Here is a 57,671-nt window from a genome sequence, read left to right on the forward strand (position 1 = left end):
ACTCACCTTATCCAAAAAATTGCATTCACAAATGAATAGGTCGGTACCTTTTGATAATGGAACTAAGTTATCGGTCCAAGAAGTATCTCCTGAGAACGCCACGCTCTTCCCTCTCCATTCCAAGCGGACGGCATGAGGGATTGAAGGCAAACTGTGGTCTACTTCCCAGGCATGAATCACCTTATCCTTAATAGTAATTGCTTTTCCTTGCTCATATTCATAATAAGTCAAATCCATCTCAAGAGTCTTTGCAGCAGTGCCAGCATACATGGCTTCCTGCAGTTCATATACTCTTTTTGCTACTCCTTTTGGTCCAACGATAGACAATGGGTTTTTTCGAGGGTTTTCAAACATACTACTAATCAGAAAAAAAGGAATTCCTCCAAAATGATCCCCATGAAAGTGGCTGATGATAATAGTAGAAATTTCATCCAGATCAATTTCTTCTGCCTTAAGCCTGATAAGGGTGGTAGCTCCACAGTCAATCAGAATCCGTTCATCCTTGTCAGATACTAAAAAAGAGGTATTGTTTCTACCTCCATTTCCGAATGCATCTCCACATCCAAGTACGGTCAATTCCATAAATTCAGATTTCAGGGCTCAATGTACACATACTCTCGCGAGCTTCGTAAATTTACATGATGGAGCTATTCTTGAATGATAATCTTGGTAAAATTAGTGCAGAGGTAAATGAATCTCCCAGAGCACAGGCAATCCTTATCCTGGCTCATGGAGCTGGTGCAGGCATGCATCACCCATTTATGCACAGCATGGCACAGCGACTAGCTGATATGGACATCACAACCATACGATTCAATTTTCCTTACATGGAGCAAGGACGTAAGTCACCTGGCTCGCCAAAAGCGAATATCGAAACGTGGAAAATGGTAGCCGAATACATACATAATATGTATCCCGGATTTCCAGTATTCCTATCAGGTAAATCGTATGGAGGCCGGATGGCTTCTCATCTACTCTCTGCAGAACCCCTTGAATATGTAAAGGGAATTGTCTATTTCGGATTCCCTTTGCACGCTCCCGGTAAAGACTCTAAGGATCGAGCGGATCATTTGAAAACACTTCAAATACCACAGCTATTCCTGCAAGGCTCAAATGATAAACTGGCGAACATTCACCTGATCAAAGAGGTCTTATTAGAGCTGCCTAACCCAACGCTTGAGGAAGTGTCGGACGCAGACCACTCTTTTAATGTGCCAAAGAAAAGCGGAAAAACAAAAAGTGAAATAATGGAATTTTTGAGCTCCACAGCGGCTAGTTGGATAAAAGACCATCTAGATTAGTATTGGTTATACCAGAAAACTGCTTGTGCATAATCGATAGGGTTCCTCGCTCCGACTGAATCTATGCTTATTTTTTTTACGATAAGCTTATTTTCACCATTCAAAAATTCTGACGTTGGTATAGTCGTTAGAAGTCCCTTTTGCTTCTTGTGAGGATGCGTGTAGAAGTGGAACTTCAAATTTGTATAAATAGAATCATTAACCTGTATTTGGTAAATAGATTGATGGCATTCAAGGAGTTTAGAAAAATCCTCATCTGAATAATCTCTTCCTGTAATATGAAAGTTAGGACCATCAGATTCTATTCTAAGCTTCCAGTTCAATCCATCATCCTTTAGGGGCTGAAATTCAGGACAATTTGCCTTTATCAATATATTATCAGACGGGTCGTACCTCAGAAATACCTGAAAGTGTGGCTGATCTATGAAATTAGAATTAATGCTTATTGTATTGATGTATTGATCATCGGGGCGCTGATCATCATATACATCCGCTGAAATGGTGTATGGATTTGTTCCATCCGGGAAATACTGATATTGATCAAACGAAAATAGCATCATCGCAAACACAATAACCCCTACAATCCCGTATACAAAACGGATGCGTTTTTTAGAAAACTTGCTGATCAAATAATAATAGATACTTCTGCTTAGCCCGGAAAGAGTGATGAAGTTCAGCAGCCGATAAAATGGATAATAGAATTTTGAAAACCACCGAATCTTTTTAAAAAAGCCTAATGAAAAGTAATCGATCATATAAATCACTCCTATTAACAACAAAAAGAGAAATAATATGACAATAAGGATGATAGCAAAATTTTGCAATCCACCCGCTGGGAGTGTATTTATGATTGCGCTAAAAGCAACACCAAAGACCCCTACGAACGAAAGATACATTCCAAAGGCAATGAGGATAGAAATCAACAAAAATGAAAAAGCAAATATGACACTGCATATTTCGTCCAGCATGATAACCATACGGTCCAGACTTATTACTTTCTTTTTGAGTCGATCAGTAAAGAACTCATTATAGTTGAGTTTTCCGAAATCAATTGAAGATTGAACCGATCTTAATCCAATTGCACCTATCCAAAAACCTCTAAGCATTAAATGAATAATAAGGCTGATGGTCAAGGCCAGAATTGATTTTTGGATTAGAATCAAAAAAATGAAAATAATAGCGAGAGCAGATCCGGAAAAATTGTACTCGTATTGAACTTGAACAATAAACTCATCAAAAGCCGAATTTGCCCCTATTAGTAAGAAAATGGTAAAAGCCGATACGAGTAGCTCAAGCTGCCAGCTTTCTCGTTCAAGCTTCTTCAGCCAGCTTTCAATTTGGTCATCATGGATGTTGCTCATTGGCTAAATTTAAGCGTTTCCATCATATTACCTATTCTAATTCTTCGGTATAGAATTTTCTAATTTCCATAGGCTCTACTCCTCTTTTATACATTTTCATTGCTTTCAGGTTTGTCAGCTGCACCTTTAGATAGGAATTCTTTTGGTATTTGCGGGGAGAAACCTTAACGCTCTTTGGTAATACTTTGAAAGAAATTTCAGCTTCAGCGATACGCTCAAGTAAATCGTAATCCTCCATTATTACATAATGTTCATCAAATCCACCAAGTGTTTCAAATGCATTTCTGGTGATGAACAGTGTCTGATCTCCCCCCCTGCACCAGGTGAAAGGAAATCGTGTAAAGAATCCATTGATGTGTAGTAAGATGTTTTGAGGAGAATCAAATTTGAATCGATAACAACCACTATTAAATCCTTGATTTACGGCATCTTGAATATCATCAATAAAAGTGGGTAGCAATTTGGTATCAGCGTGGACAAAATAAAGAATATCACCTTTTGCCAGTTTAGCTCCCTCATTCATTTGATGTGCTCTGGAAGGTGGACTAGCAGTTATATGATGGATTTGTCTCTCTTTTACGATTCCTAAGGTTCCATCGCTACTCCCACCATCAACAACAATGACCTCAAACCTATCACCTGCTTGATGTTTTGACAGAAAGTCAAGCAATGATCCAATGTACTGCTCTTCATTTAAGGTGGGGATGATAATGCTGACAAACACTAAAACAGGTCTTTTCAGCTAGTTACGAAGAAAATGCGAGAGTTGGACTTATACCTGTCAATTACATGGCCTTCCGATCCTTCTTTTCTTTCTGAGTAGCCCCCTTAGCCTTCTCCATTGGCTTTTTCGCCTTCATAATCATGAACTTAGCTGCAAGGTTTAAAAGTTCCGGCTGCCCCGAATAACTATACCCAAGCTCCTTAAGTTCTTCGATGATTTTGCTGTATTCTTCCGCTTTTGATAGAGAGAAGTTGTCAGTGTTTTGTAAATAAACAGCTTCTATGACACCAAGTGAATGTTTTAACATTCGAAACAGCTTCTGATTTTTTGTTTCTCGTTCCTCACGAAAATGCTTTGCATACACATCGGGCATGAGTTCTTTTAATCGCTCAAAATGCTCGCTCAATACTGGGTGTTTGTCTTGTGTCATTTGGCTATGGCGTTTAGGGTTTTGATTATTTCATTGGCTGTTTGATGCTCCGACCGTGGAGCTAATTCAACGAATTTATTGATGCTTTGGATGGCTTCCTTATACTTTTTCAAAGAGATAAGCACCAATCCAAGGTTGTAATAGCTATTGGGGTATTCCGGCTCTATCTCCGCTGACAGTTCATAATGAACCTTAGCCAACTCCAGATTGCCTAAATCAGAATACACATTCCCTAAATTGTAATGTGCTTCAAAATGTCTTGGATTTCGTTTCAGGCATTGGGTCAGGTGGTCAATGGCTTTGGTAAGATCCCCTTGTCCAGACTTTAAAATACCAAGATTGCAAAGTGCATCTTCAACCGACTGATCGTTTTCGATGGCTAGCAAATAATACTTTTCTGCGTCTTTGTTTCCTTCTTCATCCAGCTGAAGCGCCTCTTCAAAAAAGGATCCTGCTTTCGGCAAGGAAAGAATCGGAGTGTTGTCAGGGAGCTGATCAAACATATTGAGCTGTCCGTAATCCTCCAGATTCGGCTTTCTCCTTCTTCTTGCCTTTTTCGGACCCAGATGCTCAGGAGTACTTACCGGAAATTGAACAACTCTTGACATTTTTAGCTTGCTTTACGCTTCACTTCTTTTTCTTCTGATTTATCCTTTTTATCTGCTTTTTTCATTGGCTTCTTAGACTCTTTCGCCTGATCAATGCTGGCCTTCAAAGCAGTCATAATATCCACCACTTCAGGCTCTTCTTCAACATATGATACAATCTCATTGCCCTGAATTTTGCTGTCAATCATCTCACGAAGGGCCTCATTGTATTTATCCTCAAGCTCAATTTTCTTGAACTTCTTGGTCATCGATTTGATGAGCATGTTCGCGAGCTTCAACTGTTCCTCGTCGGCTTCTTCTTCTATTCTCACGTTTGGAACATCTTTTATGCTTCGCACTTCATTCGGATAGCGAAGCTTATGAAGCATAATTCCACGCTCATGTGGTGTCAAAAGTACGGCACTTTCCCTGTCTCTAAGCACCACTTTACCAACTCCCACTTTACCAGACTCTCGTAGCGCCTGACTCAGTAACGCATAAGTCTTACTAGCCACATCCCCGTCCGGGCCGGCGAAATAAGGTGAATCATATAACGTTTCATGAATTTCTTTCGCATCAACAAATCCTTCAATTTCAATAACCTTCGTACTCTTAAGTTTTACCTTTTCGAAATCATCCGGCTCAATGATCACAAACTGTCCTGGTTCATATTGATACCCTTTTACAATATCCTCCTGACGAAGCACATCACCAGTAACCTTATCTCGTTTTTCGTACTTAACCGGATTGTGGGTCTCTTTTGAAAGCAGGTTAAACTGAACCTTTTGAGCAGTGTCAATGGCGTTATAAATCCTGATTGGAATTGTCACCATTGAAAATCGAATATGTCCTTTCCAGATCGCCCGCATAAGTATGAATTTACTGATTTAGGCAGAAAATTAAAAATCATTAATCTTTAATCAAAGTAAAGTGGGTTAACTTATTGATTAACAATTTTTTATGACGTGTTAATTATTAGCGAAGAACATAATTCCCAACAGCATCAATTGACCGTAATGACATGATTATCAGCCGATTAACTAATCATCGTAATCAGCATTTCGCTCTATATATTTGATAATCTCTCCTGCAATGTTTTTTCCGGTTGCTGCTTCTATTCCTTCTAATCCAGGTGAAGAATTCACTTCCAAAATTAAAGGCCCCCTCTCCGACTGCAACATATCTACACCTGCAACTCCAAGTCCCATTGCTTTAGCTGCTTTCAATGCAGCGCGTTCTTCCGCATCAGAAAGTTCGATAATATTTGCCGATCCTCCTCTGTGTAAATTTGACCTAAACTCTCCTTCTTTCCCCTGACGCTTCATAGCTCCTATGACTCGATCACCAATAATAAAGACACGTATATCAGCACCTCCGGCTTCTTTGATAAACTCCTGAACAATCACTCGAGCTTGTAATCCATTGAATGCTTCCAAAACGGATTCAGCAGCCTTTTGAGTTTCCGCAAGTACAACACCCAGCCCCTGCGTTCCTTCAAGTAACTTAATGACACATGGAGCACCACCAACTGCATTAATCGGTGTGCTTACATCTTTTGAATAATTAGTGAAGACTGTTTTTGGAAGTCCTAAACCAGCTCTTGAAAGGATTTGCAAACTACGGAGCTTATCTCTTGACCGAACCAGTGCAATTGACTCTGTGGTCGAAAACACATTCATCATTTCAAACTGACGAACAACTGCGGTTCCATAAAAAGTAACAGAGGCACCAATGCGAGGAATAATAGCATGGACATCAGTAATGTTTTCTCCTTTATAGTAAACCTTGGGTTTCTTCTTTTCGATTTCAATCGAACATTTGCTGTGATCAATCACAATCATTTCATGTCCCTTTTTCTCACCCGCTTCTATAAGTCGTTTGGTTGAATACAGCTTAGGGTTTCTGGAAAGTACTGCTATTCGCATGATGAATTTTTTTCGCTATTGTTTTGAATTAAGACAAATATATGTCGTGAAGGACACCAAGCTGCCTTAATTGCAGCCAACTTTTAAATTATATCTCATAGTAACCGATGAAATATGATAAAGAACCATCAATATTGTTGAACCTGATATTGATCCCTCCTATTTTTGCCGATCACTAATTGAACACGATGAAAGATTTTGTAGAAGAGTTGAAATGGAGGGGTATGGTACACGATATCATGCCCGGAACACAGGACGAACTGAATAAAGGCATGACGGCTGCCTATATTGGTTTTGATCCTACCGCAGACTCACTGCATATCGGTAACATGGTTCAAATCATGACTTTGGTCCATTTCCAAAGATGCGGACATAAGCCGTTAGCTCTGGTTGGCGGTGCAACGGGGATGGTTGGAGATCCATCCGGTAAATCATCTGAACGAAATTTGCTGGATGAAGAAACACTCAATCACAACCTTTCTTGTGTAAAAGCTCAACTTGAAAACTTCCTATCCTTTGAAGGTGAGAATGCTGCTGAAGTAGTAAATAATTACGATTGGTTCAAAGATTTCAATTTTCTGGAATTCATAAGGGATGTTGGCAAGCACATCACGGTCAATTATATGATGGCCAAAGACTCAGTAAAATCCAGACTGGAAACAGGTCTTTCGTTTACTGAATTTTCATATCAGCTGGTTCAGGGCTATGACTTTTACTATCTATGGAAGCATAAAGGTGCCAAGCTTCAGCTTGGAGGATCCGACCAATGGGGAAACATTGTTACGGGTACAGAACTTATTCGTAGAAAAGAACAAGGTGAAGCATTCGCCATGACTACCCCCCTAATAACCAAAGCAGATGGTTCCAAATTCGGTAAATCTGAAGGGGGCAATATCTGGCTGGATGCAGAAAAGACTTCTCCGTATAAGTTTTATCAATATTGGATTAACTCATCGGATGAAGACGTTGAGAAATACATCAAAATCTTCAGCCTGAAAGAGCGAAAAGAGATTGAAGGGTTAATAGGTGAGCACAAAGAAGCACCTCATCAGCGTTTACTACAGCGTACCCTTGCCGAAGAATTAACTGAACGAGTACATTCTAAAACTGACTTAGATACTGCCATTAAAGCAAGTTCAATCCTCTTTGGTAAATCCACTACTGAAGATTTGGAAAGTCTTGATGAGAAGACGCTGCTTCAGGTTTTTGAAGGCGTTCCGCAAACTGAAGTAAGCAAAGCTGCCCTTGGTAGTGATGCCACAACATTCCTAAGTGAGACTACACAAAACATAATCTTCAAGTCGAAAGGTGAAGCTAGAAAGATGATTCAGGGTGGTGGCGTAAGTATCAATAAAACAAAAGTTACAGCACCTGACCAGTCAGTGGATTTTAGCCTGCTTCAGGATAAATACTTGTTAGCTCAGCGAGGAAAGAAGAATTACTATTTGATTAAGGTGGTTTAGCGAACTTTCTTCACCAACTGTTTCTTCTCCATCAATCGAACCAACACACCTGCGTCTGACATGTTCTCGAGAATTACCTTAAAGAGAAAAGTTAATGGTACGGCTAACAACATACCTGCTGTTCCCCAAAGGAATGCCCAGAATACAAATCCAAATAGAACCGAAACAGTATTCATTGAGAAAGAATCACCCATCAATTTTGGCTCAATGATATTTCCCATAATCAGCTGTACCCCCTCCAGGCAAAAGAAAATTACAAGCACTTGAGATACTGAACTGGAATCAATAATGCCCAAGACAAGCGGTGGAACAATTGCTATAAGTGAACCTATATATGGAATGTAGTTGAGCACAAAGGCTAGAAAACCCCATAATAAGGCATAATCAATTCCAAATAGTAAGCATACAATTCCAACACCAACCCCAGTCATCATGCTTACAAGCGTTTTTACTTTGATGTATGATCCCACAGAATCTTTAATTCTATTAAATACCTTAAGTGACTTTTCTTTGTTCTTGTTCTCATTACCAACCAGGTAAGTAATAGTGGAATCATATTGAGTAATTGCGCCAAGAAGGCCAGCAAAATAAAGAATGGTCATTAGCAGTTCAGCCGCCATACCACTGAGGCTATTAATAAATGATCCTGATGCGGACCAGAATTGTCCCGTCTGCACCATTTCAACTACAAGTTCTCGCAATTCACCTCTTTTAAATGTGACACCAAAATAGGCTGTATAGTCATTTATAAAAGGTCTTAAATCATTCGAAATACTTTCCAGTATCGTTTCACTGTTTTCTACCAGCGCCTGTATGACATTAAATATTCCAAACCCAATAAAGAAAAAGACTGCCATCGTTAAAATGGTAGTAATGGCAATACTTATATTAACGGATAGAAATCGCTGTAAAAAATGAACAAGCGGTTGAAACAGAACGGCAAAAAACAAAGCAAAGAATAGCGGCACCAATAAGTTTGCTAATTCCCTCATTAGGTACAGGGTAGCAATACCTAAAAAAATCATGAGGATAATTTTGATGTGTCGCAGCGAGCGTTCCATTTCTGATTGTGAACTCATACCCGCAAAATAATTGAATTAAAACAGGAAACGGCTATCTTTAAAAAGATTCAAAATTCACAGATATGAAAAATCTTGTTTCACTCTCATTTATTCTACTCATTGTTAGCTGTACCGGACAGGAAATTCCTGATAAAGAATACCAAATTGAAACCGCCGTACTAGCTGCTCCGGAACATCAAAGAGAAGGGTCAACTGTTTTGGGTTTTAACTCAGATGGTGAATTGATGACGCTCAGAGAAGGAACTAATGAATTTGTGTGCATTGCAGATGATCCCGGAAAAGATGGATTTAGTGTTGCCGCATATCATAAAAGCCTGGAGCCATTTATGACCCGTGGAAGAGAGCTGAAAGCACAAGGGCTTGATTTTAAGCAAGTGTTTGATAAACGCGAAGAAGAAGTAAAAGCCGGAACGCTGGAGATGCCCGATAGGGCCACTCTTTATGTTACTACCGGTGACCCAAACGAAGAAACAGGTGAGATCGACAACCTTTACACACGCTATGTGATATACATCCCATATGCGACAGAAGAAAGTACCGGCATGCCGCTCAGTCCTCCGGCACCAGGAGCTCCCTGGATTATGGACCCGGGCACCCATAGAGCCCATATCATGATTAATCCGCCGAAGAAGTAGGTATAATATTTCAGAAGTTTAAATGGAAACTGGCATTACCTTAAAGAAGCTTGCTTTTATACTACTTTCTTTAACATCAGGAATACTACTTTGTCAAGATTTCTCCAATCAAGATAATGTCTCAGGTCAATTCACACACAAGCTCACTAAAATTTCATATGGCGACTTTGTTCAGGAGTTTGAATATAATAATCACGGGCTAATTGTTAAAGAATTAAGTTATGATTCAAATAGCTCAAAAACGATAAAATACATATACAATGACCATGCTAAAGTTGCTTTAATTGAAGAAACAGATTGCTCACTTTCAGCTCCTTGTGAAACAACAGAAACAGTTTACGAATATGATCTAGACGGATATATTTCTCTGGCTAGGCAATACACAGACAATACCGATTATACGGTCGTAACAGTATATCGCCGAAATAGTGATGGCAATCCTACTATTGTAATGAGTACATACTCAGAAATAACAACTAGTGGTGATTTAATCGAATCAACAAGAAGGCAACTTTTTGAGTATGATTCATTAAAAAGGAAAATAAAACACACCAATCAATATTTATCCCAGACAACATCCAATTGGATCACCAATAGCACGGATCAATATGCATATACTGAAAAAACCACTGAAGTAGTCTCAAGTATAGCAAGTTCAAAATTTAAAGTATTACGTTCATACAACACCCCAAATAAGGAATTATTGGTGAACTCCAAAACTTATGAATGGTTAGATGCTTCTGATGAATGGGGCCTGATTAGTGCGTTTGAATTGGAGTTAGATGAGAATGATAACCCTATCGAATCCCTACAATATGAGTGGAGTTATAAGAGTGACAAATTAGTGCCCTGGCAGAAAATGGATTTTATATATGACGAAGCAGGAAATATTACTCGCAAAGCAGTCTGGTCATTTTCGGAAAATGAGCAGACTTGGACGCGACATTACATTGACAAATATTCATATAAAAAAGGGCTTTATTTTAACCAAGTGGCTGGTGCGCATTGGGTCTCTCGTCTTTATGGAAACATAATGCCTGCAAGTCGCAATCGATCAATATGGAATGGGGAATGGGAGGCCAGCTCAGAAATTCAATATTTTTATCAGGCTTTAAGTCTTGCCAAAGAAGATATAAGTTTAGTATATCCAAACCCAGCATCCAGTATCGTTTCATTCGACCTTTCCAATAGCAACGAAGCTCAATTAATCCTTTATGACGCTCAGGGAGCCAATGTGGTAGAACAAACAATTCAAACATCTCGGTCGATTTCAATTCAAGACCTCAAAAAAGGTACATACTATTATAGGATTGTCACAGAAGGTAATGTTCAGACAGGAAAGCTTATCAAGGATTAGTCATCACATAACAACCGGCCAGAAAATAATATCTACCCTCCTGTTCTTACGCCTGCCTTCCCAGGTGTTGTTGTCATATACAGGATTAAACTGACCAAAGTCACGCTTCTCAATTTGATTGGATTTAAACTCAAGGTTGAGCAACTTTTGAATCACCGCATCACCCCTCATTTCAGATAACCATTCATTATAAGCCGCTCCTCCAATATTATCAGTGTGGCTGTGAATAGTAATCGTATAATCTCGGATATCCTTTACTGAATCAACCAGTTGTTGTAGTTCTTCAAACTGATATTCATCTACATAATAACTACCTCCCCCAAAGTAAATGCTCTTTAGAATATAAGCCTCAGGCTGATCTTGAGACTTGGTAACAAGTGCTGAGAAAGCTAAAAGTGTGAAGATAAGGGTTCGCACAATAGTTAATAAACGATCGTATTGACTCCTTGTTTCGAGTATTTATATGATCAATCTGCCATTCATCAATTATTCCATTTATACTATACATCTTCCTTTATAAATTACTGGCACTCTTAACTGAAACCTATAAGATATGAAGTACAAATTACTAAGTATGCTTCTTGCACTCGGCACAGTGGCTTTTGCCCAAAAGCTGGACATGGAAGCTTTTAAAAATATGGCGCCTAGAAATATCGGCCCTGCAGGTATGTCAGGAAGAATCACAGCTATTGATGTGGTGACCGATGAACCTGACATGATGTATGTTGGATCTGCATCTGGTGGAGTTTGGAAATCCACTAGTGGAGGAATCGATTGGAAGCCGATCTTCAATGATCAAACCACAGCTTCTATTGGAGCGGTTGCCATACAGCAATCAAATCCATCTGTCGTTTGGGTAGGAACTGGCGAAGGAAATCCAAGAAACTCACTCAATGGTGGGGATGGCATTTACCGAACCCTTGATGGAGGAAAAAACTGGCAAAAGATGGGATTAGAAAAAACCCGTCATATCCATCGAATCATCATTCACCCGGACGATCCAAACACCATTTATGTTGGAGCTATAGGCTCTCCTTGGGGTGAACATGAAGAACGTGGTGTTTATAAAACCACCGATGGAGGTCAAACATGGAATCGCATTTTATTTACAAACATCCGATCAGGGGCAGCCGAACTGGTAATGGACCCTACTAATCCTAATAAGTTGATTGCAGCAATGTGGGAACACAAAAGAGACCCATGGTTCTTCAAGTCCGGCGGATCAGGTTCTGGTCTTTATGTAACTCATGATGGTGGAAAGACCTGGGAGCAGCGAACAGATGAAGATGGGTTGCCAAAAGGTGAGTTGGGTCGTATCGGTCTTGCTATAGCACCTTCAATGCCAAACGTGGTTTATGCCTTGATTGAATCTAAGAAAAACGCACTTTATCGCTCAGATGATGGCGGTTTCAAGTGGAAGAAAATTAATGACAACAGTGATATTGGAAATCGTCCCTTCTACTATCATGAAATATATGTAGACCCAGTTAACGAAAATCGTGTCTACAGCATTTTCACTTACGTGAACGTTTCTGTAGATGGTGGAAAATCCTTTTCTCAGCTTATGGGAGCATACGGTGTTGATAACGGTGTGCACCCCGATCACCATGCATGGTACATTCACCCGGAAGATCCTAACTTCATGATGGATGGTAATGATGGTGGATTGAATATCACTCGAGACAGAGGTGAGACCTGGAGGTTTGTAGAAAACCTACCCGTAGGCCAGTTTTATCACATAAACGTTGACAATGAAACACCATACAATGTGTACGGAGGAATGCAGGACAATGGATCATGGGCCGGGCCAGCCTACGTTTGGAAAGCACAGGGAATAAGAAACCACTACTGGCAAGAAATTTCATTTGGTGACGGATTTGATGTACTTCCAGATCCAAGAGATAGTCGTTATGGTATTTCTACTTCGCAACAGGGTTATGCAGCGATCTATGACAGAAAAACAGGTTACAATGAAATGGTTCGACCTACTTATCCGGAAGGAGATGTAGAGTTACGTTTCAATTGGAATGTAGGGATGGCAAGAGATCCTCAGGAGCCTTCAACGGTTTACTTTGGAAGCCAGTTCGTTCACAAAAGTATAGATGGAGGACAAAACTGGGAGATCATCTCCCCTGACCTGACTACCAATGATCCTGAAAAACAAAAGCAAGGAGAAAGCGGTGGACTTACAATGGATGCTACAGGAGCTGAAAACTATTGCACAGTAATTGTGATTGAGCCATCTCCACTAAACTCTGATCTACTTTGGGTAGGTACAGATGATGGAAACGTTCAAATCTCAAGAAATGGTGGTGACACCTGGACCAATGTAGGTGGAAATCTTCCAGGCCTTCCTAAGGGGACATGGATTACTCAGATCAAACCATCTAACAAAAATGAAGGTGAAGCTCTTTTGGTGGCCAACGATTACAGACGATTTAATTATGAGCCATATGCATACAGAACCAGGGACTATGGTCAAACCTGGGAACGAATTGTTGATGGAAACGATGCAGTGAGCTACGCTTTATCCATCGTTGAAGATCCAGTTGAATCTCGATTGATGTTTCTCGGTACCGATGATGGCTTATATGTAAGTGTAGATGCTGGTTCCAACTGGACAAAATGGGACTCGGAAGGATTCCCAACAACCAATGCTTATGATATGGTTATTCACCCGGAAGAACATGATCTTGTGATTGGAACATTTGGGCGATCTATTTGGGTAATGGATGATATCCGACCTTTGAGAGAGATTGCAACAAATGGATCTTCCACATTATCAAAAACACTCAATGTATATGACCCACCGGTAGCGTATGTTGCTTCTAACCAACAGCCAAAAGGATCTCGGTTTGGTGGAGATGCGCTTTATAATGGAGAAAATCGTCCTTATGGAGCTATGTTGAGCTATTCAATCAATCGTCCGGAGGAAGAAAAAAAGGACGATGAAGAAGAGGACAGAAAAAGTAAAAAGAGAAAGAAGAATGAGGAACCTGAAGAAGAGGAAAAAGATGATGAAGAGAAGGTTTCATATGACTCTATTACCGTAGAAATCATTAATGGCTCTGAAGTCATTCGAACATTAAAATCAAAAGCACCTGAAGAAAATGGTATACACAGAACCTTTTGGTATATGGATGAGAAAGGCACGGATAGAATGAGCAGAAGAGATCGAAGAGGAAATCGTGAACCTGGTGGTGTAACAGTTCTTCCAGGATCATATAAAGTACGATTCACTTTTGGTGACCAGAAGGATTCAACAAATATTGAAGTGAAATATGATCCAAGAATCACAATATCTGATGCTGCTATTCGAGCCCAGTACAATGCGCTAAAAGATTTGGAATCTAAATATGCAATGGGCGTCAAGGCAGTAGATCGCCTGAAAGAAAGCATCGATATAGCTAAAGGCATTCAGAAGGATTTGAAGGAAAAGGATAAGGAAGGATACAAAGAGCAAATCAAGCTGTGTAAAACTACCATTGATACGCTGAATAGTATGCTAGATGTGTTTCTTGGCGAAGAAGATGATCGGCAGGGAATTACAAGAGGTACTCCTAACAGTGTGAGCAATTCTTATGGCTCTGCAAGGTGGTACACATCAAACGCCCTTCATGCACCGGATGAGACTGAGAATAAACTCATCAAGAAATTTGAAGATGACCTGGCTGAAGCCATGGATATGGTGAATGGATACTTCAACGAAAAATGGCCAGATTTCCGGTCAGATGTTGAAGGTCTTGATACCTCACCGTTTAAAGACTATGAAGAAATAAAAGAAGAGTAATCATTTAAAAGCCGCCTCATATGAGGCGGCTTTTTTATTTTACCTCAAAATCCCGTCAATGAAAGTAGTAAAAATTGCCTTAGTGGTAGTGCTCCTCCTTATCCTCGGTGCAGCAGGATATTACGTATACCTCAAAAATTCTCTTACCCCTTCCTATTCCGGAGACACACCCCTCAATGGGCTCTCTGAAAATGTAGATATCTACTTTACCGAATACGGCATACCACATATCTATGCAGATTCTGAAGAAGACAGCTATCGGGCGCTCGGATACATTCATGCAATGGAGCGATTGTGGCAAATGGACCTGCTGCGTCATGTAGGCAGTGGCCGCTTATCAGAGCTATTCGGATCAGATATGGTTGAAGTAGATAAGTTCCTAAGAACGATGGGTTTAAGCACCTATGCCGAATCTTCTTCAATTGAATACCAATCCAGAAATCACGAAAGTCTTCCACTTGTAGAAGCTTACATCGAAGGGATTAACTTTTATATTGAAAATAATCCCAAGCCTTTAGAATACACCTTACTCGGTTTAGATGTTGAGCCGTTCGAGATCCAAAATGTATTTGAAACACTTACTTATATGTCATTTAGCTTTTCGAATGCACACATTACGGACCCTGTTCTTACAGAGCTCTCGCAGCAACTCGACAGTAGCTATTTAGAAGACCTGAATATTTATCACTATCAGGGTGAATCCACTTTACGTTCTTATGATGATAGATATAGTAATTATTCAAAGGCCATAAGTGCTATGCTCCATCAACAAAAAGCACCTGAATTTATTGGAAGTAACAGTTGGGTGCTTTCCGGTAAAAAAACAGAGACTGGTAGCGTAATCCTGGCAAATGATCCACACATTGCCTTTTCTCAACCATCCGTTTGGTATGAGTCACACCTTACTTCCCCAGACAATGAGTATTACGGATACCATATCCCAGGCTCCCCCTTCCCCCTATTGATGCATTCAGATCGACAGGCAATTGGAATCACCATGTTTGAAAATGATGACATGGATTTCTACATAGAAGAAATACACCCGGAGGATTCCATGATGTACATGCACAAGGGCGAATGGAAAGAGGTGAAACAGCGACCAGAGAAGATCAAGGTAAAAGGTGACGTTCCGGTAACGTTCACCGTAAGATCAACGGTTCATGGTCCTATTGTATCAGATATTCTAAAGGAAGAGCCTCTTCAGGAAATTGTGACGATGCATTGGGTTACGACCAACCATTCCAATTATATGATTGAAGCTATTTACGGATTCATTAATAGCTCAAGTATTGAAGAAATTGAAAATGCGGCTTCTACTATCCATGGCCCGGGTTTAAACATCATGTATGGAGACGCTGAAGGAAACGTAGCTTGGTGGGCTGTGGGTAAGCTCAATAAAAGAAGAAATGAGCAAGCCAGCAAAACATTTTATGATGGATCATTGGGTCTTGATGATCCAGACAGTACCTATTCCTTTCAAAAGAACCCTCATGCTATCAATCCGGATTGGGGATATGTACATAGCGCTAATAATCAACCAGATACGTTAGATGGAGTTGTTTATTCCGGCTATTACCTCCCGGATGATCGTGGTGAACGAATTACTGAAATCATTGATGCTGACTCCACTTTCACTATCGATCAAATGAAATCGATGCTACTCGATGATAAGTCGATGATGCATGAAGCAATTAAGGGGATCATGTTACATGCAATAAAGGATACTGACAAGGTAGAATTGTTAAGAGCACTGATAAAATGGGATGCCACATTCAATAAAGATGATTTCAAGCCACTCATCTTTCAAAAATGGTTGCATGAAATACTACTGGCTTCACAAAAAGATGAAATCGGAGAAGACCTATGGAATACTTACAAAAAGACACATACCTATAAAGTAGCAGCTGAACATTTGATCAAAAATGAGAGATCTAAATGGTGGGATAATGTAGAAACGGAAGCTACTGAACGCAGAAGTGATATCGTTCGACTCGCTTTTGAAAAAACCATTCAAGAGTTGTCGGATAGATGGGGCGAAGACTATACGAAATGGAAATGGGGTGATGTCCATTTACTCACCCATAAGCATGCAACCGGCGATGTACTGAGCTTTTTGAATGTTGGATCATTTGCTGTATCGGGGGGAAATGAAGTGATAAACAATATGGGATATACATATTCAGAAGATTCAGAAAAACAAAGCATACTTTTCGGTCCTTCAACCCGTAGAATTGTAGATTTTGCTGATGTTAGAAACAATAGCTGGAGTATTCTCCCAACCGGTCAATCAGGCAATTATTTCAGCCCACACTATGCTGATCAGGCAGAAATGTATGTCAACGGGGAGTTCAGAAAAATGATGATGGATCATGATTCTATCAAGCTGTCTAAAAATAAATTGATACTGTACCCTGCCGACTGAACCGGAGGTTCGATTGACATGTTACCTTTGTGTCAAAATGAAATCAACAACCTTAATCTAAGAATATGGATAACAGAAAATACTTACCCTTTATTATTATAGGCATCATTGCCTTCGTAGTGTTACTATCTGCTTTTAATCGCATTTTCTATCGAATTGAAGCGTCCGAACGAGCAGTAATTTTTAAAACCTTGTCTGGGGAACTTGAAAAGCAAAACATCATAGGCCCGGGCTGGCACGTAAAAGCTCCCTGGAATGAAAAGTATGTTTATGAAGTTTCAGAAAGCAAAATTGAAGAAACCATGGATGTACTCGATAAAAATGGATTGAGTATCAGTGTAGATGTCACTATCCGGTTTCACCCAAAGTATGACGCTATCGGCACCATTCAGGAAAATTTCAGAGGAGACTACATTCAGCGATTGGTTATTCCGGAAGCTAGATCCACTGTTCGACAGGTGATGGGTAGATATACAGCAGAGGAAATTTACTCAACAAAAAGACCAGAAGTAGAAGCTTCCATCAAAGAAGAAACACGACAAGTGTTAGGTGCGCCAGGTAATGAAGTAGAAATGAAAAGCTTGCTTATCCGATCTATCAAACTTCCCGAGCAGATCAAAACAGCCATTGAAAACAAATTGAAGCAGGAACAAGAAGCGCTCGCTTATGAATTTAGATTAGATAGAGAAAAAAGTGAAGCTGAAAGAAAACGTATTGCTGCAGAAGGAGAAGCGCAAGCAAACAAAATCATCAATAGCAGTTTGACCGATGAGTTATTGAAAATGAGAGGGATTGAAGCGACCATGAATATTGCCAACTCACCCAATTCAAAAGTAATTGTAATTGGAGGAGCTGATGGTGGTCTGCCCCTGATTTTGAATGGCAACTAGCCTTCAAAATCTGGATTTTAATCATTAATTTCGTGGAAATTTTAAATCAGCAAAGAAGAATAAAACAACATGTCAAAAACCGCCCAAATAACCATTGATGGTCAAACCTATGAACTGCCTGTAACAGAAGGGACAGAGCAGGAAAAAGCCATTGACATTAGTGCCTTTAGAGCACAATCCGGAGTAATCACGCTTGACCGTGGATTCAAAAACACTGGATCTTGTGAAAGTGCCATTACATTTCTTGATGGTGAAAAGGGCATTCTTCGATACCGAGGCTACCCCATCGAACAATTGGCTGATAATTCTACCTTTTTGGAAGTCGCTTACTTGCTGATATATGGCGAGCTTCCAAACAAGGCTACTTTTGACAAGTTCGCTGGTGACATTACACACCATACCTTAGTGAATGAGGACATCAAAAAGATTTTGGATGGATTTCCATCTGCAGCTCACCCAATGGGTGTTTTGTCCTCTTTGATTACGGCACAAACTGCCTTCTACCCTAACAGTCTGGATCCAAACAGGTCCAAAGAAGAGACTGAGCTAAGTATCATTCGTTTGCTTGCTAAAATGCCAACGTTTGCTGCCTGGGCGTACAAAAAGAAGGTGGGTCACCCGGTTATCTATCCAAACAACAAGATGGATTACTGTGGCAATTTCCTTAATATGATGTTCTCTCTTCCTGCTGATGAGTATGAGATTGATCCGGTGGTAGCTAAAGCACTAGACAAACTACTCATTCTTCACGCAGATCATGAGCAAAACTGCTCTGCATCTACAGTTCGAATTGTAGGATCATCTCAGGCTAGTTTATGGGCTTCTATTTCAGCTGGAATTAATGCGCTATGGGGCCCACTTCATGGTGGAGCAAATCAGGCGGTAATTGAGATGCTTGAAAACATCAAGGCTGATGGCGGAGATACCAAAAAATGGATGGGGAAAGCCAAAGACAAAGACGATCCATTCAGATTGATGGGCTTTGGTCACAGGGTGTACAAAAATTTTGACCCGAGAGCAAAGATCATTAAGAAAGCAGCTGATGATGTATTAGAAAAGCTGGGCGTACATGATCCGGTTCTTGATATCGCCAAAGGCCTTGAAGAAGAAGCACTTAAGGATCAGTATTTTGTAGACAGAAAGCTTTATCCGAACGTAGATTTCTACTCAGGCATCATTTACAGAGCGTTGGGGATTCCAACAGACATGTTCACAGTAATGTTTGCCCTAGGAAGACTTCCGGGATGGATTGCTCAATGGAAAGAGATGAAAGAAATGGGTGAGCCTATCGGACGTCCAAGACAGGTCTACACTGGAGAAAACGCACGAGATTATATGAATATGGGCAAGAGATAATCTTGTCTTCTCCTTAAAATACGAAACCCTCACGCTAAATTGCCTGAGGGTTTTTTTATGCTCTGAAATGCTTTCAATTATTAAAAAATACCTTATAATATTTTTGTGGTTGCCAGTCATTCAAGGTTATGCGCAACTAACTAGTAAGGTCAATTACACCATTGATGATGGGCTGCCTTCAAACATGGTGTATTGCGTACAGCAGGACAGTACAGGATTTATGTGGTTTGGTACTGATGCCGGTCTGAGCAGATTTGACGGGTACGAATTTATCAATTTTTCTCTGGCAGATGGGCTTCCGGATACCGAAATTTTGAATTTTTTTAAAGATTCCAAATCAAGAATTTGGTTCTATACGCTGAATGGTAAAATCGGATTTCTGCATAAGAATAAGATATTCTCTTCAACTAATACTGAATGGTTGAAAGACCTTGATTTTAATGGAAGAATTACCAGCATCGTTGAGTTTAATGACAAAATCTATTTTGCTGCTCATGATTCAAAAATTAAAATTCTAGAGGGGGGCGATGTTCAAACAGTAGACCTGATTAAAAGTTTCCCATATAGCATATGTGCCTGTAACGATCAGATTTTACTTTTTGGTCAATCAAGTATAAAAAGTCTAGTCACTTCAAAAGTGTTTGACTTTAGAAAAAAGGGCCTAAGGATCAATTACTTCACCTACCCTACCTGTTTTGAAAATATTGTATACTCCATCGATAGAGGTCACCTAAATAACGCAATTTTAACATTTGACACCAAGAAATGGGAACTTAGGCGAAATCCATTGCCAATAAGGAATCGGATTCTTAGCATAGGAAGCTATAAAAAATCGCCTGTTGTTTTTTCAAGAAATGGATCATTCGGTGCACATCTTCAAAGTGATTCATTGCACTTCAGAGAGCATACAAATTTCAAATCCCCGGCATCAATGTATTTTGATAACCAGAATAACACCTGGATTACATCTCTTGAAAAAGGTGTGTATTTTGCCCCGGAGAATAATATTAAGGAAATATCAGATTACACTTTTGTTACTGCCCTTAACAGAATCAACAACCATCTATATGTGGCTCATGAAAAAAATAGAATCACACAAATCAATAAAGAAGGGCAAGAATCAACAATTCAACAATTCGCCAAAAAAAACTGGTTATTCTTTATTTCTAAAGATTCAATAAACAGGCTTTGGGTTGGGCGTGATGACGGAATCTATGTTGACGGAGAGAATATTAGTTACAATGCAATTAGCATATATCACACAGATGCAAGAAGTATTTTAGGCAGCAGAAATTCATACCTCGAGTTTTCAGATGATCTAAAAAATACAGTCAAAAAAGAAATTTTCTCCTATATCCTTGATATTGATAAATACAGAGATACTCTACTATTAGCCACTCACAATGGCCTACTGTATTTTGAAAATGATTCAATTATTCCTTTTCTCAAATCAGATTTGAGCTTTGTACGAGTCAACCAAATGGAAGTTGATAAAAAGAACCGGTTGTGGTTGGCAACTGGAGGCAAAGGTTTGATCAGAATTGGTGGTGAGAGTCCTTTAAGTCTTTCAACAGATCATGGGCTTATCTCAAATTCAATCAATAAAATACTAATAGTAGACTCCACTTTATGGTTAGTCTCTCCAAAGGGCATTATGAAAGTTAATTTTCAGGAATCAAACCCAGAAATTCTTATTCTTGATAAATTAAATGGGTTAACACACGAAAAAATTAATGCCATTGAATGGTTTAATGGTCAAATATACATTGGGACAAATGCAGGGTTACTAGCCTTTCCGGATTCTATAAATTTAAAAGAACGAAATGATTTTCACTTTTTCATTTCTGGCATATACGACGATGAAAGGAGTTTGACAAATAAATTTGACTATGGTTCAGGTTCATTACAAGTAGAGTTCAAAGCGTTAAACTATAAAAATCAATCAAGTCTTTCATACCAATACCAGCTTCTCACAAATAAGGATTCAATATCAAATAATCATTGGATCAATTCAGATATAAATAAAGTTAATTTCTCAACTCTTCGACCCAATGAGTACACCTTCTACGTAAGAGCAAAAACAAAAAATAGTCGTTGGTCCCCTCCTATTAAGTATGAATTTGAGGTCATTCCTCTTTTTTGGCAGAAACTATCGTTCCAAACAGCCTTACTCCTAACTCTTTTAACTATCATTTTTTTGGCAATACGACGATATTATAAATCAAAAACGTCAAGAAAGGATTTAGAAAAAGCTAAAATAAGTGCCGAAATAAAAGCCCTAAAAGCTCAAATTAATCCTCATTTTGTGTTTAATGCACTGAATTCCATTCAATCATTTGTACTGGAGGGTGATTTTGAGAACACTGACGACTATTTGATCAAGTATGGTAAGCTCATGCGCAAAGTTCTTGATCATTCAGAAAGCCTGACTGTTCCTTTGTCTGATGAGTTGGAAATGCTACAGTTATATATTGACCTTGAAAAATTGAGATTTGAAGTTGGATTTGACTTTGAAATTAATGTGAGCGATGAATTAGACCAAAAGTCGATGAAAATACCTTCGATGATTATTCAACCATTTATTGAAAATGCCATTTGGCATGGGCTTTCACCAAAAGAAGGACAAGGTAAAATTCATTTGATGATTACTGTAATTGACGAAATTATTAATATCAATATTTCAGATAATGGTATTGGATTTGAGAATAATGGGGTTTCGGCAACAAATCATGATTCAAAAGGAAGCAATTTAGTTTCTGAAAGATTACAATTAGTTGGTAAAATAAACGGGTTTACTCCAAGAATCAGAATCAGCAGTAAATTGAACGTTGGCACAACGGTCGAAATAGCATTTCCAAAACACCTAAATTAACCTCAAAATGATTAAAGCTTTACTAGTTGATGATGAACCTAGAGCATTAAAGACACTGCAACTTACTTTAGAGAAACATTGTCCTGAAGTAGAGATTTTAGGTACTGCAAATAATATAGTCAATGCATTCAAAATTATCATCGAAAAATCAATCGATTTGATTTTTTTGGATATCAGCATGCCCAATGGATCTGGCTTAGATCTTCAGGAAAAAATTAAAGAAATGGACGTGAAAGTGATTTTCACTACTGCCCATAAGGAACATGCAATAAGTGCTCTACGGCTAGATGCTATAGATTATTTGCTAAAGCCAATAGACAAATCAGAATTGAAAAATGCAATTAATAGATATTTCAACCTTAAGCAGACTCATAAGTCAACTAAGGCAGACAAGGCACAAAGCAGATTAACCATTCATACACAAGAGGGTGTGAATATCATTGATCTTTCAGATATCTTATATGTCGAGTCAGATAAAAATTATAGTATTTTTCATCTCGCGAATAACGATTGTCAAATCGCATCAAAACCACTGGGAACTTATGAAGACCAATTAAAAAAGTTGGGTTTTTTTAGAATCCATCGATCATGTATTGTCAATCTAAATCAGATCTCAAAAATTAAGAGGGGAAAATCTTGTCTTGCTGTCTTAAAAAACAATGTAGAGTTAGAAATTTCAAAAAGTAAAAAAGACCAATTACTCGAAGCTCTGAACAACTTTTAACTCACTTCGTTCAATCAAACCAACCATTCATCATCAAAATCACCACCTTCATTCATTGAGTGGGTACTTTCAAGCAATTGTCACATCATTAACGGTAGATTTGTTTCAGGTTTTCACCTAAACATCGCTTTTTTGGATCCTTGGCCTTGATCTTCTCGGGCCAAGGTTTTTTATTTAATCCTCACTTCCTGCCATTGGAAATTTTTCTTCCTTAACACCACTAACATGGCTATTGATTGCCTTCCACTGTCCTTGCACCTTCACCAAGATGTTACTCGATTTATATGTAGTGATATAAGCTTCATTACCATCTACTCCTTTCATGGTTCCAGTTCCTGCTATAACAGCGGTTCCATTGTCAAATAAATCAAGCCTGGTTATATTATATTCAAACTCATCATGAGTTGGTGCATAATTGCTGATGTACTCAAGCTCGTCATCCTTAGTGAAACTATCCCCATTGTCATCCATCATTTGAAACTTGTCATGCAATAATTGATTTAGAAGTGCGGTATCCTGTTCATTGTATGCCTGAGGCCATAACACTGTTTTAAAATTTCGTAATGTTGCTTCATCATCAGCTGTAATAACTACCGGATTTGTTGCCGGTGTGGCACAACCAAAAGCAATAGCGACGATCAATAGACTTAGGTATTTCATAGCATCAAATTTATTATTCACGCAAAGTACAAACTTTGACTTTTCTTTAATAGATAAGTAATTAATTTAGGATTTCATTAACATTGAAAAATGTCGGAAAACCAACTCAAAGAAAAGGCAAAAAATGCTTCCCAAAATGCTTACGCACCTTACAGCAACTTTAAGGTAGGGTGTGCCATCCTTTTAAAGTCTGGCAATGTATATACGGGTTGTAATATCGAAAATGCCTCTTTTGGACTAACAGTTTGCGCAGAAAGAAATGCAATTGCGAATGCCATTGCATCTGAAGGAAAAATTGAGCTTGATAAGGTAGTAGTATATACTCCAACTTCAACTCCTACACCACCATGTGGTGCATGCAGGCAGGTAATTCATGAATTTGGGAGTCCTACAGTGAGTAGTTTTTGTGATTCTGGTGAAAGCACAAAGCATCGAATGGAAGAGCTACTTACAAATGCCTTTAATCTTAACAAAGATTAATACTTTCTATTTAATATCTCGCTGTAGATAACAGCCTTCTTGGCTTCAGAAGAATTTAGTCCGTCTTTGATTTCATCGGCTATTGTCCACTCATCTTCTTCATCGATACTGCCCTTAAACAAACTACCTTTTTTAAACTGATCAGCAGGTTCGAACTTCAAATCAGCCCCTTCTGCCATCTTAATAGATTCTTCATAGACACGTTTGCTCTCATCGTCAGCAAATGCTCTTCGTTCACCTTCTAGTCTGTCATCTTGCTTCTCACGCTCTTTTACGGGTTCAATTTCAACTGGCTCCTGTTCATATGTAGGAGTCTCAGGCTCTGAGCGGCCCTCAGTTATTTCCTTTAGGAGGTCTTCAAATGATTTTGGTTGACTGGGAGGCGGGCTGTTTTCAGACCCTGGACGACTATTTGGCTGCTGCTTCTTTTTACCTCTGGTCAAAAAATAAATTACAGCTGCAATGATGTACCACCAAAAACTAAAATCATCCATGAAGCTAAGTTAGAGATAAGATCACAAATCAACGATTATCTAATCGTTGATCGTTGACTTAAGCGTAGTAATAATATTTTCTTTGTCGAAAGGTTTGCTAAAGTACCCAACAATTAAGTTTTGATCGATTGCATCTACGACTTCCTGTGCGCCTCCATATCCTGTCAGTAGGAAGCAAGGTAAGTTATTCTTCGATTCCTTTACTTTAGTAATAAACTCAATACCATCCATTTCCGGCATCCGTACGTCACTTACAATTGCTGCAATCTCATCATGATTTTGGATCAACTGTAGCGCTTCAGAACCAGACGTAGCATTAAGAATCTCAAATTCATTCTTGAAGTTAAATTCAAAGAGTGTGATATTGAACTGATCATCATCCACGTACAGAATGGTAGGTTTATCCATATTTAGTTTCTTACTATCAACGTCAATTAAAAATAAATGACTTTTATCAAAAAGTTAAGTGATTAGCACAATTGCTTCACCGATGTTACAATAATGCAACGAACTATTGAAATACCCCTCATTCATTCGATCAAACTTTCAAATAATTACATGAAAAGAGCATCTTTAACTATTTACACGTAAAGTGGGGAAAAATGGTGGATAAATCAACAAAACAATTTGGGTTCCCATTCCCCGTATTGCTTTTGAATCTTCTATTTTTGTCCGCTTCACTAGTAGTGATCGAATAACGATTTAATGCAATTAACAAAGCTAGAAATAAAAGGTTTTAAAAGTTTTGCTGACCGTGTGGTTATCAACTTTGACGAGGGTATAACAGGAATTGTAGGACCAAATGGTTGTGGTAAGTCCAACGTTGTTGATTCGATCAGATGGGTGCTTGGAGAGCAAAAATCAAGGGTACTTCGTTCCGATAAGATGGAGAATGTGATTTTCAATGGTACTAAGGCACGTAAACCCACTCAACTAGCTGAAGTTTCGCTCACATTCAACAATACCAAGAACCTGATACCCACCGAGTATGCCCAGGTCACAATTACAAGAAGGTATTATCGCTCTGGCGAAAGTGAATATCTTCTCAATGGCATTACATGCCGGCTTAAGGACATCACAAACTTATTTTTAGATACGGGCATTGCATCTAACAGCTATGCAATTATCGAGTTGAAAATGGTGGATGATATCCTCAATGATAAAGACAATTCCCGTAGGGCCCTTTTCGAGGAAGCCGCAGGAATATCCAAGTTTAAAATCCGCAAGAAGGAAACCTTAAGAAAACTTAGTGATACCGATGCTGACCTTGAACGAGTTGAAGACCTGTTGTTTGAGATTGAAAAAAATCTAAAATCCTTAGAACGACAGGCTACTCAGGCAAAAAAGTATTACGAGCTGAAGGATGAATATAAGCACTCTAGTATTGCACTAGCTAAGAAAGCTATGGGCAACCAGCAGGAGCATTTTGATACCATTCAGCAGCAAATACAGGAGGAAAACGATAAAAGATTAGCCCTTAATGCACTTGTAAATGAAAAGGAAGCAGCTATTGAAAAAGCAAAATCAGACCTCATAAATAAAGAGAAACTGCTTTCGTCGAGGCAAAAAACGCTAAATGAACATGTTAGCAAGATCCGACAATATGAGAGTGACAAGAAGATAAAAAATGAGCGTCAGAAATTTCTACATGACAAAATTGAAACACTTAAAGAACAAATAAGTCAGGATAAACAAAGCAGTGAAAGGGCTGCAGTTTCATTAGAAGGCCTCAGAATTGAAGCTAAAGAGGCCGAAAAAGAAGTAAATGAAATTCTTACTAAAGTTGAAAAACTTAAGAGTGACTATGAAGCTCAAAAAAATCTCACAACCGAAGGTCAGGAAAACTTAAACTCCCTAAATCAATATTACTCAGAGAAGAAAGATCACCAATTTCAGTTAAGTAAGGAGATAGAAATCAAGGACATTCAACTTCGCTCTATGATGAATGAGCTTGACAAAACAAGCGAAGATTCAAGCGAGAAAAGTGCCAATATTGAAGAATTTAAAGGCAGACTTGAGGAAATAGGAAAAGAAAAAGAGGAGAAGCAAGGAAGATATGATCAGCTAAAGAACAGCGAAGAACATCTAAAGGATCAAATTGCACAAACGGAAGAAGGCATTGAAAAAGTTCGTACAGAACTCACTCAGGTCAATCGATCGCTTGATGCAAAACAAAATGAATATAGTCTAACCAAATCACTTGTCGATAACCTTGAAGGCTTTCCTGAGGCTATTAAGTTTTTGAAAAAAAATCCAAAATGGAAGGATGCCCCTCTCCTCTCTGATATACTGACATGTCCTGAAGAATACAGGATTACGATCGAAAACTTCCTGGAGCCCTTCATGAATTATTACATCGTAGATACTCAGGATGATGCGCTAAAAGCGGTGAATCTTCTAAGTGAATCAACAAGAGGTAAGGCTAACTTCTTTATCCTGGAAAACCTCTTATCATACAAGTCGGATTTTGTAGAGGCACCAGCAGGAAGCAAACCTGCTCTGGAACTTATCGATTACGATTCCCGGTATGAAAACCTAATCAAGCACTTGCTTTGGAATGTGTTCATAACTCCAAGGCCAGAAAAATCAGATGATTCTAACATCGTGGTTCTTGACAAGGAGGGGAAAGTAACCTTTAGAAGATATAGCATGTCTGGTGGCTCAATAGGCCTTTTTGAAGGAAAAAGAATTGGACGAGCTAAAAATCTGGAGAAGCTTGATAAAGAAATTAAAGATCTTAAAAAGAAACAAGCCGCATTTGAGAACGAAATAGCCGGATTACAGACAAAGCTTGAAGAACTACGACTTTCTTCTAAAGCGAATCAGCTCGATGAGGTGAAAGAGGAGTTGGCACGAATCAAAGAAGTTGAAGTGTCAGTACAAACAAAACAAGACCAATTTCTTGAATTGCTTTCTTCAAATAAAAACCGCAGAGAAGATATCCAGCAGCAGATCGTTGAATTAGAGAAAGCGCTGAAGGAGCTTAAACCTCAAGCAGAAAAGGAGATCTTAGAGCTTAATGAGCTGGCACAAAAAGTAGAAGTAAAAAAAGAAGAGGCACTGACATTACAAGAAGCTTTAGATCTAAAGTCCGCAGCTTACAATGAAGAAAATGTCATCTTCCACCAAAAGCAAAACAAGCTAAACAGCATACTTCAAGAGATAACTTACAAAGAAGAATCATACAATAATTCACTTCAACGAATTGAAAAAAATAACGACGAATTAGGTGATGCCACTTCTAATTTGAACGAATTGGTTAAGAAAAGTATCGCCAGCGATGATGAATTGATCTCAATGTATGAGGAAAAAGAATCGCTTGAGTCAGGGGTTAATGAAGCTGAAAAAGAATATTATGAAGCTAGGGGTTTAATTGATGATGAAGAAAAGAACCTTCGAGAAACTCAACGTAAAAGAGAAGGAATAGACCATGCCCTAATGGAATGGCAAAATAAGCTTAATGACGCTAAAATGGGTCTTAATTCAGTTAAAGACCGACTGTCGGTTGAGTTTAATATTGACCTGGAAAAGATCAAAGAAGAAGAAGTTTCCGACTACAAAAAATTCACCGAAGAGGAGCTTAGAACCAAAGTAGACAAACTGCGAAATCGCCTAGATAACATGGGGCCGATTAACCCAATGGCGATGGAAGCATTCGAAGAAATAAAGGAACGACACACTTTTATTACAGATCAAAAGGAGGATTTGATCAATGCCAAAGAATCGCTGTTAACTACAATTAGTGAAATCGATGAAGTTGCAAAAGAAACGTTTATGGAAGCGTTTCAGCATATTAAAGACAACTTCATAAAGGTTTTCAGGACGTTGTTTACAGAAGAGGATGACTGTGATTTAATCCTTACCACTCCGGATCAACCACTGGAAAGTTCTATCGATATTATTGCTAAACCAAAAGGCAAGCGTCCGCTTACGATTAATCAGCTTTCGGGAGGCGAGAAAACGCTGACCGCTACCTCTCTCCTGTTCTCGATTTACTTACTCAAACCTGCCCCATTCTGTATATTCGATGAGGTTGATGCACCACTTGATGATGCTAACATTGATAAGTTCAATGAGATAATCCGCAAGTTTTCCAAAGAGTCTCAATTCATAATTGTTACCCATAATAAAAGAACAATGGCAAGCACCGATGTTATTTATGGAGTTACAATGCAAGAACAAGGTGTTTCTAAAGTCGTTCCTGTAGATTTACGGGAGCTAGCATAATTCAATAAAACATGAAACTAACGCTTAAGGTCTCGATTTTTGCATTAATAATTGTCACTGCATGCGAAACCAAAAACCAGGAGAGCAAACCGACTACAAACAAGCCAATTGAGCTTGTAGAAACTCCAAAGACATTTGATTACCAACCGCAATCACCAATCAATGGAGAATTAAATGCAGTTATTGAGCTCGGGTCATTGGGACTGAATTATTTCATTATTGATATTGACAGAAAAGGAAGGTGGATCTTAAAAGGTCAAAAATTTGGAAGGAGTAACATCATTTATGGTGCAGACACTTCCAATGAAATCATTGGCAACATTATGCGATTTAAGGAAGAGATTATCGGACTTGGAGTAGATGAAAGTAAAATATTTCTTGTAGCCAGCTCCAGTGTTGTAGAAAACAACAATATTAATCTCATTGAAGCAATTAGCAATGTTGGTATCCCCCTGAAAACGGTCTCACCAGAGGAAGAAGCTAAATATGCGATGATAGCAACAATACCGAGGGAATTTGTAGATGAGTCATTTTTGGTGGATATAGGCTCGGGTAAAACCAAAATATCATGGGTAAATGATGCAGATACGTCCACGATAGAAATTTATGGGTCAAAGTATTTTCTGGATGACGTTCAAGATACCACAGTTTTCAGAGAAGTAAGAAATGCCCTTTTAAAAGTGCCTGAAGAAAACAGAAACTTATGTTTTATGTTAGGTGGCATTGTTTATGAATTCTCAAAAGCTGAAGTGAGTAATACCAATCGAAGATATCACGTCATGAGTAATCCCGATGAATATCCCACATATAACGAAAAGTTTAAAGCTGGAAGAGTGATATACAATGCTCTTTACTTACCGTCCACCTACTCTTATATTTTTGACAGCTATTCTAACTTTTCGATTGGCTATCTGGTAAGCCAAAAAAAATAAATTATAGGCTGTCCATATGGACAGCCTTTTTTCGTCTTATCAGTAAACATTAAAACTATAAGTACAATGAAAAGATTTATGCTTAACTCACTTTGTTTGATGGTATTATCGCTATCTATGGCCCAGACTACTATCAACAGCGAAGAACGAAAAAAGGCCCTTGATCACTTAAAAGAAACACAAAGTGAACTACTGTCGACTGTGAAAGGCTTAAATGATGCTCAGCTCAACTATAAAGCTGACGAAACATCCTGGTCCATTGCGGAGTGTATGGAGCACATTGCTATATCTGAAAAAAACATTATAGGAATGGTTCATGTGAGTCTTAAAGAAGATGCGGATCCATCAAAAAGATCTGAAGTAGCCATGGATGACCAACAAATTCTGAGTCTTATTACTAGTCGCGAGCAAAAAGTTCAAACGAGAAAAGAGTTCGAACCAACCAATAGCTTTGGGGGATACGATGAAACGGTCAAGGCGTTTAAGGAAAGAAGAAAAAGCAATATGAAGTTTTTAAAGACTTCAGAAGAAGACCTTAGAAATCACTATATGCAATTCCCGTTTGGCTTAATAGATAGCTACCAGGGAATTTTGTTTATGTCAGGCCATACACAAAGGCATACAGATCAAATTAAAGAGATTATCGAAAGTGATGGCTTTCCAGGTTAACAAAAAACAATTACTATTTAAAACAAAAAGAGCTTATGAAATTCATAAGCTCTTTTTGTTAAAGGCTAGCTCTGCTCTAGCACGATAGTCGACTCTTTACTTTTTCTATCCCTCTGACAGAAATTAAATCCTTACTTTCAGCAGATCTTAAGTTAGATTCTGCAAGTTCCAGGAGCGTTTCCTTCAGTTTCTTAGAGGAAAAAGATTGTGTGTTTTGTATAGCAGTGTTCATAATCGTGTGATTCAAATGTGATAATGCTAAGATCACCGCTATTGCACTTAATATCAATACCATTTTTCTGGTATTTTAACTACCAAAAAAATTACGAAGGTGAGTTCTAATGTTTGGAATTAAGTCTTTCTCAAACCATTCGTTTTTCTTCATCCAAATCCTATTTCTGGGTGAAGGATGAGGTAAGGGAATATACTTAGGAAGGTATTCCCTATAAGCAAAAACCGTTTTTGTCAGATTTTCCTTCATAGCTGATCCCAGATAGTATTTCTGAGCGTATTGACCAATCAATAACGTTATTTTTACGTTTTTACACTTCATAAGGAGTCGATCGTGCCAAAGCGGTGCGCACTCAGCGCGAGGTGGAAGGTCACCGGACTCACCTGATCCCGGGTAGCAAAATCCCATAGGAACCAATGCGACCTTAGATTCATCATAAAAGACTTCCTCATCAATCCCCAGCCATGCGCGTAGGTTTCTTCCGCTGGCATCATCCCAGGGCACTCCTGATTCATGAACCTTTCGTCCGGGTGCTTGACCTATTATTAGAAGCTTGGCAGATTCAGATGCTGCAACTACCGGTCTGGGCTTATGAACAAAAAAGGAGCTACACACCGTGCAACTCCTAATTTCTTTCATCAAGCTTTCCATGTCGGTTTATCTACCTAATGAATGCAGCATTTTTCCGTGAGATACCAATGCAGACATGAAGGTCGGATAGGATCTATATGGAATATTGTATTCCTCTGCGGTTGCTTTTACAATTTTTGAAATCTTGCGATAATGCACATGGCAGATATTTGGAAACAAATGGTGCTCTATCTGATAGTTTAAGCCACCAGCAAACCATGATAATACCTTATTCTTCTGAGCAAAATTACAAGTTGTTTTTAGCTGATGTACAGCCCAATTTTCCTCAACAGTATCTGTGTGCTCAACACTCTCGAAAGAATGATCTTCCATCACGTGTGCCGGTTGGAATATACACGCAAGGCTAAAGCCTGCTACATAATGCATCAAGATAAAGCCAAGCAAAATATGATACCATGGCAATGAAGTAAATAGAATCGGTAATGCCAGGATATATGAATAGTAGAATACTTTAGTCAGAATCAACCAAATCCAGGCTTTGGTAACACTCTTTGTTTGCTTTTTCAACATTCCATCTTTGGTGTACTCAGCCAGTTGGCTAAAATCTTTCACCACTATCCAACTCATGGTCATCAATCCATAAAGGAACCATGCATAAATATGCTGCCATTTGTGGTGAGGCTTTACCGGTGAGTTTGGATCAAATCGAAGAATTCCTCCCTTTGGAGAAATATCCTCATCCATTCCCGATACATTGGTATATGTATGGTGTTTTACATTGTGTTGAATCTTCCAGTTGGTAGCATTTGCACCTACTAAATTTAGTGAGTAACCAACAAGGTTATTTACCCATTTCTTTCTAGAGTAGGCTCCATGATTGGCATCATGCATTACGGAAAGACCGATCCCAGCCTTTCCAAGACCCATTAGAAATGCCATAAGGTAGAAAATCCATATACTCTCTACAATCCCTAACAAGAACATGAAATAAGGGACAAAATACAAAGCAAACATGAAAATTGTTTTGGTGATCATCTCCCAATTTGCATACCTGCCATTCTTCGATGATTTAAAATACTGATTCACTCGCTGATTCAGCGTCTTATTAAATTCTTCGTGTAAATTATTTTTAAACCTAACAACCTTCCGGCTCATAGCTGCTACTGACATAAATTGAATTTGAATTACTAATTCTGTAAAAATAAAGAAGAAGTAGCTTAAATACTTAAAGTTTTTGACCAATGACCTTTTTTACCTGTCCAGCCAGTCCTTAAAATCCCCTACTCGCTCTCTGGCGACAATTATTTGATCTTCATCAAAGTGATCAACCACGATTTCCAATCTAGAGTTCGTAAATGCGATTATATCTTTTATAAAATTGATGTTTATAATGAATTTCCTGGATATTCTAAAAAAATGAGACGGATTAAGCAGATCTTCAACTTTATCAAGTGTATAATCAACCAAAAATCGTTTTCCGGCATCTGTAAACAAATATGTGCCTTTGTCCTGGCTGTAAACCAACTGAACGTTTTTTGATTCTACCGTCTTTAGATGCTCACCAACCTTAACCACAAACCTTTCTTTTCCACTTGGTTGCAATGCTTTCATTAAGCTATCTAAATCTCCACCTATGGTTTTGGGTTTAGGCTTATCGAAATTGGTTTCATACTTATTTATTGCATTACCCAGCTCTTCTTCAGAAATCGGCTTCAACAGATAGTCTACGCTGTTGGTTTTAAAAGCCTTAAGGGCAAATTCGTCGTATGCCGTGGTGAAAATGATTGGTTTCTTAATATCAATCTGATCAAAAATATCAAATGAAAGACCATCAGCTAACTGGATATCCATAAATAACAGGTCATATGAAAGTGCGGGTAAGGAAATAGAAGCCGATTCGACAGAGTCAAACTTGGTCACAAATTCATACTCGGGCTTCAGTTTTTCTACAAGAGACCGCAACCTGTTAGCTGCTAGCTGTTCATCTTCTATGATGATGTATCTCATTTCTTAACTTTTAATAGTGGAAGTTTTACTTCAAAAAATTTAGATGTTTTGGTGACTATTACCTCTCTGTCCGTCAAGTATTTGTATCTAGCTTTCAGATTTTCAAGTCCAATACCGGTGGAGTCCTTCACCTTCTTTTCCTTCAGACTATTCCAAATGGAGCAAGTATCTTCTTTGAATTGAACTTTAACAGTTAAAGGATCTTTCTCACTAACCACATTATGCTTAATGGCATTTTCCACCAGTATTTGAATAGCCAATGGAGGAACAAAGAAATCACCTTCTAATGCGCCTATTTCCACTTTTAGATTCTCTCCAAATCTGATCTTCTGCAAGAAAACGAAGTTGGTAACAAACTTCATTTCATCCTGTACTGGAATGACTTCCTCATCTTTACTATCCAATACATATCTGTATACAGATGATAGTTTACGAATGAATTCTACCGCCTTATCCTGATCTTGATAGACCAATTCGCTTAATGCATTCATCGCATTAAACAAAAAATGAGGGTTAACCTGGTTTTTTAGGCTATTGAACTGTGATGAAATCTGCTCTGTTTTCAATTTTTCATTATCAATTGCCGCCTGGCGCCAGGCAATGAGGAATCCTCGACCATGCATGAAAACATTAATTCCTAATGTAATCCATAAAGTATTCCAATAGGGAGCTCCGCTAGACTTAATGGTTTCAGTCCATGTCTTTCCAAGAACGATTAGGTCAAAAAATAAATCTAAAGCCCAAACGGCTATAAATACAAAAATTATAATGGAGATGACACTTGCTAAAAACCGCTTTATGGGTGAAACAACCCAGGGAATATGCAAATCCCAGAAATCAACCAACAGCTCACTACCCTTCCAGAATAAAATCCATGCGAGTCCACTGTAGGAGAAACTAAGCCAGAAATTATAAGAGAATAAAAATGGTTCCTGTAGGCAATTGTCACAAAAGACAACCATATTCATCGCTCCACCAAAAGGAAAAATTAGAAGGGCACCTATCAGATGCCTCTTCCAGTTATTCCTACAATACTGACGCCAATTGCTCATAGTGATATTATAATTTCCTGAGTACCCCCTATGACCTCAAACTGACAGTCTTCAAAACTTGGAGGACCAAACATCCCTTTTGCGTTGTTAGAAAAAGCATAAGGCTCAGACGGAATCCCCATAAAATTTGCGTCCAGCTTACCATTATCATTCTCATCCTGATATATGGATATAGCATAAATTCCTTTTCCAAGCCCTTTAAAAGTGAACTTCATTTCATTTTCTTCAATACTCTTTCCATCACTCATGATTTCCTTAGAAAGAAAATGAGCTTCGTGATCGTAAATTGCAATCTTCAAAGAACCCTTAATCTCTTTAATGTTTTTCACCTTTACAATCAACTCACAAGGATTTTGCGCTATAGCAGCTACTGCAATAACACTAGTAAATAACATTGTCAAGCCTAGTTTTTTCATAATTTCTGATTTTTCTTCAAATAGACCGTCAAAGCATTGAATACTTAAAAAACAATTACTCAACTGTTGATTTTTAGGATTGAATTGTAAGTCTTAAATTCAAAGAACAATTATAGGGTATTAATGACATGAAAAATATTTTAAAATGTTATGCATGCAGAGTAATTACTTGTATATTTGTTATGCATGCAGAGTATTTTTAATTTAAAAAAAGATAGATATCAACTAAAATGGAAGCAGCAGTAGAAAAATCAGCTTTAAAAGGCGGTGAATTTCTCATAAAAGAAACTCAGGCTAATAACATATTCATACCGGAAGAGTTCTCAGAAGAGCAAAAGATGATGGCAGCAGCCACGCTGGACTTTATTCATATGGAAATTGATCCGAATACGGAACGAATTGAAAATATGGAAGAAGGAATGATGTCCGGTCTCATGGACAAGGCTGGAGAACTGGGGTTATTAGGTGTTAATGTACCTGAAGAATATGGTGGACTTGGGATGAGCTTCAATACAGGAATGTTAATTGCTGATATGATGGCTTCTGCAGGTTCATTTTCAACTGCTTATGGAGCGCATACTGGTATCGGTACCCTTCCAATTCTATATTACGGTACAGAAGAACAAAAAAAGAAATACCTTCCAAAACTAGCTTCAGGCGAATGGAAAGCGTGTTATTGCCTCACTGAGCCAGACGCTGGTTCAGACGCCAATTCTGGAAAGACCAAAGCGAAACTCACAGATGATGGTAAGCATTATATCATCAACGGTCAGAAGATGTGGATTTCCAATGCTGGATTTGCCGACCTCTTTATCATCTTCGCAAAGATTGATGACGACAAAAAGTTGTCAGCATTTATAGCAGAAAGGACGTGGGATGGAATTACGATGAATGACGAAGAAAAAAAGCTTGGGATCAAAGGCTCTTCCACCAGACAGGTTTTCTTCAATGATTTAAAGGTACCGGCTGAAAACCTACTCTCTGAAAGGGAAAATGGATTTAAAATCGCAGTGAATGTACTTAATGTTGGCAGGATCAAACTAGGTGCTGGCTGTATAAACGGATGTAAGGATGTTGCATCTAAATCCACACAGTATGCTAATGAAAGAAAGCAGTTTGGCGTGTCTATTTCAAGCTTCGGTGCTATTAAGCAGAAGCTAGCGAAGATGGCAACAAAGACTTTCGCCACAGAATCTGCCAGCTATAGAGCCGGACAGGATATTGAAGACTTAATTTCCAAACTGCAAAGTGATGGCCTTGAAGCTAGCGAAGCGAAGCTAAAAGGTGTAGAGCAGTACGCCATTGAGTGTGCAATGATCAAAATTCATGGATCAGAAGTGCTTGACTTCTGTGTAGATGAAGGCGTGCAGGTATATGGAGGAATGGGCTTCTCAGAGGAAGCACCAATGGCACGTGCATACAGAGATGCACGTATTACACGAATCTATGAAGGAACGAATGAGATTAATCGTATGCTCCTTGTGGGGATGATGTTTAAGAAAGCGATGAAAGGTGAAATAGATTTACTGGGACCGGCTATGGCAGTTGGTAAAGAGTTGACTGGTGTGCCTTCTTTTGATACACCAGACTTATCTGCGCCTCTAGCTAAGGAAAAGGAAGTCATAAAGAACTTGAAGAAAGCAGTACTGATGGCAGCCGGAAAAGCAGCAGAAAAATTTGGTCCTAAGCTAGATCATGAGCAAGAAGTGTTAATGAGTCTTGCCGACATGTTGATCGAAGTATACGTGGCAGAATCAACCATTTTGAGGACTGAAAAGCTGATTAGTAAATATGGAGAAGAAGGTAGCAAATTGTATCAAAACATGGCTAAGCTATACCTATATGAAGCTGTTACTAAAATCAAAAATGCTGGTGATGAAGCAGTAGCCTGTTTCGCAGAGGGTGACGAGTTAAGAGTAATGCTTATGGGATTGAAGCGATTCACAAAAATGGACCCTGTCAATACCAAAGAGTTAAGACAAGCCGTTGCTGATGTGATGATAAAGGAAAATAAGTTTCCTTATTCACTGTACAACTAAGTAAGTTTCTTTACGTAACTAATAAAACCGGCCATTGGTCGGTTTTTTTGTATACGGGTTTGTTTTGGATACAATTAAAAATAGCTTTGTGATGGACGCAATAGCATCCAACAATGGAAGAATTCAATAAGAAATTAACCACGAAGGAGAAAGCTTTACAGCTGAATCTGGATACCAGAATTTACGGCACAGTTGCTGAAATTGGTGGAGGACAAGAAGTAGCCGCATACTTTTTTAAGGCAGGAGCAGCATCTGGAACCATAGCAAAGACCATGTCTGCCTATGACATGACATTCAGTGATGCCATTTATGGCAAATGTGATCGCTATGTGTCACAGGAAAAACTGATGAAAATGCTGGATAGGGAGTATACCTTACTCGACCAGCGGCTGACTCAACGAGCGAAAAAGAGTACATTTTTTGCATTTTCCAACACTGTAGAAACAATCAACTATAACCGAAGCAATGAAGGTCACGGTTGGATGGGTATCCGCTTTCAAAGACACTCTCAAACCGAGCCCAACGAATGCATCATCCATGTTTCGCTAAAAGACAGAGATGCAGAATGGCAGCAGCAGGTGCTTGGCATTGTGGGTGTCAACCTCATACACTCTTGCTATACATACAATACTTCTGAAGAAATTATCGACTCACTGGTTGATAATGTAAGAAAGGATAGATTAGAGATTGATATGTTTAGCATATCAGGCCCAGACTTTCATCATGTAGACAACCGCTTGATGACGCTTAAGCTTGTAAAGAATGGGTTGACTAAAGTGGCTATGTTTGGTCCGGATAAAGAGGTTACCCTTCCTTCAGATATTATCTATCGTAAAAATGCAATTGTTTTGAGGGGAAGATTCCGGCCGGTCACACATGTAAATGTAGACATGATGATTACCGGAATGCGAGCTTTCAAAAAGGAGTTAGGGCATTCAAAAGACATTGTTTCCGTAGTAGAGATCACATTAAAAGATCTTACACTCGCAGGAGAGTTGGATGAACAAGACTACCTCGATAGAGTGGACCTTCTCTGTTCTCTAGGTCAAAATGTGATGATTTCGAATTACCAGGAACACTATAAACTTGCTGGCTACCTATCGCAATTCATCAAGGATAAAACCCTTGGAATTGTAATTGGTCTAAACAACCTCTCTCAGATTTTTGATGAAAAGTATTATCAAAACTTAGATGGCGGAATCCTTGAATCATTCGCTCGTTTGTTTGGAAGCAATGTAAAGTTGTTTGTATATCCTATCATAGATTCAAAAACAGGAAACATCAAAACGGGGAATGACTTCTCCCCTGACCGACATCTTCAAAGCCTATTCTATTACTTTGTAGAGAATCATAAGATTTTAAGTATTCCTGATGCCAAGACTGATAATCTACATATTATCTCTGATCAGGTTCTCGATATGATCCAAAATGATGAAGATGGATGGGAAGATATGGTGCCAAACAGAGTTTCAGAAGCAATCAAAGAAAATCATTTATTCAATTATCCATATGAGATTGAGATGGATGAGGAAGACCTCTCCTAACAAGTTGTAAAAAATGGCCTTTGTGGCTATCCTCCTTTTGCTATATTTGGCGCTTCAACCTAAAATCTAAAATTAGTATATGAGTGCACGCGGTAACTTTTCCAGCAGAATTGGATTCATCTTGGCAGCTGCTGGATCAGCAGTTGGGCTGGGGAATATTTGGAAATTTCCTTTTGAAGTAGCAGATGGCGGTGGTGCAGCATTCGTACTCATTTATTTGATTTTTGCGTTCATTCTTTGCTTTCCTGTAATGGTCACTGAAGTGGCCATTGGAAGAAAGACAGAGAAAAACCCCATCGGTGCATTTAATGCATTAGGCTTCAGAAGATGGAATATTATTGGAAAATTCGGAATTCTTTGTGGTGTATTAATACTCTCCTTTTATAATGTTGTTGCTGGCTGGGCATTTGGATACTTCCTGGAAATGATCGTGGGTAACTTCGGAATTGGTGACACCTTCGGAACATTCACCTCAGATATCGTAAAGGTTGGTGGCTATGCAGTCGTCTTCATGCTTACAACTGCCTACATCGTATCAAAAGGAGTATCAGGTGGTATAGAAAAGCTAGCAAAAATTTTGATGCCTACATTGATCATTATGATTTTATCATTGGTGGCATACTCTTTTACTCTCCCGAATGCCATAGAAGGAGTAAAATATTATTTAGTTCCTGATCTCTCTAAACTCACCAATGTAAATACAATTGGAGGGGCATTGAGACAGGCATTCTTCTCACTTTCTCTGGGTATGGGAGCCCTTATCACTTACGGATCCTATCTTTCTAAAAAGGAAAATATTGTAAGCTCTTCTGTTATGATAACGCTGTTTGATGTTGGGATTGCTTTCATCGCAGGATTAATGATGTTTCCTCTAGTAGCATACAATCTAGGTGGTGAAATGAGTAATGTTCAGGGAGGTGCAGGATTAATCTTTGTCACTTTGCCAGGTGTATTTGAAACGCTTGGAGGAACGCTTGGCGTAATTGTAGGAGGGTTTTTCTTCCTTCTCCTATCATTTGCAGCTTTAACTTCTACTGTATCACTATTGGAAGTCCCTGTGTCATTCGTAGTAGATGAGTATAAAATGAAGAGAACCAAAGCTGTAATTATCATGTCAGCAATCATTTTCATTATTGGATTGCCTTCTTTGGTAGGGAATGGTTACAGTGAGTTTTTTACAAATGCGTTTAAACTCCCTGGGGGCTCAACTGATTTTATGACATTAGTCGGCTATATCACAGATGTTTTACTCATGTTTGGTGGATTCCTAATTGTAACATTTGCTGCGTACGTATGGAAGAAGGAAAATCTTGCAGAGGAAATTTCTCAAGGATATCCGGGATTTAATGATAGCATTATCAAAAAGCTTTTGAACTTCTGTATCTCTTATCTATGCCCTGTGCTACTTGCTCTACTGTTTGTGATGGTCGTGCTCAATAACTTTTTCGGGATCAACTTGCTAGGGTAGATCACTCCTTAATAAAGGTCCCAGGATCTTTCCCATTAAAATATATGACGTACTGTCCTTGTCTTAGGACGGTTACGTCTATTTCATTTCCTTGCCCCTCCAGTACCATTTTCTGTCCGGCATCATAAATTTCATAGTGTGTAGATCTGGAAAGATATAATCGGGTTTTTGCTGATTTTGGCTTGAACTCAACAGGTTCGGGATAAAAATCAAAATCCACTTCCCTTGAATATAAATATTTGGTCCTGCTTCCACGTGGAAAATTATAGCGCACTCTGTATTTATTTGCACCTTCTTCTAAATTTGGATAATACGTATAATCGACCCCTTCATACCTACCGATTGCTTGTTGCACTTCCTGATCAACCCAAATTCCGTTATTTAACCTTTCTATCTCAAACTCTCCTACTCCGGTTTCGCCTTTGGTTGACCATACTAAAGCAGAGTCTGTTAAAGAAATATCTACAAATCTGAAAATTGTATGGAAAAGAATAGCTTCAGGATTAATGATCGTAGGAATACATACAGAATCCTTATGTACCAATCTTATTTTAACGGGTGTATACAGGTCAAACCCTTCAAAATCGATCTTGATTGCGCTTAATTTATTGTTAAGATCAACCTGACGTTCATTGATTAGTATCTTCTCAATACAAAATCTTCTATCTGTTCTATCGAATGGGTTTTGAATAAAAAGTGTCTTCCCCTGGTATACCCCGGCGAGGTTGGTTTCAATCTTGGGGTCTACCTGAGCTTGTATTGAGTTGAATCCAAATACAGTAAGTGCTAAAAAACAGATTTTCTTATTCATCAAAGAAATTTGTCATTGCCACTTCAAACATGATGCTACCATAATGAAAAGTATCAATTATTTCGATGAGTACACGTAATAACCCACTCAAATATTTTACAATTAGTAATAAATAAAGAATAATTATTAATATTTTTACTTTTCAACCAGCTGTATAAGAACCGTGCTCACATGACAGATACACTTCTTATATGGTTTAATCCTGATCGTCAGCTATACGAAATCGGGCCTTATTATGACTTTATAACTCTGGCATCCTCCAGTAAAAATGAGGACAGGTTTGAAGTTTTATATGAATTCAACACGGAGACAGTCCGTGTTGCTGACAAAATAATAAGGTCGCTAAATAAGGTTAGGGACATGACCTTCCCCTCACACGTTAAATCAAGGTAATTGCATAAATTAGCCACTCATGAAAAAGTGGATTTTTATTGCATTTATTTCGCTTTCTGGTTGTAGTCCAAGAGTGGTTTCATACTTAAATGAGAATGCACACTTTAAGACTTTCGAAACTTACAGGCTCGTTAGCGCCAAGTCCGAATCAAAAAATGTAGCGCCTGAAAACTCTATGATTTTTGACCTGATCAGACAAAACATTCATAATGAAATGGAGCGACGCGATTATATAAAATCTAATGTCACGCCTGATTTAACCCTAAGATATGAAGTCGTCTCTAACACGAGAGTAGAAAATGATAACAATCAAAATTTTGGCCTTTACCCAACATTTCGAATAAACTCCAGAACTATTTACGAATCGATCTTACTGCTGGAGCTAACGGATCAAAATAAAAAACTAGTTTGGCAAGGAAGTTATGATCTGGCACAGGAAAAGAAAGAAAAGAAAGCATCAAGGGCAATTGAGAAAGCTGTGGGACATATCTTCACCACTTTCCCGTACAGAGCTAAATCCACTCTTATCGATGAGAGCTTAAAATCCAACAACAAAAAGAAAGAAAGCAAGAAATGACAGATTACGGTTTTTGGTCTTTGATACCACCCTTATTAGCCATTGGTTTAGCTATCAGAACAAAACAGGTTGTCTTTTCACTCTCGCTAGGAATTTTTGTCGGATACTTAATTATTCAAAAGGGCAATTTGTTTGAGGGATTTCTATCGACCATTACTGCGTTTGTAGATGTGTTTCAGAGCAAAGGAAATACAAGAACGATCGTGCTGACGCTAATTATTGGCGCACTAATCCAATTAATAAAATATTCTGGAGGCATCAATGGATTCATCAATTGGGTGCAAAAACGACTTGCAGGACAAAGCAACTTTAAAGGAAAAGTACAGGCCACTTCAGCGCTAACAGGCTTTCTTATTTTCGTAGAATCTAACATTTCCATTCTTACCGTTGGGACAATATTCAGGCCCCTTTTTGATAAGCATAAAATCCCACGTGAAAAGCTGGCATATCTGGCAGATTCCAGTTCAGCACCATCTTGCGTACTATTTCCATTAAATGCTTGGGGAGCATACGTAATGGGGCTTCTGTTAGCCTTTCCTGAGGTAGATCCTTTCCAAACGTTGATCTACTCCATCCCATTTAACTTCTATGCAATACTAACGCTAGGCTTTGTTTTCTGGCTGGCACTCTCAGGGAAGGAATTCGGTGAAATGAAAAAATTTGCGGAGAGAAAGCAGCCTCAACATGAACACAATGACAATACGGAAGACCGGACATCTTCACCTCTGAATATGGTTGTACCCATTGCGACGATGGTTTTAACCATGCCATTTTTTCTGATTTATGGTGGATGGGATGCAGGATTAGAAGGTGGATTTACTGATAAAATCTGGAACAGTATCAGTAATGGATCAGGATCAGAAGCAGTATTAAATGCGTGCTTCGCAGGATTCCTTACAGCAGCTATCATGTACGGTTTTCAGAAAATGCTTACGATCAAAACCTTTATCGATCAGTCATTCAAGGGAATGAATGATATGGTAGTAATGGCTGTGCTTATGGTATTGGCATTTGCAATTGGAAACCTTTGTAATGAGCTTGGAACCGGAATCTACGTTTCCAGAGTTACCTCTGCCTGGTTGATTCCGGAAGTGGCTCCAGCACTTATCTTCATAATAAGCAGTTTCATAGCTTTTGCAACGGGCACCTCATGGGGCACATTCGCAATCATGATATCCATTGGTGTACCTCTGAGCTTTGCCGTAGATGCTAATCTTTATTTGGTTATCGCTGCTGTGCTTGGTGGTGGTGTATTTGGTGATCACTGCTCTCCTATCTCCGATACCACGCTTATCGCTTCTGTAGCATCAGGGTGTGATCATATAGACCATGTGAGAACACAATTACCTTATGCGCTCTTTACTGGTGGATTAGCAATACTTTGTTACTTGATTGCAGGTTTTATTTTCTAAATCCAACATTGATTACTTACAGTAATCATTCACGGCTTTTTTAGCCTCAGGAACGTTTAATGATTGCGCGAATTTGAAATCTTCACATGCAGATCGCATATTTTCCTTACCAACTTTAACCGCTCCACGATAAAGATAAGCTTCACCGAAATCACGATTGATGGCTATGGCATTATTGTAAGACTCCAGCGCTTGATCGAAGTATCCAAGCTGATGTTCGGCTCTACCGGCCAGAAAGTGAGCTTGAGCAGAATTCTCATTTAAGTCAATAACACTTCCGGTATAAATCAATACCTTATTGAATTCCTGATTATTATATGCAGTCTTAGCCAGACTCAAATACGCACTAATATGCTTAGGGTCCAACTCGATTATGGTCTCAAAGTCTTTGATCGCTTTTTCTGACTGGCCCACTTCTTCGTAAGAACGCCCCCTATTATAAAGACTCTTGATATGATCCGGATGAGTTGAGAGGTATGAAGAATAAGCTTCAATTGCCTCTTCATACTTTTCATCGTCGAAAAGGTCGTCTCCACTGATCGAATCCTGAGAGTTACAACCTAAGAGCAAAAGAGCTAGTACTGGTATTAGATATTTCATGTGCTTGTATAAAGTGCGCAAAAGTAGACTGATTATTCAAAATCAATCCCGCTTTTTACATTTTTATACGAAGTAAGCTCACAATAAGCTGTCCCAAATTTCATATTAGCTGAAACTCTTAAAGGAAGCCTGTTGGCATCAGCTGAGACCCAAAAGGTAACCGCATCTTTCCCGACAAAAACGCTATTTTTCTCCATTATAGGAACAACCTTATGACAATTGATCTCTCCTACCTTGGTGTTTACCATTTCAATTCCATGGTAAACCATTTCAAAATCATAAAACTTTTTGTCAAAAAAGGCATCAAGCTGAATTGTATCCCCCTTTTTCATGTTCCTGTAATCGAGACTTCTGGCGTACATCAAACCACCCATCATATCAAAGACATTGTCTTTTTCTAACTCATAAAACCTTGTAGGTCTTGGTCTAGGTTCTGTAGGTGAAGTTTGTTCAAACCTGATATTCATGGAGTCATAGTCAAAGAATACCTCTTCTTCTAACTCATAGTCTCCTTCTGAAAGATCTCGATAGGAGTAATATGGACGGAAAGTATTTTTATCAATTACAGCTCCCCATTTATCATCTACTTTTGAGAAAACACCCGCCAAACCGGCAGTTTTCCCAGCTACATTAATTTCGATACACTCGCGTCCATCTCTTTCAATGTATTTGTTAGATACTTGAAAAGTGCCACGACCAATCGTGAACCATCCATATGATAGTTTGAACTGTAGTTCCTCCCCTTTACTAACAGGTTTATTTTCAACAACTTGAGCGTTGGAAAGCAACCCACCTAATAGTAACAATGCAATTGTTTTCATTATTCTAACAGTTGGTACGCATTCCATAACTGCAACTAGAGTGCCATTTATCAGACTGAGACGTTGTTTTCTCTCAAAGCTTCGTTGAGTGAGGTCTTTTTATCGGTGCTTGCCTTTCTTTTTCCGATAATCAAAGCACATGGAACCTGAAACTCCCCGGCCGGAAATTTTTTCGGGATTGTTCCCGGAATTACAACTGATCTTGGGGGAACCTCTCCTTTGAACTCCACAGGCTCTGAGCCAGTGACATCTATTATTTTCGAACTGGCAGTAAGTACAACATTTGCACCCAGAACTGCTTCTTTACCAATTTTTATTCCTTCTACCACAATACACCTTGAACCGATAAAGGCATTATCCTCAATGATTACTGGTGCAGCCTGTACAGGCTCCAAAACCCCTCCTATTCCGACTCCACCACTCAAGTGCACGTTTTTACCTATTTGTGCACAACTCCCTACAGTCGCCCAGGTATCCACCATTGTTCCTTCGTCCACATAGGCTCCTATATTGACATAACTAGGCATAAGAATTGTATTCTTTTGAATGAAGGCTCCATAACGAGCTATTGCATGAGGGACGACACGAACACCCAGTTGATCATAACCAGACTTGAGCTTTATCTTATCATGGAATTGGAAAGGTCCAACCTCAATAAGCTGCATTTTCATTAAAGGAAAGTACAAAATCACCGCTTTCTTCAGCCATTCATTTACAACCCAGCCATCTACTGAAGGCTCAGCAATTCGTCGCTTGCCGTTATCAAGATCTTCAATGACTGTTTTTATAGCCACTGACACATCTTTTTTGTTAACAAGAGACCTATCTTCCCATGCCTCTTCTATGAGGTTTTTTAATTCCATTGAATATCCAATATTTACATTGAGTATGAAAAAAATCGTGATTGCTTCTATCCTAAAACCCACCGATGATGTGCGTGCATTCCGGAAGCTTTCTCAATCAATAGCGAAAACAAATAAATATGAAGTTAATATCATAGGAAATGAGGGGAAAAAACAATCAGATCAAAATAATATCAACTTCCATTCGCATAAAGTAAACAGGTCTGACATATTAGGGCGGCTCCTAATTCAATTTCATATTTTCAGAAAAATCTTGAAGCTGAAGCCTGAAGTTTTAATTATTTCTACTCATGAGTTAATTGTAGTTTCAGTTTTATCCAAGCTAATCATTGGGTGCAAGCTCATTTATGATGTGCAGGAAAACTACTTTTTAAACCTGTTTTGCTTAAACTCCAATTTCTTTAAGAAACTCTATGCCAGATTTGTTCGATTGAAAGAATACATTACCAAGTCATTCATTGATCAATATTGGCTGGCTGAAAAATGCTATGAAACTGAGCTTAGTTTTAGCCGTGGAAAAAGTCTGGTTGTTGAAAACAAGGCGCTGGGAATTGAGCGAAATGGAATTAAAAGCAGCACTCCAACGATCCTGTTTACAGGTACCATTTCTGAATACGGTGGCGTCAGAAAAGCTGTTGAAATATTTCAAGTACTTAGGAAAAATGACCCCTCCTTTTCCTTGCATATCATCGGGCAAATTCATGATGTGAATTTGTGGAAATGGCTACAAAAGCAACAGCAAAAACTGGATAAATTAAAACTCACCGTCTCACAAAATCCTGTACCTCATGATCAAATTACTGAAGCAATTTTTTCATCTACACTTGGAGTAATTGGATACGAACCCAACCGGGTAACCCAAAATAAAATACCAACCAAGCTTTATGAATATTCCAGATACAAGCTTCCATATGTGGTGAGTGAAAACACAAAATGGAGTGAAATTGGGATCACTCTTGGGGGAGCAATTCCAATAGATTTTCAAAGTATCAAGGCTGATTTTATCCTCAACTCTTTAGAAAAAACTGATAGTCTCTTCCCAAATCAATATCCAAAAGAAGCAACTTGGGAGAATGAATCCATCGAAATGATTCATTCATTTGAAAAATTAATCAAACAGCAATAACTATATTGATTTTCAATAATTTATGATGCAATAAAAGTATCACACTAAATTTATTTTTAGATTAATCTAACTATTAATTAGCTTTGCAAACATGATTTCAGAGTTAAGCTTCACAGAGGAGAATTACCTCAAGGCAATATTCCACCTTTCGTCAGAAGGAACTGAGACAGTGAATACAAATTCACTGGCAGAAAGCATGAGCACGACCCCCGCCTCTGTCAATGACATGGTTAAAAGACTGGCTCAAAAAAAACTCATCGGTTATCAGAAGTATAAAGGAGCCACTCTCCTACCCAAGGGAAAAAAAGTGGCACTGACCATCATCAGAAAGCACCGTCTTTGGGAAGTTTTCTTAGTGGAAAAGTTGGAATTCAAATGGGACGAAGTGCATGAGATCGCCGAGCAACTGGAACACATAAAATCTCCTACCCTTATTAAGAAACTCGATAAGTTTTTAGGGTTTCCAACAATGGATCCTCATGGCGATCCCATACCCGATGAGGATGGCGTAATGAAGGCAAGCATTCGAGCTTCGATTTCTGATGTAAATATAAACTCCAGGGGAATTGTAGTTGCAGTGAATAACGATGACACTTTACTTCTACAGCATTTGGATTCCATTGGGATTAAGCTTGGCTCCCGAATACATGTAATAGACCGCATGGAGTTTGATGGTTCTGTTTCTGTCACCATCGATGATGGGAAGAAACAATTCATCTCTAAACCTGTTGCAGAAAATCTAATGATCACAATCACAGACACAAAATGAAGAACCTGTTTTTCATATTTATAGCCCTAATTACTCTTGGCTGCACAACCGCTGAAAAGTCTGGGGATGGTAACGAAAAACCACACATTGTAGCTACCACAGGAATGCTCTATGATGCTGTGATTAACATTGCCGGAGATAAAGTAACAGCTGAGGCGATCATGGGGCCCGGAGTTGATCCACACTTGTACAAGGCTACACAGGGTGATCTGGCAAAATTCAATAAAGCAGATCTCATCGTTTACAATGGCATCTATCTGGAAGGAAAAATGAGTGATATTCTTGCAAAGCTAGGAAGGCAAAAGCCTGTTGTTGCAGCTGCAGAATCAATACCTAAAGAAATGCTCAAATCAGCGATCGGTTACGATGATGCCTATGATCCTCATGTGTGGTTTGATGTACAGCGTTGGAGGTACGTTGTAACATCAATCAATGAAGCATTGATCAAATTAGATTCAACCAATCGAGAATACTTCCAAACTAATGCGGCATCCTATCTCAAGGAGCTGGATAGTCTTGATCGATATGTGAAGCAGCGAATCAATGAGATACCAGAGGATCAACGAATTCTTGTGACGGCACATGATGCCTTTGTCTATTTCGGAGATGCGTATGGAATGCAGGTTGAAGGCTTACAAGGCATTTCCACTGTGGCTGATTTTGGTTTGAAGGATATCGCTGAAGTAATCGATCTCATCATTGAAAATAACATCAAAGCCATTTTTGTTGAGACAAGTGTATCGGATAAGTCCATAAAAGCAGTGGTAACGGGATGCCAGGAAAAAGGGCATGAAGTTAAAATTGGAGGTTATCTATACTCTGACGCTATGGGTGAGTTAGGGACTGAAGAAGGAACTTATACTGGGATGTTTAAGAGTAATGTTGAGACCATAGTAAATGCCTTAAAATGATACAACAAGTAGAAAATCCCGCCTTAGAAATCCATGATCTAACGGTAAGCTACGACAAGAAACCGGTTTTATGGGGTATCGATTTATCGATTCCAAGAGGTGCACTGTGCGGAATTATAGGCCCCAATGGTGCTGGGAAGTCTACGCTTATCAAGGCGATCATGAATCTGGTAGATATGAACTCAGGATATGTCAAGCTTTTTGATCAGACACTGGATGAGGTTCGAAAAAAGGTCAGCTATGTTCCGCAACGTGAATCGGTAGATTGGGATTTCCCAGCATCTGTTTTGGATGTTGTTTTAATGGGTAGGTATGCCAATCTGGGATTATTCAAAAATCCACGAAGAGCGGATAAAGATGCTGCCCTTAAGGCACTGGAGATGGTCGGCATGGAAAAATATTCCAAACGTCAGATTTCACAACTTTCCGGCGGCCAGCAGCAACGCGTGTTCCTTGCAAGAGCACTTACCCAAAATGCAGACATCTACTTTCTGGATGAGCCATTTTCCGGAGTAGATGCCGCCACTGAAAAAGCAATATTTCAAATCCTTAAAAATCTATCAAAGGATGGTAAAACAATCATTGTCGTCCACCATGACCTTCAGTCTGTTGAACCCTACTTTGAATGGGTGATACTTCTCAACTTGAGATTAGTCGCTTCCGGGCCTACCAAACAGGTCTTCACTCCCGCTCTGTTGGAGGAAACCTATGGTGGAAAGCTAACCTTACTCACAGAGGTTGGTGAGCTGGTGAAGAAAGGTGAATTTGAGGCAAGAGAAAAGCAGTAATGGAAACCCTGATCGAATTTTTTTCTTTCAAATACCCAAACATCAAATACGTGGTGTTCGGTACCATTCTCTTGTCGATCAGCTCAGCTGTTGTCGGCTGTTTCACTTTCATCAAGAAGAAGTCATTGGTAGGAGACGTGATCTCTCATGCCGTCCTTCCAGGGATTTGTATCTCTTTTATGGTATCAGGCAGCAAAGATCCATTCTTGTTGATTATTGGTGCTTTTATCTCAGGTTGGATTTCCATTTTAGTCATGGACGCCATAATCAGAAACACGAAAATCAAAGAGGATGCAGCCACCGGCTTATCACTCTCTGTATTTTTTGGGATAGGCATACTATTGATGACTTACATCCAGCATTCTGGTAATGCTGCTCAAAGTGGGCTAGATACTTTTCTATTTGGAAAAGCAGCCGCACTTGTAGGTAAGGACCTGATGGCATTTAGCATCATCGCCGTAATAGTGTTATTGACTGTGTTCTTCTTCTACAAAGAATTCAAGCTCATCAGTTTTGATCAGCAATTTGCTAAGGTGATCGGATTACCCATCAGAAGACTGGAAATGGTTTTAACATCCATCACTGTACTTGCTGTGGTCACAGGCATACAAGCTGTTGGCGTTGTTTTGATGGCAGCAATGCTGATTACCCCTGCTGCTGCGGCTAGGTTTTGGACAGATCGTCTATCCCGAATGATTTTAATGGCATCCATTTTTGGGGCATTCTCGGGAATTAGTGGAGCTTTTATCTCTTATAGTGCACCGTCTATGCCCACAGGACCATGGATGGTCATGGTCTTGTCCATCATAGCGCTGATCTCTTTTTTCTTTGCCCCAAGAAAGGGAATTGTCATAAGGCAATGGCGGAGGTTTTCAATTCAGCGTCAGCTTTTAGAAGAAAACCTATTGAAAGCCTTTTACAGAATTGGTGAAAACAGCGGCGAGCATTTCAATCGTGTAGCTGTTGATGATATTCAATTAATAAGAAACTTCTCGCCTGCTCAACTTGCAAAAGGGTTAAGAAAACTTCGGGTAAATGGATATGTTCAAAGAGCTAACGGGAGCTGGTATCTCACAAATGAGGGGTTTGAAAAAGGGAAGCGAATCACACGCTTACATAGGCTGTGGGAGTTGTACTTAACTAAATATCTTCGAATAGCACCAGATCATGTGCATGAAGATGCCGACACTATTGAGCACGTTATTACACCTGAATTGGAAGCTCGACTTGTGAAGTTGTTAGAATATCCCACTGAAGATCCACACCTATCTGAAATACCTAAATAATGGATGCATTTTGGATCATATTAACCGGTTCTTTAGTGGCAGTCAGCTGTGCTTTGTTGGGCTCATTTCTGATCCTTCGCAAAATGTCGATGGTAGGTGATGCAATCTCTCACTCTGTCCTTCCGGGAATCGTCATTGCGTTTTTTATTGCAGGAAGTATGCAATCCATCTGGATGTTGGTCGGTGCAGGCATTCTGGGAATCCTCACGACATTTCTTATTGAATTCTTCCATCAAAAAGGACGACTTCAAACCGATGCTTCCATTGGAGTCACATTTACCTGGCTTTTTGCACTTGGGGTGATATTGGTTACCTATTACGCCGGAAATGCTCACATAGATCAGGATTGTATCTTACACGGTGAGATCGCTTATGTGCCAATTGACCTAATGTATGACTCGCAAGGAAATCCGATTGGCCCGAAGGCTGTGATCATTCTATCCTTTGTTCTTGTGCTCATTCTGGCTTTCATATTCCTCTTTTACAAAGAACTTTTCATCACTACTTTCGATGCTTCGTTTGCCAGCGCGATTGGTCTTAACACTTCCAGATGGCATTATGCGCTTATGGGTTTGGTATCACTAACTACAGTTGCATCATTTGAATCTGTTGGGGCTATTCTGGTGGTTGCTTTACTCATTGCTCCAGCTGCTTCGGCTTACCTGATAACAACACAACTAAAAACAATGTTGATACTGAGTTCAGGTTTCGGAATTCTCAGCTCCTTTTTAGGGTATTGGCTTAGTTATCTTTTAGATGGATCGATTGCTGGTGCAATGGTCACCGTCTCAGGCTTTATTTTCGCAGTATGCTACGTCATCGTACGAATCAAAAAATGAAAAAAGTAACGATTATAATCTTCCTGGTTTTAACCATGTCTTCTTGCTACAAAACCATCTCCATTGATGGGTTTGATAAAGAAAAGTGGGTCAATAACCTTACAGCATGTAGTAGCTACAGAAACGACATCTCTACTCTGTTATTAGATAATGAGGGAGTCATTCTTAAGAGTACCCAAAATGAAGTGGAGAGTTTACTAGGCAAAGCCTCAGAACATGAACTCTATGAACGAAATCAGAAGTTTTTCCACTATAGACTATCTCCTCCTGATAGTTGTGGACAAGAAGAAACACTTAAATACCTATCCATCCGATTCAATGCGATGGGACGTGCAAACCAGGTTCAGGTAATGCTTAGGGAAGCTAATAAGTGATCAGTGAATGAATGTCATTGGAGTATTTTCTTAATGGGTCCAATCCCTTTAAAAACCCTAATTCCACCAAAAAGGAAAATCCTGCGACCACCCCTCTGGATATTTTAACCAACTCAGCAGCAGCAATGGCTGTACCTCCTGTAGCCAGCAAATCATCATGAATAAGGGCCCGTTGACCTTCGCGGAGTGCATCTTTATGTATCTCCACTTCTGCACTTCCATATTCAAGATCATATTTAAACGCATGCGTTTCTGCTGGCAGCTTACCTTTCTTCCGTATAGGCACAAAAGGAATCTTCATTTTCTGAGCCAATGCATTGCCCCAAATAAACCCTCTGGATTCAATTCCAATAATGACATCAATTTCTTTAGATATCCAGTATTCAGCCAAAGCAGTCGTGATATCAGCACTCAATTCTACATCCTTCAGCAAGGGTGTTATATCTTTAAAAACGATTCCGGGTTTTGGGAAATCGGGTACATCTCTAATGGATTCAATAATTCTTTTCTCCAGCGTCATACGATGAGGTTAAAACACTTTTTTCAAAGTGAGGCACAGTATTTGAATTAAGTCACTAAAAAACTCAAACCACATGAAACGAGCAAGGCAATAATCAAATGGATTTGAACCTGGCTATTCATTTAAACTATTCGCTGATATGAAAAAGGTATTCTTAACTTTGCTAATTATTGGCTCTGCCACTTTCGCTTACACTCAAAAGCTCTCTAAAATTGAAGAGGTCTTACAGTCAAAGCAAAAATGGACAGCCATGGACGTGAAAAGTAATCGTCCATACTTTGAAATTGGAGAGACTTTTACCATCCGGATCGATCGCAAGTTTTATCACAACCGAAATAACTATGCGAAACTGGGTGGTGACTGGTCACTGGACGGGAAGAGGCTAATCCTCACCTATGATTCGTTTACGGAGGAAAGAAGAAGAATTCCGTATGTTTACAAGATCAAAAAGTGGGGTAAAAATGGATTTCGATTAACCTATCGAAATAAGTACAACAAAAAAGAGAAAGTTTATTTCAAATAAGATTCGCCCCATTTAGGGGCATTTTTTATGAGGAATGACTACTATAAGGATACCATTAACAAGTTATGAATTTAAGATCAGCTATTCTATTTATCGGTTTCATTGGACTTTTTGCTTTAAAGGGCTATTCTCAAGACCCGAAAGAAGATGAATACTCGGACTATTCTTACCTGTGGGCAGATGAGGATGACAAGAAAAAAAAGAAGAAGAAAAAGAAGAAAAAAGATACAGTACTGACTGTTCAAGCCGATACGGTAATCAATCCGTCTGACAGTCTTTTGATTGATAGTCTGTCTCAACCATCTATCGTGCAGCCGGACACGATCCCTCCAGACACCACTCGTCAGACAGAAATTGAATTGCCTGTTGAAGAAGAGGTAAAAGAAGAGAAAGAAAAGAAACCGAAAAGAGAAAAAGCCGAACGTCCACCTATTAGTGACTTCAGAGAACCGATGGTCCTGCCGAATGAAGATGGTAGCATCAATGGGGGGATGACTTACACACAGATAGATGGTAAAGACTATGTTGGGCTTGTGTTATCGCCGGAATTCAAACTCGGCAAAGTGGGTGTCGGATTAAATGTCCCCATTCTATATGGACTTGATGATAAATCCATTCGGACAGAAATATTCGAAGATGGAGTTGGTGCCGCCAGGCTTTTCAGATACGTCCGTTACGGCAAGCAAAAAAGTGATCCTGTGTATGTGAAAGCCGGAGAGATCTCCGGACTCATGCTAGGTTATGGTGGTTTGATGAACAATTACACCAATTCTACCAGCTACGAAAAAAGTAAAGTAGGTATACATACTGATTTCAATTATGATCGATTCATAGGGCTTGAAATGATGTACAGTGACCTAAACCCGCAATCCTTTAATCTCTTTGCAGCAAGACCATACATCAGACCGCTCTCCTCCTTCCCAATCAATATTTTAAACACCCTGGAAGTTGGAGCATCATACGTTGTTGATAAGGATCAAACGGATATCATCACCAGTGATTCTACAAGTACCACCTACGCGTTTACTAAAAGTGGTGCAAAGGGAATGGGCTTTGATATGGGGATTACGCTTTTAAGTTCTCCATTCATCCAGATTGATATGTTTGCTTCCTATTCCAGACTGAATATACAAAGCGATACACTTACCGAGCTGGCGACTGCATCGGGTGAGTCCAATTTTGAAACAGGGTCCGGTGCATCCGTTGGGGTGAATTTCAGGATGCATTTTATCGCAGATGTGTTCAGTACGGATGTTCGAATCGAACGTCTGAATAACTCCGATCATTATCAACCTCAGTTTTTCAATGCAACTTATGAAATCAATAAAGATGCAAGAATTGCTTCATTGATTGGAATTGAAGGAAAAAATGGCATTTACGGTTCATTGAGAGGACATGTACTCAAAAAGGTTTCGCTTGGCGGAAGCTTGATGATACCTGATGACATTTCAGCATCTTCACCTGCTTTTGTAGAGTTAACAGCAGACATGGAACGTCTGGCTGATAAATTTTCCTTCCACGGTAATTATGTGAAAGGTGACCTGGATGATCTTGGTGATGCGTTTAAATTAGACGAACGTTCTTTGGCTAAAATGAGGTTCATCTATCACATGAATAAGTTTCTGGCTACAGGCGTAGATTACTACTGGCTGTTTACTCCTACTGCCGAAGGTGGATTTGAAGCAACCAAATATGTAATGCCTTATTTTGGGGTGAGTATTTCACTCTAAACACCAACAAAACTTAAAGCTCTGCATTGTCAGAGCTTTTTTATAATATTTTTATTTAGTTGCATTAACAACTAATTTTGCGATGACTAAATTATATAGCTATGCATTGGGAATCATACAGTCACACAAAGCTGAAAAAAATTGTCTTTGATGCCTTAGAGCAAAACCTGGATTACAGGCATAAGCCTGTTTTAGGATTGCCTGCCTCCTATCTTGACACAGAAGTCTTTTATCAGGACGCCCCTTTCCTTAAAGACGCACCATTCCTTTCGGCAATGATTGCTAATCCTAACCATATTGGATGTCACACCTTAAATGAATCAGAAAGAGCATTTGAAGGCACTCAGAAAATTGAATCTGAATTGATTCAACTATGCGCGAAAGAAATATTTGAAGGGGAAGATGATCACTATGATGGCTATGTTGCATCAGGAGGAACAGAAGCCAACATCCAGGCTATCTGGATTTTAAAAAGATATTATGAACAAGAGTATGGGGCTAAACCTGAGGAAATAGCGCTTGCATTTACAGAAGATGCACACTACTCAATGCCAAAAGCAGGATCACTGTTGAGCCTTGATCGCATCGTTTTACCTGTTGATACTCACTCAAGAAAGATTTCATTTGAAGCCAAAGGAGTGATTAAGGAGGCGAAAAACGAAGGTAAAAAGTACTTCATTTTAGTCCTGAATATGGGTACTACTATGTTTGGCTCTATCGATGATGTAGATGAAGTCTGTGGGTGGATGGATGAGTTGGAGATAAATTTCAAAGTACATATAGACGCTGCATTTGGCGGATTTATATATCCATTTGCACAGTCAAACTCCAAAATGACTTTCAAAAATCCGAAGATCATTTCTTTTACTTTAGATGGGCATAAGATGCTCCAATCCCCATATGGGACCGGAATCTACATCACACGTGAAGGATTCATGGATTATGCACTAACGGAAGAAGCTAATTACGTAAAGGGCAAAGACTATACGCTTATCGGAAGTCGATCAGGAGCCAATGCAATAGCTGTGTGGATGATCATGCGCACTTATGGTTCTGAAGGATGGAAGATGAAAATCAAAAAACTGTTAGAAAAAACTGACCGTTTATGCGAACAACTTGATGCGAAAGGCATTGGATATTATCGTAACTCATCAATGAACATTGTAACCATCAAATCGGAATACATTGATTCAAAAACAGCTCAAGATTATCTTTTGGTACCGGATACACACGACGGCCAGCCTAACTGGTATAAGATCGTGGTAATGGACCATGTGACCCAAGGGCTACTGGATCGGTTTCTATTGGAAGTTCACCCTCAACCGGTATGATTATTCAAACCTTAGCGAATCAATTGGGTCTAATTTAGAAGCTTTATGAGCAGGTATATAGCCTGATATCAGGCCAACAACTATGCCTATCACTACTGCTACAAACATCCAAAGCCAGGGCACAATAAAATCAGACTTAAACAGTACGGTAGAGGTTAAATTACCTATCCCCATTCCGAAGATGATACCTCCTATCCCACCCATTTGGGTTATTACAATCGCCTCAATTAGAAATTGTTGGCGGATTTTTAAGGGAGTGGCACCTAGTGCTTTTCTAACTCCAATTTCTCTGGTCCGCTCTGTTACAGACACCATCATGATGTTCATCAATCCGATTGAAGCACCTAACAAGGTTAAAAACCCTACAACAAACCCTCCTATGCGCAAATTACCTGTTATAGATCCTATTCTTTGAGCAAGAGATTTGCTCGCTGATAGCTCAAAAGAATCTTCCTGGCCTGGTCGGTCTCTTCTAATTTTTCTCATCAATCCACGGGCTATGGCCATGGCGTTTTCCATCTGCGTTGGGTCAGCAACCGAAACAGCTATTTCATAACCAAAATTCCTCTCGGGAGCGATTATCCTTGCCGTCTGCATTGGTATAATAATCGTCCGGTCAATATTGGATGTACCACTTGCGCCTCCTTGCTCGGCAATGGTTCCAACAATTCGAAACTTGGATCCCATCAAACTAATTTTCTTTCCTACCGGGCTTACATTATCGTCAAATAATTCATCAATCACATCACTTCCCACCAAAGCAACATAGCTTCCATTCAAACTTTCATTGGCAGAAAAAGGTCTCCCCTCAGCAACATCATAACCATCCACTGTCAAATAGTTTTCATCTCCACCACGTACAATTTGATTCGGATTGGTCACCTTAGACCCATACTTTACTTCTGCCTGACCAGTAATGACGGTATATATAGAAGGTGTACCAGGACCTTCATACTTTTCTTTAAATGTAAGGAGTTGGTCATAGGTAACTTTTGGATAAGATTTTTCCTTCTTTCCATCGGATGATCCACGTCCTCGCCTCTTGTCCTCAATATCAAAGGTATTAGCCCCTAGACTTGAAAAACTTTTATCAATGGAGTTTTGAATTCCATCAATAGCTGTGAGGATTCCAACCAAAGAAGTTATTCCTATTGAGATAAGTGCAGCGGTTAAGAATGTTCTAAGCTTGTTGGCTTTGATAGACTTAATACCCTCTTTGATGTTTTCGCGAATGTTCATCGAATGGTTTTAGTAAAACACAAGGTTTTGTTTAACGTTGTACTATACAAATGTGATGCATATGAGGGGAATATTGTTACTAATTTTCTTGAATGTCTGTATAGCCAGCCAGGCGGCATATATCCTCATCCCAATGGATGAGACCCAATCCAACCATTTAAAGGCATATGGAATAGCTTATTGGATACTTACGAAGGATGTAGAGGTGGATTGGATGCTAAACTATAAAGGTGGAAGTTTTATGGTCAAGCATCTTCAGGTTTTTGAAAATGAGTGCATCATTCGAGGAGTTTCATACCAGGTGATCTCCGATGCTGAAGCGAATGATATTCTAAATGTAATCGCTTCTCCATCCTCCAATATGGATGTGATGAAATTGGAAAAATTTCCCAAAATAGCCGTCTATTCACCCAAAAGCAAGCAACCCTGGGATGATGCAGTAACGCTTGTGCTTACTTATGCCGAGATTCCCTACGATGTAATCTTTGATGATGAAATTATGGGTGATGAATTACCAAAATACGATTGGTTACATCTTCACCATGAAGATTTCACCGGCCAATACGGAAAGTTTTATCGTGCGTACCATCACTTCCCCTGGTACCAACAACAGCAACGTGAATATGAAGAGTCAGCTCGTAAGCATGGCTTCAATAAAGTGTCCCAACTAAAACTCGCTACCGTTCAGCGGATCAAATCATATGTAGCTAGTGGAGGATTCTTGTTTGCCATGTGCTCAGCTACAGACACCTACGACATTGCCCTTGCCGCAGAAGGATTGGATATTGTTGAGAACATGTATGATGGAGATCCTGCAGACCCCAGAGCACAGTCTAAACTCGATTTCTCACAAACCATGGCGTTTGAGAATTTCACAATTGAGCGAGACCCTATGCGGTATGAATATTCGAATATTGACAACCAGGCCAATGAAAGAGGGTTAGTTGAAAAGAATGATTATTTCACACTTTTTGAGTTTTCTGCTAAATGGGATCCGATCCCAACCATGCTGACGCAGAATCACCAGG

53 protein-coding genes (2 of these 53 cut by a window edge) are annotated in these 57,671 nt (G+C 39.1%); 30 read left to right on the plus strand and 23 right to left on the minus strand.

Annotated features, from left to right (window positions below; genetic code table 11):
* Window positions 1–582: the 5' portion of an MBL fold metallo-hydrolase gene (locus tag CHB71_RS05360; protein ID WP_089355874.1), read on the minus strand. The gene continues 150 nt to the left of window position 1, outside the view; 582 of the gene's 732 nt are visible here — the first part of the coding sequence; it begins with the start codon at window positions 580–582; its stop codon lies beyond the left edge, outside the window.
* Between the two features lie 56 nt (window positions 583–638).
* On the opposite strand from CHB71_RS05360, the gene CHB71_RS05365 reads away from it, so the two are divergent.
* Window positions 639–1,301: an alpha/beta hydrolase family protein gene (locus CHB71_RS05365; protein WP_144017338.1), complete on the plus strand. Its 663-nt coding sequence runs from the start codon at window positions 639–641 to the stop codon at window positions 1,299–1,301.
* Here CHB71_RS05365 and CHB71_RS05370 read toward each other — a convergent pair.
* The 6 genes from CHB71_RS05370 to rimK all read right to left on the minus strand — a co-directional run bounded on the left by CHB71_RS05370 (window position 1,298) and on the right by rimK (window position 6,328).
* Window positions 1,298–2,662, minus strand: coding sequence for a hypothetical protein (locus CHB71_RS05370; RefSeq protein WP_089355876.1), 1,365 nt, complete (start codon window positions 2,660–2,662; stop codon window positions 1,298–1,300). The two genes, CHB71_RS05365 and CHB71_RS05370, sit on opposite strands and share 4 nt — an antisense overlap.
* Before the next feature lie 31 nt (window positions 2,663–2,693).
* The gene (locus CHB71_RS05375; RefSeq protein WP_089355877.1) at window positions 2,694–3,386 is read right to left on the minus strand and encodes a TIGR04283 family arsenosugar biosynthesis glycosyltransferase; all 693 of its coding nucleotides are present in this window, start codon (window positions 3,384–3,386) and stop codon (window positions 2,694–2,696) included.
* A 61-nt stretch (window positions 3,387–3,447) separates the two neighbouring features.
* Window positions 3,448–3,816 carry a hypothetical protein gene (locus CHB71_RS05380; RefSeq protein ID WP_089355878.1) on the minus strand — a complete coding sequence of 123 codons (369 nt, stop codon included), beginning with the start codon at window positions 3,814–3,816 and terminating at the stop codon, window positions 3,448–3,450.
* Entirely contained in the window at window positions 3,813–4,424 is a 612-nt protein-coding gene (locus CHB71_RS05385; protein ID WP_089355879.1) for a tetratricopeptide repeat protein, read from the minus strand. The genes CHB71_RS05380 and CHB71_RS05385 overlap by 4 nt, the downstream gene beginning before the upstream one ends.
* A gap of 2 nt (window positions 4,425–4,426) precedes the next feature.
* Entirely contained in the window at window positions 4,427–5,272 is an 846-nt protein-coding gene (ku, locus tag CHB71_RS05390; RefSeq protein WP_089355880.1) for a non-homologous end joining protein Ku, read from the minus strand.
* A gap of 171 nt (window positions 5,273–5,443) precedes the next feature.
* On the minus strand, window positions 5,444–6,328 hold the full coding sequence (rimK, locus tag CHB71_RS05395; protein ID WP_089355881.1) for a 30S ribosomal protein S6--L-glutamate ligase: 885 nt from the start codon (window positions 6,326–6,328) through the stop codon (window positions 5,444–5,446).
* A 188-nt stretch (window positions 6,329–6,516) separates the two neighbouring features.
* On the opposite strand from rimK, the gene tyrS reads away from it, so the two are divergent.
* Entirely contained in the window at window positions 6,517–7,791 is a 1,275-nt protein-coding gene (gene tyrS, locus CHB71_RS05400; RefSeq protein ID WP_089355882.1) for a tyrosine--tRNA ligase, read from the plus strand.
* On the opposite strand, the gene CHB71_RS05405 is transcribed toward tyrS, so the two are convergent.
* Window positions 7,788–8,870: an AI-2E family transporter gene (locus CHB71_RS05405; protein ID WP_089355883.1), complete on the minus strand. Its 1,083-nt coding sequence runs from the start codon at window positions 8,868–8,870 to the stop codon at window positions 7,788–7,790. The two genes, tyrS and CHB71_RS05405, sit on opposite strands and share 4 nt — an antisense overlap.
* Window positions 8,871–8,935: 65 nt before the next feature.
* Here CHB71_RS05405 and CHB71_RS05410 point away from each other — a divergent pair, with 65 nt between their 5' ends.
* Window positions 8,936–9,508, plus strand: a complete 573-nt coding sequence (locus CHB71_RS05410; RefSeq protein WP_089355884.1) for a hypothetical protein — start codon at window positions 8,936–8,938, stop codon at window positions 9,506–9,508.
* A 22-nt stretch (window positions 9,509–9,530) separates the two neighbouring features.
* On the plus strand, window positions 9,531–10,865 hold the full coding sequence (locus CHB71_RS05415; protein WP_089355885.1) for a T9SS type A sorting domain-containing protein: 1,335 nt from the start codon (window positions 9,531–9,533) through the stop codon (window positions 10,863–10,865).
* Between the two features lie 3 nt (window positions 10,866–10,868).
* Here CHB71_RS05415 and CHB71_RS05420 read toward each other — a convergent pair whose 3' ends face one another.
* Complete coding sequence (locus CHB71_RS05420; RefSeq protein WP_179213315.1) at window positions 10,869–11,282, minus strand: OmpA family protein; 414 nt, start codon at window positions 11,280–11,282, stop codon at window positions 10,869–10,871.
* A 136-nt stretch (window positions 11,283–11,418) separates the two neighbouring features.
* On the opposite strand from CHB71_RS05420, the gene CHB71_RS05425 reads away from it, so the two are divergent.
* The 6 genes from CHB71_RS05425 (at window position 11,419) to CHB71_RS05450 (ending at window position 22,919) form a co-directional block, all read left to right on the plus strand.
* On the plus strand, window positions 11,419–14,655 hold the full coding sequence (locus tag CHB71_RS05425; RefSeq protein WP_089355887.1) for a WD40/YVTN/BNR-like repeat-containing protein: 3,237 nt from the start codon (window positions 11,419–11,421) through the stop codon (window positions 14,653–14,655).
* Window positions 14,656–14,713: 58 nt separating this feature from the next.
* Window positions 14,714–17,077 (plus strand): penicillin acylase family protein, encoded by a 2,364-nt coding sequence (locus CHB71_RS05430; RefSeq protein WP_089355888.1) that lies wholly within the window; start codon window positions 14,714–14,716, stop codon window positions 17,075–17,077.
* A gap of 65 nt (window positions 17,078–17,142) precedes the next feature.
* The gene (locus tag CHB71_RS05435; protein WP_089355889.1) at window positions 17,143–17,967 is read left to right on the plus strand and encodes a prohibitin family protein; all 825 of its coding nucleotides are present in this window, start codon (window positions 17,143–17,145) and stop codon (window positions 17,965–17,967) included.
* A 69-nt stretch (window positions 17,968–18,036) separates the two neighbouring features.
* Window positions 18,037–19,323, plus strand: coding sequence for a citrate synthase (locus tag CHB71_RS05440; RefSeq protein ID WP_089355890.1), 1,287 nt, complete (start codon window positions 18,037–18,039; stop codon window positions 19,321–19,323).
* 109 nt (window positions 19,324–19,432) lie between these two features.
* The gene (locus CHB71_RS05445; RefSeq protein ID WP_179213316.1) at window positions 19,433–22,195 is read left to right on the plus strand and encodes a sensor histidine kinase; all 2,763 of its coding nucleotides are present in this window, start codon (window positions 19,433–19,435) and stop codon (window positions 22,193–22,195) included.
* A 7-nt stretch (window positions 22,196–22,202) separates the two neighbouring features.
* Window positions 22,203–22,919: a LytR/AlgR family response regulator transcription factor gene (locus CHB71_RS05450; protein WP_089355892.1), complete on the plus strand. Its 717-nt coding sequence runs from the start codon at window positions 22,203–22,205 to the stop codon at window positions 22,917–22,919.
* A 174-nt stretch (window positions 22,920–23,093) separates the two neighbouring features.
* Here the strand turns inward: CHB71_RS05450 and CHB71_RS05455 are convergent, their stop codons facing one another.
* Window positions 23,094–23,579 (minus strand): nuclear transport factor 2 family protein, encoded by a 486-nt coding sequence (locus CHB71_RS05455; protein ID WP_089355893.1) that lies wholly within the window; start codon window positions 23,577–23,579, stop codon window positions 23,094–23,096.
* 90 nt (window positions 23,580–23,669) lie between these two features.
* On the opposite strand from CHB71_RS05455, the gene CHB71_RS05460 reads away from it, so the two are divergent.
* Window positions 23,670–24,059, plus strand: a complete 390-nt coding sequence (locus tag CHB71_RS05460) for a cytidine deaminase (RefSeq protein WP_089355894.1) — start codon at window positions 23,670–23,672, stop codon at window positions 24,057–24,059.
* Here CHB71_RS05460 and CHB71_RS05465 read toward each other — a convergent pair.
* On the minus strand, window positions 24,056–24,553 hold the full coding sequence (locus CHB71_RS05465; RefSeq protein ID WP_089355895.1) for a hypothetical protein: 498 nt from the start codon (window positions 24,551–24,553) through the stop codon (window positions 24,056–24,058). The genes CHB71_RS05460 and CHB71_RS05465 overlap by 4 nt on opposite strands.
* Before the next feature lie 39 nt (window positions 24,554–24,592).
* Window positions 24,593–24,961, minus strand: coding sequence for a response regulator (locus CHB71_RS05470; RefSeq protein WP_089355896.1), 369 nt, complete (start codon window positions 24,959–24,961; stop codon window positions 24,593–24,595).
* Between the two features lie 297 nt (window positions 24,962–25,258).
* Here CHB71_RS05470 and smc point away from each other — a divergent pair, with 297 nt between their 5' ends.
* The 3 genes from smc (at window position 25,259) to CHB71_RS05485 (ending at window position 30,381) form a co-directional block, all read left to right on the plus strand.
* On the plus strand, window positions 25,259–28,780 hold the full coding sequence (smc, locus tag CHB71_RS05475; RefSeq protein WP_089355897.1) for a chromosome segregation protein SMC: 3,522 nt from the start codon (window positions 25,259–25,261) through the stop codon (window positions 28,778–28,780).
* A gap of 11 nt (window positions 28,781–28,791) precedes the next feature.
* The gene (locus tag CHB71_RS05480) at window positions 28,792–29,712 is read left to right on the plus strand and encodes a hypothetical protein (RefSeq protein WP_089355898.1); all 921 of its coding nucleotides are present in this window, start codon (window positions 28,792–28,794) and stop codon (window positions 29,710–29,712) included.
* A 66-nt stretch (window positions 29,713–29,778) separates the two neighbouring features.
* The gene (locus tag CHB71_RS05485) at window positions 29,779–30,381 is read left to right on the plus strand and encodes a DinB family protein (RefSeq protein ID WP_221406679.1); all 603 of its coding nucleotides are present in this window, start codon (window positions 29,779–29,781) and stop codon (window positions 30,379–30,381) included.
* Between the two features lie 307 nt (window positions 30,382–30,688).
* Here CHB71_RS05485 and CHB71_RS05490 read toward each other — a convergent pair whose 3' ends face one another.
* The 5 genes from CHB71_RS05490 to CHB71_RS05510 all read right to left on the minus strand — a co-directional run bounded on the left by CHB71_RS05490 (window position 30,689) and on the right by CHB71_RS05510 (window position 34,679).
* Window positions 30,689–31,264, minus strand: coding sequence for a uracil-DNA glycosylase family protein (locus CHB71_RS05490; RefSeq protein ID WP_089355899.1), 576 nt, complete (start codon window positions 31,262–31,264; stop codon window positions 30,689–30,691).
* Between the two features lie 6 nt (window positions 31,265–31,270).
* Window positions 31,271–32,374, minus strand: coding sequence for a fatty acid desaturase family protein (locus tag CHB71_RS05495; protein ID WP_245811219.1), 1,104 nt, complete (start codon window positions 32,372–32,374; stop codon window positions 31,271–31,273).
* A gap of 81 nt (window positions 32,375–32,455) precedes the next feature.
* Window positions 32,456–33,211 (minus strand): LytR/AlgR family response regulator transcription factor, encoded by a 756-nt coding sequence (locus tag CHB71_RS05500; RefSeq protein WP_089355900.1) that lies wholly within the window; start codon window positions 33,209–33,211, stop codon window positions 32,456–32,458.
* Window positions 33,208–34,263 (minus strand): sensor histidine kinase, encoded by a 1,056-nt coding sequence (locus tag CHB71_RS05505; RefSeq protein WP_089355901.1) that lies wholly within the window; start codon window positions 34,261–34,263, stop codon window positions 33,208–33,210. Before CHB71_RS05505 ends, CHB71_RS05500 begins: the two co-directional genes overlap by 4 nt.
* Complete coding sequence (locus tag CHB71_RS05510) at window positions 34,260–34,679, minus strand: DUF2141 domain-containing protein (protein WP_221406680.1); 420 nt, start codon at window positions 34,677–34,679, stop codon at window positions 34,260–34,262. The genes CHB71_RS05505 and CHB71_RS05510 overlap by 4 nt, the downstream gene beginning before the upstream one ends.
* A 230-nt stretch (window positions 34,680–34,909) precedes the next feature.
* Here CHB71_RS05510 and CHB71_RS05515 point away from each other — a divergent pair, with 230 nt between their 5' ends.
* The 3 genes from CHB71_RS05515 (at window position 34,910) to CHB71_RS05525 (ending at window position 39,730) form a co-directional block, all read left to right on the plus strand.
* A complete protein-coding gene (locus CHB71_RS05515; RefSeq protein ID WP_089355902.1) occupies window positions 34,910–36,718 on the plus strand; it encodes an acyl-CoA dehydrogenase family protein in 1,809 nt (602 codons plus the stop codon).
* A 113-nt stretch (window positions 36,719–36,831) separates the two neighbouring features.
* Window positions 36,832–38,262: a nicotinate-nucleotide adenylyltransferase gene (locus CHB71_RS05520; protein WP_089355903.1), complete on the plus strand. Its 1,431-nt coding sequence runs from the start codon at window positions 36,832–36,834 to the stop codon at window positions 38,260–38,262.
* A 79-nt stretch (window positions 38,263–38,341) separates the two neighbouring features.
* Complete coding sequence (locus CHB71_RS05525) at window positions 38,342–39,730, plus strand: sodium-dependent transporter (protein ID WP_089355904.1); 1,389 nt, start codon at window positions 38,342–38,344, stop codon at window positions 39,728–39,730.
* Between the two features lies 1 nt (window position 39,731).
* Here the strand turns inward: CHB71_RS05525 and CHB71_RS05530 are convergent, their stop codons facing one another.
* Window positions 39,732–40,541 carry a hypothetical protein gene (locus tag CHB71_RS05530; protein WP_089355905.1) on the minus strand — a complete coding sequence of 270 codons (810 nt, stop codon included), beginning with the start codon at window positions 40,539–40,541 and terminating at the stop codon, window positions 39,732–39,734.
* 412 nt (window positions 40,542–40,953) lie between these two features.
* On the opposite strand from CHB71_RS05530, the gene CHB71_RS05540 reads away from it, so the two are divergent.
* Window positions 40,954–41,511, plus strand: a complete 558-nt coding sequence (locus tag CHB71_RS05540) for a DUF4136 domain-containing protein (RefSeq protein WP_089355907.1) — start codon at window positions 40,954–40,956, stop codon at window positions 41,509–41,511.
* Window positions 41,508–42,923 carry a Na+/H+ antiporter NhaC family protein gene (locus tag CHB71_RS05545; RefSeq protein ID WP_089355908.1) on the plus strand — a complete coding sequence of 472 codons (1,416 nt, stop codon included), beginning with the start codon at window positions 41,508–41,510 and terminating at the stop codon, window positions 42,921–42,923. The genes CHB71_RS05540 and CHB71_RS05545 overlap by 4 nt, the downstream gene beginning before the upstream one ends.
* A 12-nt stretch (window positions 42,924–42,935) precedes the next feature.
* On the opposite strand, the gene CHB71_RS05550 is transcribed toward CHB71_RS05545, so the two are convergent.
* From CHB71_RS05550 to CHB71_RS05560, 3 genes are read right to left on the minus strand one after another with little or no spacing between them, the layout of a single operon-like run.
* Window positions 42,936–43,523, minus strand: coding sequence for a tetratricopeptide repeat protein (locus CHB71_RS05550; RefSeq protein WP_089355909.1), 588 nt, complete (start codon window positions 43,521–43,523; stop codon window positions 42,936–42,938).
* Between the two features lie 32 nt (window positions 43,524–43,555).
* A complete protein-coding gene (locus CHB71_RS05555) occupies window positions 43,556–44,344 on the minus strand; it encodes a DUF3108 domain-containing protein (RefSeq protein ID WP_179213317.1) in 789 nt (262 codons plus the stop codon).
* A gap of 50 nt (window positions 44,345–44,394) precedes the next feature.
* Window positions 44,395–45,207 carry a 2,3,4,5-tetrahydropyridine-2,6-dicarboxylate N-succinyltransferase gene (locus tag CHB71_RS05560; protein WP_089355911.1) on the minus strand — a complete coding sequence of 271 codons (813 nt, stop codon included), beginning with the start codon at window positions 45,205–45,207 and terminating at the stop codon, window positions 44,395–44,397.
* Window positions 45,208–45,232: 25 nt separating this feature from the next.
* Between CHB71_RS05560 and CHB71_RS05565 the strand changes: the two genes are divergently transcribed.
* The 7 genes from CHB71_RS05565 to CHB71_RS05595 all read left to right on the plus strand — a co-directional run bounded on the left by CHB71_RS05565 (window position 45,233) and on the right by CHB71_RS05595 (window position 51,300).
* Window positions 45,233–46,333, plus strand: a complete 1,101-nt coding sequence (locus tag CHB71_RS05565) for a glycosyltransferase family protein (protein ID WP_179213318.1) — start codon at window positions 45,233–45,235, stop codon at window positions 46,331–46,333.
* A 91-nt stretch (window positions 46,334–46,424) separates the two neighbouring features.
* Window positions 46,425–47,102, plus strand: a complete 678-nt coding sequence (locus CHB71_RS05570; RefSeq protein ID WP_089355913.1) for a metal-dependent transcriptional regulator — start codon at window positions 46,425–46,427, stop codon at window positions 47,100–47,102.
* Window positions 47,099–48,013 (plus strand): metal ABC transporter solute-binding protein, Zn/Mn family, encoded by a 915-nt coding sequence (locus tag CHB71_RS05575; protein ID WP_089355914.1) that lies wholly within the window; start codon window positions 47,099–47,101, stop codon window positions 48,011–48,013. Before CHB71_RS05570 ends, CHB71_RS05575 begins: the two co-directional genes overlap by 4 nt.
* Window positions 48,010–48,801 carry a metal ABC transporter ATP-binding protein gene (locus CHB71_RS05580; RefSeq protein ID WP_089355915.1) on the plus strand — a complete coding sequence of 264 codons (792 nt, stop codon included), beginning with the start codon at window positions 48,010–48,012 and terminating at the stop codon, window positions 48,799–48,801. Before CHB71_RS05575 ends, CHB71_RS05580 begins: the two co-directional genes overlap by 4 nt.
* Window positions 48,801–50,087, plus strand: a complete 1,287-nt coding sequence (locus CHB71_RS05585) for a metal ABC transporter permease (RefSeq protein WP_089355916.1) — start codon at window positions 48,801–48,803, stop codon at window positions 50,085–50,087. The genes CHB71_RS05580 and CHB71_RS05585 overlap by 1 nt, the downstream gene beginning before the upstream one ends.
* Window positions 50,087–50,926 carry a metal ABC transporter permease gene (locus CHB71_RS05590; RefSeq protein ID WP_089355917.1) on the plus strand — a complete coding sequence of 280 codons (840 nt, stop codon included), beginning with the start codon at window positions 50,087–50,089 and terminating at the stop codon, window positions 50,924–50,926. Before CHB71_RS05585 ends, CHB71_RS05590 begins: the two co-directional genes overlap by 1 nt.
* Window positions 50,923–51,300 carry a hypothetical protein gene (locus tag CHB71_RS05595; protein WP_089355918.1) on the plus strand — a complete coding sequence of 126 codons (378 nt, stop codon included), beginning with the start codon at window positions 50,923–50,925 and terminating at the stop codon, window positions 51,298–51,300. The genes CHB71_RS05590 and CHB71_RS05595 overlap by 4 nt, the downstream gene beginning before the upstream one ends.
* Here CHB71_RS05595 and CHB71_RS05600 read toward each other — a convergent pair.
* On the minus strand, window positions 51,290–51,820 hold the full coding sequence (locus CHB71_RS05600; RefSeq protein ID WP_089355919.1) for an adenine phosphoribosyltransferase: 531 nt from the start codon (window positions 51,818–51,820) through the stop codon (window positions 51,290–51,292). The genes CHB71_RS05595 and CHB71_RS05600 overlap by 11 nt on opposite strands.
* A 139-nt stretch (window positions 51,821–51,959) precedes the next feature.
* Between CHB71_RS05600 and CHB71_RS05605 the strand changes: the two genes are divergently transcribed.
* The 3 genes from CHB71_RS05605 (at window position 51,960) to CHB71_RS05615 (ending at window position 55,404) form a co-directional block, all read left to right on the plus strand.
* Window positions 51,960–52,343 (plus strand): hypothetical protein, encoded by a 384-nt coding sequence (locus CHB71_RS05605; protein ID WP_089355920.1) that lies wholly within the window; start codon window positions 51,960–51,962, stop codon window positions 52,341–52,343.
* A 65-nt stretch (window positions 52,344–52,408) separates the two neighbouring features.
* A complete protein-coding gene (locus CHB71_RS05610; RefSeq protein WP_089355921.1) occupies window positions 52,409–54,073 on the plus strand; it encodes a hypothetical protein in 1,665 nt (554 codons plus the stop codon).
* A gap of 101 nt (window positions 54,074–54,174) precedes the next feature.
* Window positions 54,175–55,404, plus strand: coding sequence for a pyridoxal phosphate-dependent decarboxylase family protein (locus CHB71_RS05615; RefSeq protein WP_089355922.1), 1,230 nt, complete (start codon window positions 54,175–54,177; stop codon window positions 55,402–55,404).
* Here CHB71_RS05615 and CHB71_RS05620 read toward each other — a convergent pair whose 3' ends face one another.
* Complete coding sequence (locus CHB71_RS05620; protein ID WP_089355923.1) at window positions 55,405–56,643, minus strand: ABC transporter permease; 1,239 nt, start codon at window positions 56,641–56,643, stop codon at window positions 55,405–55,407.
* Window positions 56,644–56,704: 61 nt separating this feature from the next.
* Between CHB71_RS05620 and CHB71_RS05625 the strand changes: the two genes are divergently transcribed.
* Window positions 56,705–57,671: the 5' portion of an asparagine synthetase B gene (locus CHB71_RS05625; protein WP_089355924.1), read on the plus strand. The gene runs 290 nt beyond the window's last position; 967 of the gene's 1,257 nt are visible here — the first part of the coding sequence; the start codon lies at window positions 56,705–56,707; its stop codon lies off the right edge, out of view.

Source organism: Ekhidna lutea (assembly GCF_900188325.1).
GTDB classification, from domain to species: Bacteria; Bacteroidota; Bacteroidia; order Cytophagales; family Cyclobacteriaceae; genus Ekhidna; species Ekhidna lutea.

Coding starts and splice junctions, on each gene's coding strand:
- CHB71_RS05465 (WP_089355895.1), bottom strand. CDS start 24,553: ATGGATGATTTTAGTTTTTGGTGGTACATCATTGCAGCTGTAATTTAT.
- CHB71_RS05550 (WP_089355909.1), bottom strand. CDS start 43,523: ATGAAATATCTAATACCAGTACTAGCTCTTTTGCTCTTAGGTTGTAAC.
- CHB71_RS05525 (WP_089355904.1), top strand. CDS start 38,342: ATGAGTGCACGCGGTAACTTTTCCAGCAGAATTGGATTCATCTTGGCA.
- CHB71_RS05520 (WP_089355903.1), top strand. CDS start 36,832: ATGGAAGAATTCAATAAGAAATTAACCACGAAGGAGAAAGCTTTACAG.
- CHB71_RS05585 (WP_089355916.1), top strand. CDS start 48,801: ATGGAAACCCTGATCGAATTTTTTTCTTTCAAATACCCAAACATCAAA.
- CHB71_RS05500 (WP_089355900.1), bottom strand. CDS start 33,211: ATGAGATACATCATCATAGAAGATGAACAGCTAGCAGCTAACAGGTTG.
- CHB71_RS05545 (WP_089355908.1), top strand. CDS start 41,508: ATGACAGATTACGGTTTTTGGTCTTTGATACCACCCTTATTAGCCATT.
- smc (WP_089355897.1), top strand. CDS start 25,259: ATGCAATTAACAAAGCTAGAAATAAAAGGTTTTAAAAGTTTTGCTGAC.
- CHB71_RS05590 (WP_089355917.1), top strand. CDS start 50,087: ATGGATGCATTTTGGATCATATTAACCGGTTCTTTAGTGGCAGTCAGC.
- CHB71_RS05480 (WP_089355898.1), top strand. CDS start 28,792: ATGAAACTAACGCTTAAGGTCTCGATTTTTGCATTAATAATTGTCACT.
- CHB71_RS05470 (WP_089355896.1), bottom strand. CDS start 24,961: ATGGATAAACCTACCATTCTGTACGTGGATGATGATCAGTTCAATATC.
- CHB71_RS05460 (WP_089355894.1), top strand. CDS start 23,670: ATGTCGGAAAACCAACTCAAAGAAAAGGCAAAAAATGCTTCCCAAAAT.
- CHB71_RS05425 (WP_089355887.1), top strand. CDS start 11,419: ATGAAGTACAAATTACTAAGTATGCTTCTTGCACTCGGCACAGTGGCT.
- CHB71_RS05385 (WP_089355879.1), bottom strand. CDS start 4,424: ATGTCAAGAGTTGTTCAATTTCCGGTAAGTACTCCTGAGCATCTGGGT.
- CHB71_RS05365 (WP_144017338.1), top strand. CDS start 639: ATGATGGAGCTATTCTTGAATGATAATCTTGGTAAAATTAGTGCAGAG.
- CHB71_RS05580 (WP_089355915.1), top strand. CDS start 48,010: ATGATACAACAAGTAGAAAATCCCGCCTTAGAAATCCATGATCTAACG.
- CHB71_RS05530 (WP_089355905.1), bottom strand. CDS start 40,541: ATGAATAAGAAAATCTGTTTTTTAGCACTTACTGTATTTGGATTCAAC.
- CHB71_RS05430 (WP_089355888.1), top strand. CDS start 14,714: ATGAAAGTAGTAAAAATTGCCTTAGTGGTAGTGCTCCTCCTTATCCTC.
- CHB71_RS05405 (WP_089355883.1), bottom strand. CDS start 8,870: ATGAGTTCACAATCAGAAATGGAACGCTCGCTGCGACACATCAAAATT.
- CHB71_RS05575 (WP_089355914.1), top strand. CDS start 47,099: ATGAAGAACCTGTTTTTCATATTTATAGCCCTAATTACTCTTGGCTGC.
- CHB71_RS05565 (WP_179213318.1), top strand. CDS start 45,233: ATGAAAAAAATCGTGATTGCTTCTATCCTAAAACCCACCGATGATGTG.
- CHB71_RS05620 (WP_089355923.1), bottom strand. CDS start 56,643: ATGAACATTCGCGAAAACATCAAAGAGGGTATTAAGTCTATCAAAGCC.
- CHB71_RS05515 (WP_089355902.1), top strand. CDS start 34,910: ATGGAAGCAGCAGTAGAAAAATCAGCTTTAAAAGGCGGTGAATTTCTC.
- tyrS (WP_089355882.1), top strand. CDS start 6,517: ATGAAAGATTTTGTAGAAGAGTTGAAATGGAGGGGTATGGTACACGAT.
- CHB71_RS05490 (WP_089355899.1), bottom strand. CDS start 31,264: ATGGAAAGCTTGATGAAAGAAATTAGGAGTTGCACGGTGTGTAGCTCC.
- CHB71_RS05595 (WP_089355918.1), top strand. CDS start 50,923: ATGAAAAAAGTAACGATTATAATCTTCCTGGTTTTAACCATGTCTTCT.
- CHB71_RS05485 (WP_221406679.1), top strand. CDS start 29,779: ATGAAAAGATTTATGCTTAACTCACTTTGTTTGATGGTATTATCGCTA.
- CHB71_RS05560 (WP_089355911.1), bottom strand. CDS start 45,207: ATGGAATTAAAAAACCTCATAGAAGAGGCATGGGAAGATAGGTCTCTT.
- CHB71_RS05605 (WP_089355920.1), top strand. CDS start 51,960: ATGAAAAAGGTATTCTTAACTTTGCTAATTATTGGCTCTGCCACTTTC.
- CHB71_RS05455 (WP_089355893.1), bottom strand. CDS start 23,579: ATGAAATACCTAAGTCTATTGATCGTCGCTATTGCTTTTGGTTGTGCC.
- CHB71_RS05495 (WP_245811219.1), bottom strand. CDS start 32,374: ATGTCAGTAGCAGCTATGAGCCGGAAGGTTGTTAGGTTTAAAAATAAT.
- CHB71_RS05555 (WP_179213317.1), bottom strand. CDS start 44,344: ATGAAAACAATTGCATTGTTACTATTAGGTGGGTTGCTTTCCAACGCT.
- CHB71_RS05415 (WP_089355885.1), top strand. CDS start 9,531: ATGGAAACTGGCATTACCTTAAAGAAGCTTGCTTTTATACTACTTTCT.
- CHB71_RS05380 (WP_089355878.1), bottom strand. CDS start 3,816: ATGACACAAGACAAACACCCAGTATTGAGCGAGCATTTTGAGCGATTA.
- CHB71_RS05570 (WP_089355913.1), top strand. CDS start 46,425: ATGATTTCAGAGTTAAGCTTCACAGAGGAGAATTACCTCAAGGCAATA.
- CHB71_RS05540 (WP_089355907.1), top strand. CDS start 40,954: ATGAAAAAGTGGATTTTTATTGCATTTATTTCGCTTTCTGGTTGTAGT.
- CHB71_RS05410 (WP_089355884.1), top strand. CDS start 8,936: ATGAAAAATCTTGTTTCACTCTCATTTATTCTACTCATTGTTAGCTGT.
- CHB71_RS05450 (WP_089355892.1), top strand. CDS start 22,203: ATGATTAAAGCTTTACTAGTTGATGATGAACCTAGAGCATTAAAGACA.
- CHB71_RS05435 (WP_089355889.1), top strand. CDS start 17,143: ATGGATAACAGAAAATACTTACCCTTTATTATTATAGGCATCATTGCC.
- ku (WP_089355880.1), bottom strand. CDS start 5,272: ATGCGGGCGATCTGGAAAGGACATATTCGATTTTCAATGGTGACAATT.
- CHB71_RS05440 (WP_089355890.1), top strand. CDS start 18,037: ATGTCAAAAACCGCCCAAATAACCATTGATGGTCAAACCTATGAACTG.
- CHB71_RS05505 (WP_089355901.1), bottom strand. CDS start 34,263: ATGAGCAATTGGCGTCAGTATTGTAGGAATAACTGGAAGAGGCATCTG.
- CHB71_RS05600 (WP_089355919.1), bottom strand. CDS start 51,820: ATGACGCTGGAGAAAAGAATTATTGAATCCATTAGAGATGTACCCGAT.
- rimK (WP_089355881.1), bottom strand. CDS start 6,328: ATGCGAATAGCAGTACTTTCCAGAAACCCTAAGCTGTATTCAACCAAA.
- CHB71_RS05510 (WP_221406680.1), bottom strand. CDS start 34,679: ATGAAAAAACTAGGCTTGACAATGTTATTTACTAGTGTTATTGCAGTA.
- CHB71_RS05370 (WP_089355876.1), bottom strand. CDS start 2,662: ATGAGCAACATCCATGATGACCAAATTGAAAGCTGGCTGAAGAAGCTT.
- CHB71_RS05615 (WP_089355922.1), top strand. CDS start 54,175: ATGCATTGGGAATCATACAGTCACACAAAGCTGAAAAAAATTGTCTTT.
- CHB71_RS05610 (WP_089355921.1), top strand. CDS start 52,409: ATGAATTTAAGATCAGCTATTCTATTTATCGGTTTCATTGGACTTTTT.